Origin of the sequence: Mucilaginibacter achroorhodeus (genome assembly GCF_007846095.1) — a bacterium.
GTDB lineage: Bacteria > Bacteroidota > Bacteroidia > Sphingobacteriales > Sphingobacteriaceae > Mucilaginibacter > Mucilaginibacter achroorhodeus.
This window is the reverse complement of the sequence record NZ_VOEI01000002.1, coordinates 399,980-457,650: the sequence shown is the minus strand read 5'-3', so window position 1 is coordinate 457,650 and position 57,671 is coordinate 399,980. Positions and strand designations below refer to the sequence as shown.

Annotated in this window: 57 protein-coding genes and 1 pseudogene (2 of these 58 running past the window's edge); 34 read left to right on the top strand and 24 right to left on the bottom strand. The window is 39.9% G+C overall.

Features of this window, described 5'->3' with window-relative positions:
• Nucleotides 1-918, bottom strand: partial view of a PAS domain-containing sensor histidine kinase gene (locus FPZ42_RS07965; protein ID WP_146270116.1) — the 5' portion only. 906 nt of this gene lie to the left of the window's left edge; the window shows 918 of its 1,824 coding nt (coding positions 1-918); it begins with the start codon at nucleotides 916-918; its stop codon lies off the left edge, out of view.
• A 339-nt stretch (nucleotides 919-1,257) separates the two neighbouring features.
• Here FPZ42_RS07965 and FPZ42_RS07960 point away from each other — a divergent pair, with 339 nt between their 5' ends.
• Together FPZ42_RS07960 and FPZ42_RS07955 are read left to right on the top strand one after the other, a co-directional pair.
• Entirely contained in the window at nucleotides 1,258-2,691 is a 1,434-nt protein-coding gene (locus FPZ42_RS07960; protein ID WP_186458719.1) for a DUF3943 domain-containing protein, read from the top strand.
• 69 nt (nucleotides 2,692-2,760) lie between these two features.
• Entirely contained in the window at nucleotides 2,761-3,438 is a 678-nt protein-coding gene (locus FPZ42_RS07955) for a GNAT family N-acetyltransferase (RefSeq protein ID WP_146270112.1), read from the top strand.
• A 38-nt stretch (nucleotides 3,439-3,476) separates the two neighbouring features.
• Here the strand turns inward: FPZ42_RS07955 and FPZ42_RS07950 are convergent, their stop codons facing one another.
• From FPZ42_RS07950 to FPZ42_RS07940, 3 genes are read right to left on the bottom strand one after another with little or no spacing between them, the layout of a single operon-like run.
• Nucleotides 3,477-4,454: an SDR family oxidoreductase gene (locus FPZ42_RS07950; RefSeq protein WP_146270110.1), complete on the bottom strand. Its 978-nt coding sequence runs from the start codon at nucleotides 4,452-4,454 to the stop codon at nucleotides 3,477-3,479.
• A gap of 53 nt (nucleotides 4,455-4,507) precedes the next feature.
• A complete protein-coding gene (locus FPZ42_RS07945; RefSeq protein ID WP_146270108.1) occupies nucleotides 4,508-5,296 on the bottom strand; it encodes an NIPSNAP family protein in 789 nt (262 codons plus the stop codon).
• 41 nt (nucleotides 5,297-5,337) lie between these two features.
• The gene (locus tag FPZ42_RS07940) at nucleotides 5,338-5,583 is read right to left on the bottom strand and encodes a hypothetical protein (RefSeq protein WP_146270106.1); all 246 of its coding nucleotides are present in this window, start codon (nucleotides 5,581-5,583) and stop codon (nucleotides 5,338-5,340) included.
• Between the two features lie 164 nt (nucleotides 5,584-5,747).
• Between FPZ42_RS07940 and fabF the strand changes: the two genes are divergently transcribed.
• The 5 genes from fabF to FPZ42_RS07915 all read left to right on the top strand — a co-directional run bounded on the left by fabF (nucleotide 5,748) and on the right by FPZ42_RS07915 (nucleotide 9,535).
• Nucleotides 5,748-6,986: a beta-ketoacyl-ACP synthase II gene (gene fabF, locus FPZ42_RS07935; protein ID WP_146270104.1), complete on the top strand. Its 1,239-nt coding sequence runs from the start codon at nucleotides 5,748-5,750 to the stop codon at nucleotides 6,984-6,986.
• Between the two features lie 16 nt (nucleotides 6,987-7,002).
• Entirely contained in the window at nucleotides 7,003-7,584 is a 582-nt protein-coding gene (locus tag FPZ42_RS07930) for a Crp/Fnr family transcriptional regulator (RefSeq protein ID WP_146270102.1), read from the top strand.
• Between the two features lie 93 nt (nucleotides 7,585-7,677).
• A complete protein-coding gene (locus FPZ42_RS07925; RefSeq protein WP_146270100.1) occupies nucleotides 7,678-8,616 on the top strand; it encodes a ring-cleaving dioxygenase in 939 nt (312 codons plus the stop codon).
• The gene (locus tag FPZ42_RS07920) at nucleotides 8,616-9,254 is read left to right on the top strand and encodes an alpha/beta hydrolase (RefSeq protein WP_146270098.1); all 639 of its coding nucleotides are present in this window, start codon (nucleotides 8,616-8,618) and stop codon (nucleotides 9,252-9,254) included. The genes FPZ42_RS07925 and FPZ42_RS07920 overlap by 1 nt, the downstream gene beginning before the upstream one ends.
• The gene (locus tag FPZ42_RS07915) at nucleotides 9,251-9,535 is read left to right on the top strand and encodes a GNAT family N-acetyltransferase (protein WP_146270096.1); all 285 of its coding nucleotides are present in this window, start codon (nucleotides 9,251-9,253) and stop codon (nucleotides 9,533-9,535) included. Before FPZ42_RS07920 ends, FPZ42_RS07915 begins: the two co-directional genes overlap by 4 nt.
• A 96-nt stretch (nucleotides 9,536-9,631) precedes the next feature.
• On the opposite strand, the gene FPZ42_RS07910 is transcribed toward FPZ42_RS07915, so the two are convergent.
• A complete protein-coding gene (locus FPZ42_RS07910) occupies nucleotides 9,632-10,774 on the bottom strand; it encodes a putative sensor domain DACNV-containing protein (protein ID WP_146270094.1) in 1,143 nt (380 codons plus the stop codon).
• Nucleotides 10,775-10,920: 146 nt separating this feature from the next.
• Between FPZ42_RS07910 and FPZ42_RS07905 the strand changes: the two genes are divergently transcribed.
• From FPZ42_RS07905 to FPZ42_RS07895, 3 genes are read left to right on the top strand one after another with little or no spacing between them, the layout of a single operon-like run.
• Nucleotides 10,921-11,754 (top strand): MBL fold metallo-hydrolase, encoded by an 834-nt coding sequence (locus FPZ42_RS07905; protein WP_146270092.1) that lies wholly within the window; start codon nucleotides 10,921-10,923, stop codon nucleotides 11,752-11,754.
• On the top strand, nucleotides 11,754-12,443 hold the full coding sequence (locus FPZ42_RS07900; RefSeq protein ID WP_146270090.1) for a pseudouridine synthase: 690 nt from the start codon (nucleotides 11,754-11,756) through the stop codon (nucleotides 12,441-12,443). The genes FPZ42_RS07905 and FPZ42_RS07900 overlap by 1 nt, the downstream gene beginning before the upstream one ends.
• Nucleotides 12,444-12,463: 20 nt before the next feature.
• Nucleotides 12,464-12,718, top strand: a complete 255-nt coding sequence (locus tag FPZ42_RS07895) for a DUF1456 family protein (protein ID WP_146270088.1) — start codon at nucleotides 12,464-12,466, stop codon at nucleotides 12,716-12,718.
• 36 nt (nucleotides 12,719-12,754) lie between these two features.
• Here the strand turns inward: FPZ42_RS07895 and FPZ42_RS07890 are convergent, their stop codons facing one another.
• From FPZ42_RS07890 to spt, 11 genes are all read right to left on the bottom strand, one after another.
• Nucleotides 12,755-13,315, bottom strand: coding sequence for a CAP domain-containing protein (locus tag FPZ42_RS07890; RefSeq protein WP_146270086.1), 561 nt, complete (start codon nucleotides 13,313-13,315; stop codon nucleotides 12,755-12,757).
• A gap of 65 nt (nucleotides 13,316-13,380) precedes the next feature.
• The gene (locus FPZ42_RS07885) at nucleotides 13,381-14,148 is read right to left on the bottom strand and encodes a hypothetical protein (RefSeq protein WP_146270084.1); all 768 of its coding nucleotides are present in this window, start codon (nucleotides 14,146-14,148) and stop codon (nucleotides 13,381-13,383) included.
• A 199-nt stretch (nucleotides 14,149-14,347) separates the two neighbouring features.
• The gene (locus FPZ42_RS07880) at nucleotides 14,348-15,286 is read right to left on the bottom strand and encodes a phosphatase PAP2 family protein (RefSeq protein WP_146270082.1); all 939 of its coding nucleotides are present in this window, start codon (nucleotides 15,284-15,286) and stop codon (nucleotides 14,348-14,350) included.
• Nucleotides 15,279-15,908 carry a sterol desaturase family protein gene (locus FPZ42_RS07875; protein WP_261382251.1) on the bottom strand — a complete coding sequence of 210 codons (630 nt, stop codon included), beginning with the start codon at nucleotides 15,906-15,908 and terminating at the stop codon, nucleotides 15,279-15,281. Before FPZ42_RS07875 ends, FPZ42_RS07880 begins: the two co-directional genes overlap by 8 nt.
• A gap of 5 nt (nucleotides 15,909-15,913) precedes the next feature.
• Complete coding sequence (locus FPZ42_RS07870; protein WP_146270080.1) at nucleotides 15,914-16,519, bottom strand: DUF4833 domain-containing protein; 606 nt, start codon at nucleotides 16,517-16,519, stop codon at nucleotides 15,914-15,916.
• Nucleotides 16,516-17,229, bottom strand: coding sequence for a CDP-alcohol phosphatidyltransferase family protein (locus tag FPZ42_RS07865; RefSeq protein WP_146270078.1), 714 nt, complete (start codon nucleotides 17,227-17,229; stop codon nucleotides 16,516-16,518). Before FPZ42_RS07865 ends, FPZ42_RS07870 begins: the two co-directional genes overlap by 4 nt.
• A gap of 42 nt (nucleotides 17,230-17,271) precedes the next feature.
• Entirely contained in the window at nucleotides 17,272-19,821 is a 2,550-nt protein-coding gene (locus tag FPZ42_RS07860; protein WP_146270076.1) for a DUF5686 and carboxypeptidase-like regulatory domain-containing protein, read from the bottom strand.
• A gap of 15 nt (nucleotides 19,822-19,836) precedes the next feature.
• Nucleotides 19,837-20,211 carry a GtrA family protein gene (locus FPZ42_RS07855; RefSeq protein ID WP_146270074.1) on the bottom strand — a complete coding sequence of 125 codons (375 nt, stop codon included), beginning with the start codon at nucleotides 20,209-20,211 and terminating at the stop codon, nucleotides 19,837-19,839.
• Nucleotides 20,212-20,482: 271 nt separating this feature from the next.
• Nucleotides 20,483-21,811: an inositol-3-phosphate synthase gene (locus FPZ42_RS07850; RefSeq protein WP_146270072.1), complete on the bottom strand. Its 1,329-nt coding sequence runs from the start codon at nucleotides 21,809-21,811 to the stop codon at nucleotides 20,483-20,485.
• Between the two features lie 260 nt (nucleotides 21,812-22,071).
• On the bottom strand, nucleotides 22,072-23,190 hold the full coding sequence (locus FPZ42_RS07845) for a hypothetical protein (RefSeq protein WP_146270070.1): 1,119 nt from the start codon (nucleotides 23,188-23,190) through the stop codon (nucleotides 22,072-22,074).
• A gap of 85 nt (nucleotides 23,191-23,275) precedes the next feature.
• Complete coding sequence (gene spt, locus FPZ42_RS07840; protein ID WP_146270067.1) at nucleotides 23,276-24,484, bottom strand: serine palmitoyltransferase; 1,209 nt, start codon at nucleotides 24,482-24,484, stop codon at nucleotides 23,276-23,278.
• Between the two features lie 347 nt (nucleotides 24,485-24,831).
• Here spt and FPZ42_RS07835 point away from each other — a divergent pair, with 347 nt between their 5' ends.
• The 4 genes from FPZ42_RS07835 to FPZ42_RS07820 all read left to right on the top strand — a co-directional run bounded on the left by FPZ42_RS07835 (nucleotide 24,832) and on the right by FPZ42_RS07820 (nucleotide 31,634).
• Complete coding sequence (locus FPZ42_RS07835) at nucleotides 24,832-26,286, top strand: TolC family protein (RefSeq protein ID WP_146270065.1); 1,455 nt, start codon at nucleotides 24,832-24,834, stop codon at nucleotides 26,284-26,286.
• A gap of 43 nt (nucleotides 26,287-26,329) precedes the next feature.
• A complete protein-coding gene (locus tag FPZ42_RS07830) occupies nucleotides 26,330-27,484 on the top strand; it encodes an efflux RND transporter periplasmic adaptor subunit (protein ID WP_146270063.1) in 1,155 nt (384 codons plus the stop codon).
• Between the two features lie 61 nt (nucleotides 27,485-27,545).
• A complete protein-coding gene (locus FPZ42_RS07825) occupies nucleotides 27,546-30,734 on the top strand; it encodes an efflux RND transporter permease subunit (protein WP_146270061.1) in 3,189 nt (1,062 codons plus the stop codon).
• A gap of 366 nt (nucleotides 30,735-31,100) precedes the next feature.
• Complete coding sequence (locus FPZ42_RS07820) at nucleotides 31,101-31,634, top strand: hypothetical protein (RefSeq protein ID WP_146270059.1); 534 nt, start codon at nucleotides 31,101-31,103, stop codon at nucleotides 31,632-31,634.
• Between the two features lie 85 nt (nucleotides 31,635-31,719).
• Here the strand turns inward: FPZ42_RS07820 and FPZ42_RS07815 are convergent, their stop codons facing one another.
• On the bottom strand, nucleotides 31,720-32,913 hold the full coding sequence (locus FPZ42_RS07815) for a pyridoxal phosphate-dependent aminotransferase (protein WP_186458718.1): 1,194 nt from the start codon (nucleotides 32,911-32,913) through the stop codon (nucleotides 31,720-31,722).
• Between the two features lie 185 nt (nucleotides 32,914-33,098).
• Between FPZ42_RS07815 and FPZ42_RS07810 the strand changes: the two genes are divergently transcribed.
• From FPZ42_RS07810 to FPZ42_RS07795, 4 genes are read left to right on the top strand one after another with little or no spacing between them, the layout of a single operon-like run.
• Nucleotides 33,099-34,076, top strand: coding sequence for a cation diffusion facilitator family transporter (locus tag FPZ42_RS07810; RefSeq protein ID WP_146270057.1), 978 nt, complete (start codon nucleotides 33,099-33,101; stop codon nucleotides 34,074-34,076).
• Nucleotides 34,066-34,515 carry an NUDIX domain-containing protein gene (locus tag FPZ42_RS07805; protein ID WP_146270055.1) on the top strand — a complete coding sequence of 150 codons (450 nt, stop codon included), beginning with the start codon at nucleotides 34,066-34,068 and terminating at the stop codon, nucleotides 34,513-34,515. The genes FPZ42_RS07810 and FPZ42_RS07805 overlap by 11 nt, the downstream gene beginning before the upstream one ends.
• Nucleotides 34,512-35,777 carry an adenosylmethionine--8-amino-7-oxononanoate transaminase gene (gene bioA / locus FPZ42_RS07800; RefSeq protein ID WP_146270053.1) on the top strand — a complete coding sequence of 422 codons (1,266 nt, stop codon included), beginning with the start codon at nucleotides 34,512-34,514 and terminating at the stop codon, nucleotides 35,775-35,777. Before FPZ42_RS07805 ends, bioA begins: the two co-directional genes overlap by 4 nt.
• Before the next feature lie 3 nt (nucleotides 35,778-35,780).
• Complete coding sequence (locus tag FPZ42_RS07795; RefSeq protein ID WP_146270051.1) at nucleotides 35,781-36,389, top strand: hypothetical protein; 609 nt, start codon at nucleotides 35,781-35,783, stop codon at nucleotides 36,387-36,389.
• A gap of 94 nt (nucleotides 36,390-36,483) precedes the next feature.
• On the opposite strand, the gene FPZ42_RS07790 is transcribed toward FPZ42_RS07795, so the two are convergent.
• Complete coding sequence (locus FPZ42_RS07790; RefSeq protein WP_146270050.1) at nucleotides 36,484-37,131, bottom strand: hypothetical protein; 648 nt, start codon at nucleotides 37,129-37,131, stop codon at nucleotides 36,484-36,486.
• 78 nt (nucleotides 37,132-37,209) lie between these two features.
• Nucleotides 37,210-38,190: pseudogene (locus FPZ42_RS07785) on the bottom strand (ComEC/Rec2 family competence protein); the annotation flags it as partial.
• Nucleotides 38,191-38,308: 118 nt separating this feature from the next.
• On the opposite strand from FPZ42_RS07785, the gene FPZ42_RS07780 reads away from it, so the two are divergent.
• Nucleotides 38,309-40,375 carry a tyrosine-type recombinase/integrase gene (locus FPZ42_RS07780; RefSeq protein ID WP_146270046.1) on the top strand — a complete coding sequence of 689 codons (2,067 nt, stop codon included), beginning with the start codon at nucleotides 38,309-38,311 and terminating at the stop codon, nucleotides 40,373-40,375.
• A gap of 25 nt (nucleotides 40,376-40,400) precedes the next feature.
• Here the strand turns inward: FPZ42_RS07780 and FPZ42_RS07775 are convergent, their stop codons facing one another.
• A complete protein-coding gene (locus FPZ42_RS07775) occupies nucleotides 40,401-40,694 on the bottom strand; it encodes a hypothetical protein (protein WP_146270044.1) in 294 nt (97 codons plus the stop codon).
• A 1,653-nt stretch (nucleotides 40,695-42,347) separates the two neighbouring features.
• On the opposite strand from FPZ42_RS07775, the gene FPZ42_RS07765 reads away from it, so the two are divergent.
• Complete coding sequence (locus FPZ42_RS07765) at nucleotides 42,348-43,340, top strand: hypothetical protein (protein WP_146270040.1); 993 nt, start codon at nucleotides 42,348-42,350, stop codon at nucleotides 43,338-43,340.
• A gap of 128 nt (nucleotides 43,341-43,468) precedes the next feature.
• Here the strand turns inward: FPZ42_RS07765 and FPZ42_RS07760 are convergent, their stop codons facing one another.
• Nucleotides 43,469-44,017, bottom strand: coding sequence for a hypothetical protein (locus FPZ42_RS07760; protein WP_146270038.1), 549 nt, complete (start codon nucleotides 44,015-44,017; stop codon nucleotides 43,469-43,471).
• 479 nt (nucleotides 44,018-44,496) lie between these two features.
• Between FPZ42_RS07760 and FPZ42_RS07755 the strand changes: the two genes are divergently transcribed.
• From FPZ42_RS07755 to FPZ42_RS07735, 7 genes are all read left to right on the top strand, one after another.
• Nucleotides 44,497-44,694 (top strand): hypothetical protein, encoded by a 198-nt coding sequence (locus FPZ42_RS07755; protein WP_146270036.1) that lies wholly within the window; start codon nucleotides 44,497-44,499, stop codon nucleotides 44,692-44,694.
• The gene (locus FPZ42_RS19180) at nucleotides 44,672-44,884 is read left to right on the top strand and encodes a hypothetical protein (protein ID WP_186458717.1); all 213 of its coding nucleotides are present in this window, start codon (nucleotides 44,672-44,674) and stop codon (nucleotides 44,882-44,884) included. Before FPZ42_RS07755 ends, FPZ42_RS19180 begins: the two co-directional genes overlap by 23 nt.
• Nucleotides 44,881-45,969 carry an Abi-alpha family protein gene (locus FPZ42_RS07750; RefSeq protein WP_146270034.1) on the top strand — a complete coding sequence of 363 codons (1,089 nt, stop codon included), beginning with the start codon at nucleotides 44,881-44,883 and terminating at the stop codon, nucleotides 45,967-45,969. Before FPZ42_RS19180 ends, FPZ42_RS07750 begins: the two co-directional genes overlap by 4 nt.
• 105 nt (nucleotides 45,970-46,074) lie before the next feature.
• Complete coding sequence (locus FPZ42_RS19175; protein ID WP_186458716.1) at nucleotides 46,075-46,248, top strand: hypothetical protein; 174 nt, start codon at nucleotides 46,075-46,077, stop codon at nucleotides 46,246-46,248.
• On the top strand, nucleotides 46,226-46,531 hold the full coding sequence (locus FPZ42_RS07745; RefSeq protein ID WP_146270032.1) for a hypothetical protein: 306 nt from the start codon (nucleotides 46,226-46,228) through the stop codon (nucleotides 46,529-46,531). Before FPZ42_RS19175 ends, FPZ42_RS07745 begins: the two co-directional genes overlap by 23 nt.
• Before the next feature lie 269 nt (nucleotides 46,532-46,800).
• The gene (locus FPZ42_RS07740) at nucleotides 46,801-47,529 is read left to right on the top strand and encodes a hypothetical protein (RefSeq protein WP_146270030.1); all 729 of its coding nucleotides are present in this window, start codon (nucleotides 46,801-46,803) and stop codon (nucleotides 47,527-47,529) included.
• A 344-nt stretch (nucleotides 47,530-47,873) separates the two neighbouring features.
• Nucleotides 47,874-48,134, top strand: coding sequence for a hypothetical protein (locus FPZ42_RS07735; RefSeq protein ID WP_146270028.1), 261 nt, complete (start codon nucleotides 47,874-47,876; stop codon nucleotides 48,132-48,134).
• A gap of 64 nt (nucleotides 48,135-48,198) precedes the next feature.
• On the opposite strand, the gene FPZ42_RS07730 is transcribed toward FPZ42_RS07735, so the two are convergent.
• Both FPZ42_RS07730 and FPZ42_RS07725 read right to left on the bottom strand, forming a co-directional pair.
• The gene (locus FPZ42_RS07730; RefSeq protein ID WP_146270026.1) at nucleotides 48,199-48,480 is read right to left on the bottom strand and encodes a hypothetical protein; all 282 of its coding nucleotides are present in this window, start codon (nucleotides 48,478-48,480) and stop codon (nucleotides 48,199-48,201) included.
• Between the two features lie 80 nt (nucleotides 48,481-48,560).
• A complete protein-coding gene (locus FPZ42_RS07725) occupies nucleotides 48,561-49,055 on the bottom strand; it encodes a hypothetical protein (RefSeq protein WP_146270025.1) in 495 nt (164 codons plus the stop codon).
• Nucleotides 49,056-49,129: 74 nt separating this feature from the next.
• Here FPZ42_RS07725 and FPZ42_RS07720 point away from each other — a divergent pair, with 74 nt between their 5' ends.
• From FPZ42_RS07720 to FPZ42_RS07700, 5 genes are read left to right on the top strand one after another with little or no spacing between them, the layout of a single operon-like run.
• Complete coding sequence (locus tag FPZ42_RS07720) at nucleotides 49,130-49,420, top strand: hypothetical protein (protein ID WP_146270023.1); 291 nt, start codon at nucleotides 49,130-49,132, stop codon at nucleotides 49,418-49,420.
• On the top strand, nucleotides 49,421-50,623 hold the full coding sequence (locus FPZ42_RS07715; RefSeq protein ID WP_146270021.1) for a terminase large subunit domain-containing protein: 1,203 nt from the start codon (nucleotides 49,421-49,423) through the stop codon (nucleotides 50,621-50,623).
• Nucleotides 50,624-50,651: 28 nt separating this feature from the next.
• Complete coding sequence (locus FPZ42_RS07710) at nucleotides 50,652-51,212, top strand: hypothetical protein (RefSeq protein WP_146270019.1); 561 nt, start codon at nucleotides 50,652-50,654, stop codon at nucleotides 51,210-51,212.
• A complete protein-coding gene (locus FPZ42_RS07705) occupies nucleotides 51,173-51,406 on the top strand; it encodes a hypothetical protein (RefSeq protein ID WP_146270017.1) in 234 nt (77 codons plus the stop codon). Before FPZ42_RS07710 ends, FPZ42_RS07705 begins: the two co-directional genes overlap by 40 nt.
• Nucleotides 51,406-52,059, top strand: a complete 654-nt coding sequence (locus tag FPZ42_RS07700) for a hypothetical protein (RefSeq protein ID WP_146270015.1) — start codon at nucleotides 51,406-51,408, stop codon at nucleotides 52,057-52,059. Before FPZ42_RS07705 ends, FPZ42_RS07700 begins: the two co-directional genes overlap by 1 nt.
• On the opposite strand, the gene FPZ42_RS07695 is transcribed toward FPZ42_RS07700, so the two are convergent.
• Nucleotides 52,060-52,593 (bottom strand): hypothetical protein, encoded by a 534-nt coding sequence (locus tag FPZ42_RS07695; protein WP_146270013.1) that lies wholly within the window; start codon nucleotides 52,591-52,593, stop codon nucleotides 52,060-52,062.
• 59 nt (nucleotides 52,594-52,652) lie between these two features.
• On the opposite strand from FPZ42_RS07695, the gene FPZ42_RS07690 reads away from it, so the two are divergent.
• Complete coding sequence (locus tag FPZ42_RS07690; protein ID WP_146270011.1) at nucleotides 52,653-53,987, top strand: hypothetical protein; 1,335 nt, start codon at nucleotides 52,653-52,655, stop codon at nucleotides 53,985-53,987.
• An 18-nt stretch (nucleotides 53,988-54,005) separates the two neighbouring features.
• Nucleotides 54,006-57,671, top strand: partial view of a fibronectin type III domain-containing protein gene (locus tag FPZ42_RS07685; RefSeq protein ID WP_146270009.1) — the 5' portion only. Its footprint extends 654 nt past the window's final position; 3,666 of the gene's 4,320 nt are visible here — the first part of the coding sequence; the start codon lies at nucleotides 54,006-54,008; the stop codon falls past the right edge of the window.

Here is a 57,671-nt window from a genome sequence, read left to right as displayed (position 1 = left end):
ACTTACCGGCGCATCGTGACCAAAGATCTGGTTAAACCTGTCAGAAGTGATGGCCGTGGTATTAACTATATCAAAATCAAACGTGCCAATTTCGGCAGCATCAATAGCCAAACGGTTGCGCTCCTCAATATCCTCAATAGCCCGCCGTGCCATTACTTTATCGGTAACCTCAAAAGCAATAACCATTATAGCGTTTATTGTACCATCAAAATGATCTACCGGCTCGTATACAAAATCAATAAACACCTTTTCAGGCACACCGTTGCGTATCAGCGTAATTTCCGCCTCTTTGGCTTCAAATGGCCTGCCGGTTTTTATTACGCCATCCATTATCGGCGCATAAATATCTTTGGCCTCAGGCACTGCATCCCACATGTTTTGGCCTTCTACCTCGCGCCGCTTTTTGCCAATAAGTTCAAGGTATGACTCATTTACCACGTCAATTACCACATCAGCCGCGCGGATGATGCAGATACCAATGGGGGCCTGCCTTATCAGATTGTAAAGTGCCATCCGGCTTTCTTCTACTTCCTGCTTCGCACGCTCTAATTCGGTCACTTCAGTATTAAATGCTGCAACACCAAAGATCTTGCCTTCGGAGTTGCGCATTGGCAGGTAATTGAATTTGTAATAAAAGGTTTGCATTGTGCCGTTGCGCATAAGATCAATTCGCGAAATATCGGTTTGATGCGGCTTGCCCGTAAGAAAAACGTTTTGCAAATAACCTAAAAATGGTTGACTGTTAAGCTCGGGAAGGGCAACGGCTATGGGTTTGCCAATTACGGAAGAATCCCGCCCCCAGGCTTTTAATGTGGCGCTGTTAGCTACTGTGATCACCAAGTCTTCGCCGGTACATAAATATACAGGAAACGGCGATAAGTTCACCAATTCCCTAAAGGTGTATTCTGCTGGCTCCAAGTGATCTTCAATAGTTTAATTACCCATTCAAATATAAAAAATCCCCGCAATTTGGCAAGTGCTTTTATCTTATGAATATAAAAAATTTCTTAGTCTTGATAACGCGAAGCTATGAATGGATTATCTGATAGTCAATGAGTTGAGCTTTTGAACTTTGAATTTTTGACAAATGACGATAAACCTTTAGCGTAGAAGGGTATAGTTGTACTCATACATCTTACCACCAGTTGTTGTAAGCGCTAAAAAAATAAAACTATTTTCCTTATTAACTGCTTATAGCATTTATTGGTGATTTTTTAACACAGGGTTGCCAATTACTTTACCTTAAAGCCATTGATATTGAAATTTTTACACAAGCCAATCCTTACTTTAGTGATAGCAGCAGGGTTTTGTTGCCCGGTAAATAGTTACGCACAACGCGCCCAGGACGCACAGAAACTTATAACTGATACAGTGCCCAGGGCAGCCAGAAAACGTACACCCTTTTTTGGTACCGTGCCCGATACTACTAAACGCTTTGGCAGGGCAGCAGCCGAATGGGGCTTAGCGCAGGTGATACCGTTTAGTTATGGTAAATTTATTGCGCATGCACCTTACTCTAATGTAACTACGGCAACCATATGGCGAAATCTGAACCCTGGAAGCTGGCAGTGGGATAAAGATATTTTTCGCACCAACCAGTTTGGGCATCCGTACCAGGGGAGTTTATACTTTAGTGCCTTCAGAAGCAACGGATATAATTTTTGGCAGTCGGCGCCGGCAGCGGTAGCAGGTAGTTATTTTTGGGAAACTTTTGGTGAGAATGAACGGCCTTCGCCAAACGACTTTATCAATACCAGTTTCGGTGGTATTGTGTTGGGGGAGATGAGTTACCGCTTATCAAACAAGATCGTAAATAACCGCCATACCGGTTTTGGCAGGCAAATGGAGGAGGTTGCAGCATTCCTGGCAAACCCCATGAACGGCTTAAACCGTCTGCTTGATGGCAAATGGGGCAAGGTGTACGGTAACCCCGCTGATCGCGATTCCACACAGGTGTCCGCAGAATTCGACCTGGGTTTACGCAGGTTTAGCAGTATTACGGGCAACGGAAGCGGTAAAGGCAAAACAGGTATTTTTGGCAGGGCTAAATTGATCTATGGTAACCGTTATAAGGATTATCGCACGCCTTTCAGTAATATCATGATCAATGTGGAGATGGGTCAGGATGACAGCTCTTTGGTTAACCTGCTTAGTGTTTCAGGTTCTTTGGCAGGTTGGGAAATCAAATCTAATCGCGACTTGCAGCATCTCATCATCCTATCTGCAAACTATGATTATATCAGCAATGAGGCATTCTTTTATGGAGGGCAAAGCGTAAAAGCAAATCTGTTTTCAACTTTCCAAGCAAGCAAAAAACTAACATTTAACACCAATGCAGGCTTAGGCCCAACGCTGTTGGCAGCAGTGCCAAATACTTATAATGCTAATGGTCGAAATTACGATTATACCTCGGGCTTTGGGATCAATGGCGGGGCGGGGCTTAACCTAATGGATAAATTCTTTTTGAGTATTGATTACCGCGGCGGATGGCTGTATACCATCAATGGCAACAAATCACACTATTATTTACATACCGTAACAAGTGAGGCACGGTACGCATTTAGTAAAAAGCTATCGCTTGCTGCCGAACCGGGTTACCTGTTTCTACGCGGTAAGTACGATGAACACCCTGATGTTAACAAGCGCTACCCATACCTGCGGGTTTCAACCCGGTATTCAGTAGATTTTTAAGCCATGTTAGGGTAATAATCAGTTAACTGGTTGCCATTACGTGCGGGATATTTTAAGTTTGGCCTCACCATGGCACACGTACTCGATAATCCCATCTACAACGCTTTAACAACAGGTAATAAACATTTAGCAGTTGAGGCCGGCGGCGCTTTTTATTTTAAAGATAATGTAGCACCGTTTGCGGGCATGAAAAACAATTCTGCTGCTGATTTTGAAGCGCTTCTTAAAAACGCAACTGACGATAGGGTATTTGTAATTTTTACTCCTGAACAAGTGAATGTCCCTGATTATTTTAAGGTGTTGAGGCACTTCAAGATGTTCCAGATGGTTTATGAGGCAGATAGTCCTCCAACTGAAATGGAAAGTTCTATAACCAGTCTCGATGATGAGCATGTTGAGGAAATGCTGGCGTTAACCAAGTTAACTAATCCTGGTCCATTCCTGCAACGCACTATCGATTTCAGTAATTATACAGGCGTTTTCACCGATGGTAATTTGATTGCCATGGCCGGGCATCGTATGCAGCCCTTGCCCTATGTAGAAATAAGCGCCGTTTGTACTCACCCGGAACACACCGGAAAAGGGCATGCAGCTAAACTCCTGTTGGAGCAAGCCCGACGCATCATCGCCGCAGACAAGATACCTTTTCTGCATGTTTTACAGGAAAATACAGGCGCTATAAAAGTTTACGAACGTATTGGTTTCAAAACACGCGTACCGATATTGGGCTATGTATTAAGTAAATAAAAGAGGCTGGGAGAGCCCCAGCCTTTATAAATGTTTTATTATTTTCTAAATAGCGTTAAACACAATCCGGCCACCAAGCCTGTGGCTAAGCCAGCCGCTATATATTTTCGATGTGCCTTTGGCTTGCCCGGAATGCCAAACCCGCCATATGGTGCCATACCATATTTTACGGTATTGAATAAATTACCGCTCGTTGGTGATATCGGCGCTGCACCTTTAAAGTACCTGCGCATAATAGAGCCGGTTAATTTGGTTGTTAGCTCGGGGAATAAAGCGTGTGATACTTTAAGCAATAAAGAGGTACTGCCTATGTAAGTGCTGGTTCTCGGGTCGTCAGCCACGTTCACCATGGCCTCTGCAAGGCGTTTAGGATCATACACCGGCGGGGCAGGTCTAAGCTGCTTGCCGGTGTAATTACCAGCATGTTGTATGCCGGGAGTATCTAAAAAAGCGGGATACAGGTCACAAACGTGAATGTGTGGCCATTTAGTAAGTTCGCCCCTTAAAGCTTCTGAAAAACCGGTCAGTCCGAATTTACTGGCAGAGTAGCCCGCACCATAGGGTACCGCAGTAAAGCCTCCAACAGAAATATTATTTATGATCGTACCGTAATGCTGCGATTTAAAAAAAGGCATTACAGCATGTGCGCCGTTCATGTAGCCCAACAGGTTGGTTTTGATAACCTGCTCATGCACTTCCATAGGCGTACTGTCAAAATCACCGGCAGCTAATACACCTGCATTATTTATCCATACGTCAATGCGGTTGCGCCAATCATTAGCTGTATTGGCTAAAGCTATCACCGCTTTGGGGTCTGTTACGTCTGTTTCAACGGTAAGTACGTCTGCACCAAACTCGCGGCATTCTTCTGCCACTTCATCAAGGGCATCAATATTGCGCGAGGCCAGTACTAAATTGGGTTGATGCTGTGCAAATTCAACAGCAGCAGCACGCCCGGCACCACTTGATGCGCCGGTTATAACTATGGTTTTCCCTTTTAATCTTATCTCTTTCATCCTCAAGGTTATTTATTAAGTAACCTTTGGAGCATGGAAGTGTTTGTAAAGATCTATATTAACGAATATGAGGTTGGCTTAAGCATGGTTGATGTGATCTTGGAAACCAGCAGGGCATCGGCATAATCTGCCGGCGCGCTTATCCTTTTCCACTCGGCATCATCTACAAATGATTTCCAGTGAGCGGCCTTATCGTCCATGTTTTTAAAGGTAACCATATAGGTAAGATTAGGGCGGTTATCACCGATCACAGTCTCGCCGAAAAAAACGGGTTTAAAGCCAAGGCGTTTAAAAATATCTATCTCGCCTTTGTCGTTAAACATCCCTACTTTCTTTTTGCCCGCAGCCTCGCTGGCGCTTTTATATTGGCGAAGTTCAAAAATCCTTTCTTCTTTCGCGGGCAGCTCCTTAACCGGAGAATGTTTATATGCCTTTAAAACTGATGTATCTAACTGTTCAAAAGCCGGATCATTTGCGGGTGCGTTAAGATATGCCGCACCTTTAGCCCAATAATCTTGATCACTTTCCAGCAGGTCAAAAAGATGGTCCACCTGTGCGAAATTGGCGTAAGGTATCAATACAAACAATTTGCTCTGCCCTGCAGCGCTAAGCTCCGTAAATACTCCAACCGGCTCGTTGGTAAGCTTTTTTACAATCGGGACAAATACATCCCGGTAAAAATCTTCGGTAAGTTTCTGCTGGCGCTCATCCTTAAAGGTGTAAACGCGCAACTCGTAATATTCAGTAGCAGCAGTTTTAGCATGAGACATAGCAACGGATGGTGTAATGGCAGCCACAGCCCCGCCAATTATAGATTGTTTAACAAACGAGCGTCTTTTCATTAATATCGGGGGTTTTAGAGGTTGCTTAAATATACAAATGTTTATTCAGCTTCTTCGTCCTCTTCGTGAACGTAATTGCTAATGGCCTGGCCAATGGCGTCAACCTCCGGTATATCGCCAAACATGGGTGTTTCTGTTTCAGGGTTAAGCATTATCCACACATTATCAGTGTCTTTTTCAATTTTACCAAATTCTTCGCCAGCCTTAAATATGGTATATACATTATCTTCTTCAGGAAAAACGGAGTAAACAACGCCGCCAATCAGTACGTCAAATGGTTCTTGCATAATTTTATTATTTGTGCGCAAAAATATCATTTTAAGTTAACCGAGTTTAACTTGTAAATAAAGTTAGCAATAAGGATGTGAATTTATTTACATACTTATTTACCTTTGCGCCGCAATTGCTGCGGCTGCCTTTACTTTGGCCGACTTTTAGCAAGCTAATTTTTATGAAGAGAGTGGTTATTACGGGCTTGGGTGTTGTATCCCCGGCGGGCAACGATATCAAAAGTTTTTGGACTAACATAGTTAATGGCCGTAGCAATGCAGCCGCCATTACGCATTTTAATGCTGAGCATTTTAAAACACATTTTGCTTGTGAGGTGAAAGACTTCAGATCTGCCGACCACCTTGACCGTAACGAAATTAAACGCAGCGACCTCTACACTCAATATGCCCTGGCTGCTGCTAAACAAGCTGTAGAAGATTCAGGCTTCGACACCAATAGCGTTGACCCTTTTGATATAGGCGTTATAATGGGTTCTGCACAAGGTGGTTTTGAAACCTTTGAGCAGCAAATGAAAGAATATGCTGCAACAGATCATGCCCCGCACTTTAACCCGTTCTTTATCCCAAAAACATTGGTGAACATGGCATCGGGCCTCATATCCATAAAATACGGGTTTATGGGCGTAAATTTTTCTGCAGTTTCTGCATGCGCTTCAGCTAATACTGCAATTATGGATGCGTTCAATTATATCCGTTGGGGTAAAGCTAAGATCATTGTAACCGGTGGTGCCGATGCCCCTATCAGCGAAGGTTCAATTGGAGGGTATAATGCACTTAAGGCCTTATCAACGCGTAATGATTCACCGTTAGCGGCATCTCGTCCGTTTGATATAGAGCGCGATGGCTTTGTGATGGGCGAAGGCGCCGGCGTTTTGATTTTTGAGGAATATGAACACGCAAAAGCCCGTGGCGCTAAAATATATGCCGAGGTTGCAGGTGCAGCCATGACATCAGATGCCTACCATATTACCGCCACTCATCCTGAAGGCAAGGGCGCTATCCGTGGCATGAAGCTCGCTCTTGAAGATGGCGGCCTTAACGCTGATGAAGTAAACTATGTAAATGCACATGCTACATCAACCCCGGTAGGCGATCTAAGCGAGTCGAAAGCTATCCACGCAGTGTTTGGCGATAATAAAAATTTCGCTATAAGTGCAACTAAATCGATGACTGGTCACTTGCTTGGTGCTGCCGGTGCCATCGAAGCAATAGTTGCTATTAAGGCTATCCAGGATAATATTATTCCACCAACCATCAACACACAAACTATAGACCCTGAAGTACCGGCCGGCTTACATATTGTTACTAAGGAGGCGATAGACAAGCAGGTTAATGTTGCGTTGAGCAACACCTTCGGTTTTGGCGGCCATAACGGCATAGCAGTATTTAAAAAGGCTTAAATACGTATATTCGTAAATGCAGCACCAGCTTCTGTTAGATAATATTGCCAACTACGTATTGCTTTCCGCGGATGAACAGCAGGAGATCATTTCCCGCTTTCACTATAAAAAAATAAAAAAGAAGCAGTTTTTGCTTGAGGCGGGTGACGTTAGCAATCGTTCCATCTTTGTAATTTCGGGTTGTTTACGTAGTTATGCCGTGGATAAGAACGGAACGGAGCATGTGCTGCAATTTGCTCCTGCAGGTTGGTGGATAACAGACATGCGCAGCTACCTTACCGGCGAACCGGCCCGTTTAAACATTGACGCTATTGACGAAACCGAGGTTCTTTACGTTACTAAAAACGACTTTGAGGAGCTTAATACCCGCATCCCCAAATTTGAACATTTTAACCGGGTGCTTGCCCAAAAGGCGCTGGCAACCTACCAGCACAGGCAGGTTGATAATTCTGTGTTGGCTGCTATGGAACGCTACGCCAACTTTTGCGAGCTTTATCCATCTTTGATACGCTCGCTTCCGCAAAAACAAGTTGCATCCTACATCGGTGTAACGCCGGAGTTTTTAAGCAAGATGCTGAATACCACTTTGGTTAAATAATCAGCTTAATCTACATTAACTTTTCGCCTTAATTTACATTATTAGGGGGCTTGTGCTTTGCCGCTATCTTTGTATCATACAAAACGAAAGATCATGGAAAACACAACTATAAACGGCCTTCATCACATCACAGCGATAGCCGGCAACGCAAAACGAAATCACGATTTTTACACAAAAGTTTTGGGCTTAAGGATGGTTAAAAAGACCGTCAATTTTGATGACCCTGAAACTTACCACTTGTATTATGGCGATAAAGGAGGTACGCCGGGCACTATATTAACATTCTTCCCCTGGGAAGGAATTAGCGCAGGTAGGAGAGGTGCCAGACAAGCCAGTGAAATTGGTTACTCTGTACCAGAGGGAAGCCTGGATTTTTGGCTTAACCGTTTTGAAAAGCACAATGTGATTTACAACAAGCCGGCCGAGAAATTTGGTGAGCAGTATCTTACTTTTTTAGATCCTGATGGCCTAAAACTGGAGCTGATCGTTTCTAAAACACTTGATAAACGCCTGCCTTGGGAGACTGACGAGATAAAGGCAGAAAACGCTACAAAAGGCTTTCACAACATTACCATCACTACTAATAAAATGCAGCCAACTGCAGATATATTGACAAATATATTTGGGTATAAATTGTTGGAGCAGCACGTTAACCGTTACCGCTTTGTAACCGATGCGGTGGACAATGCAAATATAGTTGACCTGGTTGAGGTGGCGGGAGAAGTTGCCGGTCACGTTGCCGGAGGGTCTGTTCATCACGTAGCCTTCAGAGTGAAAAATGATGAGGTATTGATGCAGTATCGTGATAAAATAGCCGCTTTAGGATTGCACATTACTGAAAAGATTGATCGAAACTATTTTTACTCGTTATACTTCCGCGAACCGGGTGGTGTTTTGTTTGAGATAGCTACCGATAACCCTGGCTTTGCCGTTGATGAAAGCGTGGAAGAATTAGGTACGCACTTAAAATTGCCGGTGCAATACGAAGAGTACAGGGCAAGTTTAGAAACCACTTTACCAAAATTAGACTGATGTACACACATAGCAAGCAAATAATCACCGGTGGCGCAGCTGCTGCCGGTGCAAATGCTGCCATAATAGCCATACATGGCAGAGGTGCAAGCGCAAATGATATTATGCGTTTAGCCAAAGAATTTAAGATAGAGAATGCAGCCATTTACGCGCCGCAGGCTACAAACAACAGCTGGTATCCTTACAGTTTCCTGGCGCCTGTTGTACAGAACGAACCTGCGCTATCTTCGGCTTTAGCCTTAATAGATGAAACGGTTAAGCGGGCTATCGCCGATGGTGTTGCCACAGAGAACATTTATTTTTCAGGTTTTTCACAAGGAGCTTGTCTTTCCTTAGAGTATGTTGCCCGCAATGCCAAACAATATGGAGGCGTAATTGCTTTTACCGGTGGATTAATAGGAGAGGAATTGGATGTTAGCAATTACAAAGGCGATTTCAAAAACACGCCGGTTTTAATTTCTACTGGTGATCCTGATCAGCATGTCCCGCTAAGTCGGGTTGAGGAAAGCGTTGAAGTTTTGAAAGGCTTGGGAGCACAAGTGACTTTAAAAGTTTATCCGAGCAGGCCACATACAGTAACTTATGATGAAGTTAAACTGGCTAACGATTTGGTATTTAAATCAAAAAATGAAACATGAAATTTGATGATATTGAACTTGTAGATAATGAAGCTATTCACAACTTTGAATTAACGATAGACGGTCAACGCTCGTTTATCGACTACCAGGTGCGCGGCGAGAAGATCTATCTTATCCATACCGAAGTACCTGAGGCTTTGCAAGGCCAGGGTGTGGCAGAAGCGTTGGTTGAAAAGGCGTTTAGTTTTATAGAAGGCAAAGGCCAGAAAGTGGTTCCGCTTTGTGCGTATGTGCAGATCTTTTTAAAGAAACATCCGGAGTGGGACAGGATAGTTGCATAAAATTGTAGTAAACAACGAGTATACAAATAAAAGCCGCAGAGAGAGAATCTCTGCGGCTTTTCACTTTATGTATCTTCTTGAGTACATCTTGATAGATCATAACAATAACACATCTATCCTGTGCGCATGCACCAAGCCAACCTGCAGCGACCACGCAAAAACCGTAAACTGCCCGTCCTGTGATGCTACTAAGGCAATAGCATCGTGCTGGTCGCTCACAAATTGTGCTGCTGCCAGATGCCTACTACCGCCGTTTTGAGCGGGGTGCACTCGTCGCGCACGGCCATCTGCAACAGGTTCCGTCATGATGATCTCACCAACGGGTAAACTATGTTCTGCCCTTGCAGCTTTTGCACCAAATGCCAGCAGGTCGTATTTATCAGTAATAATAGTTGCACCATCAACAGCTGTGAACCCGCCTATCAGATCGATAGCTTCTAACAACGACTCTCTCCACTCCAGTTTATCTATTGCCTGGTATTTTTGCTTCATCAGGTCATTTATTGCCGTATAAGGCGGTACAACAGGATATTTAACAGGCTGAACGATCGAGTCGCGCCAGGTTTCTGTTCCTGCCGGTACGATGAACACCAGGCCGCCCCGCTTATGTAAACGCATTGATGCCGCCAGTTGCACCAGTATACTAAACGATTCGCCCATGTAAGCAGGCAAAGGCATCGCTTGTAACGATTTTATTAGTGCCGGGCAGTCAGCTATACCCATGGTAGTTTCATCAAGCACCTTTATCTGGTCGCCTTGTAGTACGGCAACATTAACATATTTGCCAAAACCATCTACCCGCCGGTGTTTGATTACCAGCAGTCCCGGCTCTATCACCTCCAATACAAAGCATAAAGCGGGTACGTAGTGCGTTGTACCCCATATAAAAAGGTCGTCGCCATCAAGCCAAACGCCCAAGTGAATACCGGGTTGTTCAACAGCAGGTGCCAATTTAATTAGGTTCTGTGGCGTTAGTCGTAATTTCTCTCCAAATATCAAGGGCTTCTCAGATTGGTAAGGCTGCAATAAAGCCAGCGAAATGTTAGGCGAATGCCCTTCCTCGCGGCGCATGCTGGCCCAAAATGCTACGTCTATAACCGCTTCTATGATGTGCAGGTCAGGAGCTGAAGCCACACTGTTATTATTTTCGCCTTTAGCCGCTAACTGGTATTTTTTAAAGTGCTCCTCAATCTCAGGTGCCACGATACGGGCGGGCAGGTACGTAGGTTCTGATAGCATAGGTATGTTTTTCTACACAATAATAATCATAATATGCCGTCAACGTATTTGGTATCATTAAAGTGAGATTTATTTGATAATCAAGTGTTGAAAATCTCTCAACTAAAACTTTTAGTATTTCCGTATAAACCATTAAATTGCAGCTTATGCCGGTGTTTATAGCGTCATTGAATTCGGGGAGTAACGGCAACTGTTATTATGTTGGTAATGAGCATGAAGCGGTATTGATAGATGCTGGCATATCATGCCGCGAAACGGAAAAGCGGATGCTTAGACTTGGCCTTTCGCTAAAAAAAGTGAAGGCCATTTTTATTTCTCATGAGCATAGCGACCATATACGTGGCTTGGCCGTGCTGGCAAAAAAATACCAGTTGCCGGTTTATGTTACCGATGGTACCGTACATCATTGCGGTGAGGTGCCACGAGAACTTTGTTTCAGTTTACGCTCATACGAAATGGTACAGATAGGTAACTTGCAAGTGATGCCTTTCCCAAAACATCATGACGCCGTGGAACCTCACAGTTTTATGATCACTAACGGTGACACGCGGATAGGAGTGTTTACAGATATCGGTGCTCCTTGCGAACACCTCGTCCGCCATTTTGCTCAATGCCATGCGGTTTTCCTGGAAGCTAATTATGATGAGCAAATGCTTGAGCAGGGCAGGTATCCTTATTTCTTAAAAAAGCGGATCCGCGGTGGCAAGGGCCATCTTTCAAACCGTCAGGCTCTGGAGATGTTCATCGAGCATCGGCCACCTTACATGAGCCATGTGCTCTTGTCGCATCTATCTAAAGACAATAATGATCCTGAACTTGCGCTGCAATTTTTTGCCGAGCACGCCGGTGAGACCAAAATAAGCATTGCATCAAGGTACTATGAGAGCGAGGTTTTTGTGATAGATCCGCAACCGCTTGCAGCCGGCGAAAGCCATGTGCTTAACCAGGTAACAGGCCAGTTTCAGTTTGCCTTAAGCTAATGCTGGAGATCATTTACCGCGACGAGCACCTTATCGCCATCAATAAGCCGCACGGTTTACTGGTGCACCGCTCATCCATTGCTGCCGATGTTTCTGAATTTGCCATTCAATTGTTGCGAGATCAGATTGGTCAGAAGGTTTATCCGGCACACCGCATCGACCGCAAAACGGCAGGCGTACTGCTATTTGCTTTGGATAAAGAGAGTGAGATAGCCATGCAACAGGCCTTTATGGAAAACCGGGTTAAAAAGCAATACCTGGCCATAGTGAGAGGATTTACACCTGATGAAGAAACAATTGATTATCCGTTGCGAAAAGAGAATGGGGCCTTGCAGGATGCGTTGACTAAATACAAAACCCTTGAACAGGCCGAGTTGGATATTCCGTTAGGCAAACATCCAACTTCAAGATATTCGTTGGTTTTGGCAGAACCAGAAACTGGCCGTATGCACCAACTGCGTAAACACTTTGCGCATGTTTTCCATCCCATCATCGGCGACCGAACGCATGGTTGTAATAAGCAAAATAAAATGTTTAAGGATAAGTGGGAAATGGAGACCATGCTGCTACATGCTAAACAATTGCGGTTCGCTCATCCTGTTAGCTGCCAGGAGATCATAATAAGCGCCAAATTGCAGCTCGAGTTCCAATCGGTAATGCAGTTGATGGGTTGGGCTTATGATGAATAATAATAGATTATATTTGTGCTATGAGCAATAACGAGATCATGAAAAAGTTGCGGGTGGCCTTAAAGCTTCGCGATGAGGATATCATTAACATATTGGCACTGGTAAACTTTCGTACTACTAAAACAGAGCTAAGTGCTATTTTTCGCGCCGAAGATCATCCTAACTTTGTGAAATGTAAAGACCAATTGTTGCGCAATTTCTTAAACGGATTGGTTATACACTTACGTGGCCCCATGCCGGCTAAAGAGAAAAAAGTCCCAAGTTCTGAGTCTTAAGTTGCAAAAAATATTTGTACTGACTTTAGACTTTACTCAATACTTCTGTATCAAACGCATTTTGCCTTCTTTCATTAGCCTTTGCTGCTCAGGGCTAAATGGAACGCGGCCTCCAAAATCCTGAACCCAAAAGCGGTCTTTTTCAGCGACGCCAACTTCTTTAAAGCCAGGATTCATCAGGTTTTTGCAATGGCCTTCGCTTTTAAACCAACCAGCCTGCACTTCCTCAATATTTTGCTGTCCAAAGGCAATGTTCTCGCCGGTCATAAAGTTTTTCCATCCCTTAAATTCGTAACCAGCTTGTACTATGCGGGTGTTCATGCTCCGGCCGTCTCTACTATCATGGCTAAAATAGTTTTGGCGGGCCATATCTTTGGCGTGGCCGCGGGCGGCATCCTCCAGTTCGTCGTTCCAGGTTAGCGGGGGTGCTGGCGGATACCACTTTCCACCGCAATTGCAACCGGTAGCGCGTTTTTGATTGATGAGCGCTAAAAATTTCTGCTTGAATGACGCAAAGTCAACGTCATCTTGTTTAACAAAGGAGCACAAAACTACTGTACCCAGGCAAAACGTCAAAAACAAAAAGTATTTCTTCATGCTGTTATTGACATCTTAAACGCTTGCAGGTTTAAAACCGATATATGTGCCGGAGATTTTTGTGCTTACAATGAAGCGAATTTTTTGGCTGTGGAAGCTACGGTTTTGTTGCTCTTTCTATCGGTAAATACCCTTTTCTTTTTGATAGAGTCAGGCTTTTTAACGGTGATGGAATCCTTAGGCATGGCTGCAGCTAAATCTTTAACTTCCTGATCCTTTTTGATCTGTTCGTTTATTTCTGCCACACGTTTGGCCGCAATATCACCTTTCTCATTATCATTAAGTCGATTATAGAGATAAGCATAGTTTTGCTGCACTGTTGCTTCCATTGCAGGCAACTTATATTTGATAGATAAATTGAGCGCTTCGTTAAGGTCACGCATAGCAAGTTTAGTTTCCTTGTTATCCATTTTAACGTTGGCAAGCTTTACCAGCGAATTGATCAAAGCAGGTGCGTCTTTGTATTTCCGTGAAATTTTTGTTGACTGCAACAAGAACCATTTTGCCTGACTGTATTTGTGCTGTGCGATATAGACACGCGCCAAGTCATCGAAGCTGCGGCGCATCCCTAAAGTATCCTCGTAAAAAGAATAGTTCTGTAAAGCTGTTAAAGTCCAGTGGATAGCTTCCGTTTGATAATAGTTACGGACATTTCGGTTGACTATAGTATCAAACTTTAAATATTCGCCAGCTATTTTAGTGCAGATGCCGCCTTTTAGGGTGTCGTTTTTAGTGCTTTGGAGCTTTTGTTTAAGGCTGTCCAAAGTATCATTACTCGCACGTAAGGAAGTAGTAGCGGCTAAAATTGCAATAAGTATAAATATCTTCTTCATCTGGTTATCCAAATAAGTACGCAATTATCTATTCAAAATGCGTGCCCCGATAACAACTCCAGAACGGCGGGGGCTTGCAAATTACAATAAACCAACAGAAATACCTAACAACTTTGATTATTAGCAATTTATCAACACAGTGCAAAAACGGCTTTACAGTAAGTAATCATATTTTTTTGCAGTAGGTTTTTCTATACAATTAGCGGATAACCGCTTCGTAACTTGATAGAAAGTGTTGAAATTTTTTAGAAGATGCTGTTAGCCAATTGAAGAGTACTATCCCCGAAACTGCGGTCAAAATTCCCGCTAAAACGTCAAGCACATAGTGATGGCTGGCATAAACGGCCGTAAACCAGATACCTATGGTTACCAATGCGAAAAACACATTGACCAAACCAAGTCTGTTTTTTATACCGTAATACAGCACTATTACCGGGTAGGATGAGTGCAACGATGGCATAGCTGCAAATACGTTTGAGCCTTTCTCGTAGATAGATTTGAAAAGGTGGATGTTGAATAGCTTATCAAACCTTGCCAAACCGGCAGTGTTACCCTGCGTTAGCGGATGAAAGTTAAAACCGTGGAATTGAATGTACCAGGGTGGCGCAGCTGGGTAGGCATAATAAACAACAAAGCCCAACAGGTTAACCAGCACAAAGGTTAACGAGAAGTACAAAAACTGGCGCTTATTTTTGAAGAACAGATAAGCCGCAAAACCCAGTGGTACCGGTATCCAACAGAGGTAGAAGAAACCTGCAAGGGCGTCAATCACATCAGTACTTTTCAAATGCAAGTACTCGTTGGGTGTTAGGATCTTTCCATTAATGTTTATACCAAACAAACTCTTCTCGGCATTGTAAAGGCTGCCTATAGCTACATCTTTAAAATTGTAGTTAGGGAAAGCCTTCATATAATCAAATATGATCCAGTATACTATGAAGATGGTAAAACCCAGGATAAATTTGCGTGTAATAGCTGATGCATAAAACAGCACATTAAAAATGCCAAGCAGCACCAATTGATCAGTTTTAAAGCCAACCAGTAAAAACGACAGAATTAAGTAAGCAATGGAGAACGCAGTTACAATGCTTACAGTTTTTGCATTGATACGTATCTCATTGCCATAAACATTAGTCATTCTGTTTTTTAATGAAATCTGAATTAAATACCTTATCCCACATTGGTGAGCTTACGCCATAACCCTTTGACGGGTCCTGGTAATGGTGAAGCATGTGGTGTTGTTTGATCTTTTTCCAGAATGCGCCTTTAAAGTTAAAGTGGTGGATGGCATAATGTGATATATCATAAACCAGGTAACCAAGGATAAACCCAGGGAAAAAGCCAAAGATGTAATTGGCAGGTAGTAATGCGTTGAACAATAGATAAAATCCTGTAGCCAAAGGTATACTTGCAGATGGCGGCATAACCAACCGCATGGCATCACTTGGGTAATCATGATGAACACCATGAAAGATAAAATGCAAGCGTAAGGCCCATTTAGCTTTTGGCACAAAATGGAATACAAAACGGTGCATGATGTATTCTGTAAGCGTCCACACAAAAAGACCGGCTAAAAAAAGCCAGATATAGTTTATCACGCCGATATTTCTATTGTAGGCAAAATAACTGCAAACTAAAATAACAGGGACAAATATGATAAGCGGCACAAAATAGTGCACTTTTGATAAACTCTCAAGGAAGTTACTCTTGAACATCCTTACCGACTCTGTAGAGTTGGAAACAAAATTTTTCTTAGCCATAGTAATCAGGGTTTAAAACGTTCGGTCACCTCTTTGCCATTCGCAGGATCAGTACCCTTCATTTCTACAAAAATAACATTTGGCGACCACATAGACCCACCATTGATTTGAATAAATATACTTTTAAGTTGCAGGTGTTTTTTTGCAATAGTTGCGAAGATATGATATTTTCCGTCGGCTCCTTTCATCAAAGTAAACGGAATTTTCTTGTATGACACAAGCCTGATATCATACTTGCCATTACCCAGGGCTTTTGACGAATATCCATACGCAAATCTTCGCTGTATAAAATTTAATTCCTCAGGTTCGCCATTATGTTTTGCGTACTGTAACCAATAAACGTGTATCGGCGAGTCTTCGTCTGCCTGGCCTGTTTTTTTATCAATATTTACGTCGTAACATAATGCATTGATGTTAGGCGTGCGTTGCAAATAAAAAAGACGATGCGGATTGTCTGGCGGAGTAGGGAATGGGCGGCCATCAGCAGCAACACGTTGAGGGATAGTATCCGCGGCAAGCGTGTCGCAACGCATCAGCTTGTTCGCTTTTGCGTTAAGGCCAACGTTTAAGAAATATAGTGCAAAGAAAACTTTAAGTAGGGTTTTGATCATTCTTCGTTATCAGACAATGCCTTTTTCGCATCCATCAACCTGCCAAACGCGGTTAAGTTGGTTAATACAGCCAGTATTGCGATAGGAATAGTGAAGATTGACATGGTCTCGAACACGTGATATTTGATGCCCGGAATAAATAGCTTATAATCGCCGCCAATGTAAGATGAACTGATACCACATGCAATTGCAAATACACCAATGGTAATTACTCGCTCGGGGCGCTGCATTAAGCCACCTTTAGTTTCTACACCAAGGCCTTCTGCGCGTGCGCGCACATAACTAACCATCATTGAACCAATAAGCGCTATAAAGGCAAATATCGAGCTTAAAAAGTAATGATGTGCCACAAGGTAATAGCAAATGCCTAAGAACATGATCAATTCGCTGTATCTATCCAGTACCGAATCATAAAGGGCACCAAATACAGATTTCATATTTCCCAAACGGGCAACTTGTCCATCAAGCATATCAAACAAACCTGCAAACAATATAAGGGCGCCTGCCCAACCAACGTAGCTGAGATCGCCGCGGTTACCGTGCTCAGAACCAATAATAAAAATTGCTGCTACCCCTACATTTAGCACAAAACCTATTGAAGTGACCGCGTTAGGTGTTAAACCTAATTTTATCAATAACTTAACAAAAGGATCTATAACCTTATAGATTCCTAATTGTACGCTCGTGCGGATAGATGTTTGTTGTGCCATTTCAAAGGTAAAAGTAGATAAACCTAAGTTAACTATTATTGATTAAAAGTCAAATTTGATTTTCACACGGATACCCCATTTAGCAACATCAGGGTTTTCCAGATATGTTAATCGTCTAACGTAGTCTAACCTGATAAATTTAAAAATGTTTTCGATGCCCGCACTTACTTCTGTATAGGGCCTGTTACCTTGTAAAGCGTATGTAATTGGTACACCATTGTTATCTGCCGGAAACCTGTAAAGGTTTGGATTTAAGGCTGGTGTATTCTCATTGCTTAAGCCACCCCACAGCGATTTGAATGATGCAGTTTCGCGCCATTTAAGCTTTTTAAACAGCGGTATTTTATTAAAGAAAAAGCCACCAAAGTGATGGTCGATAATGATACTGGCTGATTTATCGCTAACAAACTCCAAAAAGTTCATCAAGTTATATTGATCTATTACGTAAGCAAACGTTTGGTTACCACGTGATATATTCAGCAATGGGTACGGCACCTGCCCGTAAGTTTTCGAAGCTTCCAGTATGACATCAGAAAAACCAAATGGCGCTACATAAAAACGTTTTTCGCCCCTGAAATCAAGCTTGTGATATTTGTATTGGCCATCTAATACCTTTAAACCGGCGGTGTATTCTAAAGACAGTTTAGGATATTGATTAATAATGGGTGCCCTAAAAAGTTTACCCTGGTAAAACTGTTCGTTAGGAGCATAACGGAACCCGATAGTTGCTTCTGAAGTGGTAAGCTTATCAAATGTTTGCGTACCTGCGGTATTTATGAATGGTATTAAACTACCCGCCGGTCTTTGGATAAGGTTACGAAGACCGATCTTATAAGAAAAGTGATTGGCATATTCGCTCACATACTCTAATCGATACTGGTCGTTGTAATAGTACTTATCGTTACGGCCACGTTTAAAGGATAACAATACGTTATCTTCCTGTATAAACTGAAGTTCCTGGCCTGGTATTTTTGTTTCGCGCTGGATACTTGCCCTTATGTAATGCTGCGGAAAACGATAGATACTTTTGCCATTTAACGAGTAGGTAGTTGCAAAAAAGTATTTCCAACGTTCGTCCTTAAAGCCATACGCACCATAGCCTTCAAAAAATATCTTCTTGCTGAAATCTGCGGTAGTACGACCTCCTAAGCGAAGACGGAAGCCTTCAACGGGGTTAAAGCTGTAGAAAGTGCTTGCGGGGCCAACCTCAAATTTGCCGAAGTTTTTGAAACCGGCAAACAGTAAATTAACAATGTCAGCCGTTCTTCTGAAAGATGGCATATGCACCAGGCTATCAATGTTTTTATACACTTTTGATTCTGCAGTACTTAAGGTATCATAACGTGCCTTCACCCAAAAGCTATCGGGCCTGTTGCGTAATTCTTCGTCATCCACTTCAGGCGGGGTCAGGTATGTGGTATCAGGCCGGGGTTTATTGATCACAAAATCCCGCCGTGCAATAGTGCGCGAACCAAATAATCCGCTTTTGCGCTTGGAGGATATACCAAAGTCTGCAAAAGTATTGCTGCGACTTAAATGGTAACGCCCATCAGGACTTAATTCAAAGTCCTGATCGATATTCATGCTACGAACGAAGTTAACGTTGATGTTGCTGTTTACGATCAACGCTGCTTTTTGTACCGCGTAGTTACCATCAAGTGTTATGAAAATATCACCCTCAAACAAAATGTTGTTTGTGTTGCGCGGCGTAAAACTTAACTGCACCAATTTTTTACCGGTCTCCAAAGTAATGGTATCGGTTATAAAGTATTTATAAAACGTTGGCGCGTTATCCGAGATAGGGCTTAAAAACTGGCGGCCCAACAAAAGAATATCATTATCGTATATATCAACCTTCACGTAGAGGTGCTGAAAGTATTGGCCAATGCCTTCGGTGTCAAATCCGGGCCCAAAATCCACCGACTTTTCACCCAGGATCTTGTCGCGGGTGGCTTCAGGGTTCTTACGATAGAATACCTGAGTTAAGCGCTCTTTTAAATAGATGGGTAAAAGCGTTTTGCCGGGATAGGTAGTGCTGTCCTTATTCTCAAAAATGAACTTGTATTTTCTAAAGAGCTTACGTTCTTTAGTTTTCTCAGAAATATTGCTCAGTGAGAACTGCATTTTATCGTATTCCTTGTATTCGACATAGTTATAAGCCTCCGGCCTGTTTTTAGGCTTGTTGGCAATAACTTGTCTTATCAGTTTTACTGCAGGGTTCTCGTTGTCGTATTTAGCGCGCTTTTTTGATTGTACGGTAACCTCTTTAAGGCTTTGTGAGGTTGGCTTAAGCCTGATGTTAATTACCTGCTCTTTACCGGGTTGTATTTTAATAACGGTTTCCTGGTAACCCAAATAGGTGATCTTAAGCTCAGTAACGGCGCGCGATGTGCTGATTGCAAATTTACCGTTGTTATCTGTATTGGTACCTACTGTTGTACCCGTAAAAGCAACACTTACAAAAGGAAGTGGCTGCTTGTTTGCAGCATCGGTAACCGTACCGGTCACTACGGTGCTTTGTGCAAAGGCACTAACGCCGGTAAATAAAAAAAGTATAAGTAACAGATGCTTATACGGGTAGCTAAAAATCATTTAAAAGTTTAAAAATTAAGCAAATACAAACTTCTTCTGAAGAAAGTAATTATAAAATATGCCAACCAAAAGCGATACTATTACCTTTGATATCTTGTAATCTAATTTTAAAAAATGCGTTACCAGGAACACACCACCAGTATTTAAAGCCAAATTACCACACCAAACCAAAACATATTTTGCGGCTTGCACGGGTACAGTCTTCTCTTTTTGGTTTTTAAACACCCATTTTCGGCCCAATAAAAAATTGGTAATCCCGCCACTTACAGTGCCTATAAAACTGGCAGCAACGTACCAAATGCCAAGCACTTCTTTACAGAAGATGGTGAGGCCAAAATCAACTACAGAAGCCACAAATGACGAGGCTTGCGCTTTTACAAATGTTGCCATTGTGTTTTAAATACGGCTCCTAATATCGTTGATGTTTTATCTGTATGGATAAATTTCAACTGTCATAGCTATCCCACTCTGTAGACGTATTTGTAAAGCAACTGTTACAATCTACGAAATTTAAGCCCGATTATTATGCCGGGGGCGTGAAAAACAGGGGTTTTAGCTAAATATCTTTGCCTCTGCGAATATCGCAAAATAAGCCCAAAATAAAAACGGGGCATTTCCTATTGCGGAAAGCCCCGTTTAAAAGTAATATTATATGCTTTGCTTATGCCTGATGGCCGGCAAACATATCATCATAATAATCTAAACCTAAGTGAGTGATAAGGTCTTCGCCCATCAGGTAACGAAGCGTGTTCTCTAACTTGATCAGTTGTTTAAATATATCATTTTCTGCATGTAAACCCGGCGCAGTTTGCGGCGATTTAAGGTAGAATGATAACCATTCCTGTATACCGCTCATGTTGGCACGTTTTGCCATATCACAGAAAATAGCTAAGTCTAACGCGATAGGGGCAGCAAGGATAGAGTCGCGGCAAAGGAAATTGATCTTGATCTGCATTTTGTAGCCTAACCAGCCAAAAATGTCAATGTTATCCCAACTCTCTTTATTATCACCGTGAGGAGGATAGTAGTTGATACGGATCTTGTGGAAGATCTCGCCGTACAACTCAGGATTGTCTTCCGGTTTAAGGATATCCTCTAACACACCAAGTTTAGATACTTCTTTAGTTTTAAAGTTATCCGGATCATCCAGTACCAAACCATCGCGGTTACCCAAAATGTTGGTAGAGAACCAGCCATGTACACCTAACGAACGTGCTGCAAGGCCCGGCGCAAGGATGGTTTTCATTAAAGTTTGGCCTGTTTTAAAGTCTTTACCTGCAATTGGAGTACCGGTTTGTTTTGCCAGTTCTATCATTGCAGGAATATCAACTGTTAAGTTAGGAGCGCCATTAGCAAAAGGTACGCCTAATTTTAAAGCTGCGTAAGCGTAGATCATACTTGGGGCAATACGCTTGTCATCGTCCTTTAAAGCCTGCTCAAAAGCCGCAAGTGTTTCGTGTATCTCAGAGCCTTCAAAGTAAACCTCTGTTGAACCACACCATACTAAAACAACGCGGTCAAGGCCATTTTCGGTTTGGAAGTTTTTGATGTCTTCCATTACTTGTTGTGCAAGTTCGTAACGTGTACCGGTTTTTACGTGTGAGCCATCAAGGTTTTTTGCATAGTTTTTATCAAAGGCGGCTTTCATTGGTTTAATTTTTTCCAAACCGTCTTTTACCTGGTCTAACAGGCTACGCTCAAGTACTGCAGCATTAACCGCAGCTTCATACACGTTATCTTCATAAACGTCCCAACCACCAAAAACAATATCGTTAAGGTTAGCCAACGGAACAAAATCTTTGATCTTTGGGTTGCGGTTTTCGGTACGTTTACCTAAACGGATGCTTCCCATTTGAGTTAAAGAGCCAACCGGTTGGGCAATACCTTTTTTTACAGCCTCAACACCGGCAATTAAAGTAGTAGCTACTGCACCTAAACCAGGGATTAAAATACCTAATTTACCTTCAGCAGGTTTAATGTTAATTTTCATTATTTATTGTTTGTTTTTAAAGGCAATGTAGCCGTAAATTCAGCTTACCCAGGGAGAGTACAGCCGGATAAATAGTACATCAGTTTTTCATTACTTGTTATATAGTGAAGCGGCCGGCATGGTGCAAGCCGCTTTAACTATCGAATTTTATTGTTGTTTGACCATGTAGGGGCATTAGTCAAACGCCGGGCAAATAACCAAAATTCAAGTGGTAATATTTATAAAAGTTATAAAGATTACAGGCAGATGAAAAAAGGGTTTTAAATGGCTTTCTGGTAGATACGATAGGTTTTGTACTGATCGCCGCCGATGGCCTCAATAGCACGGTTAACCATATCATTTTTCTCAAGTGTCCAGCTGGCTTCGGCATATTCCAAACCTTTTGCTTTATAAGCTTTTATGATAGAGCCATATAAACATGCCTCTATGCCCAGTTTGCGGTAGCCATCAATAACACCTAAAAGCATGATACGTATACCTTTGATCTTCTTTTTGCTGAAAAGTAGCTTGAAGATACCTGTTGGTAATAGACGACCTTTTTTTATGGTTTTCAGGATGGGGTTAATATCCGGTATAGCAACACCAAAACCAACAACTTTACCATCTTGTTCTGCCAATAAAGCAAAATCAGGATCGAGGATCATTTTAAGGTCTTTAGCAGTGTAGTCAAATTCCTCATTGGTCATCGGGAAGAATCCAAGGTTTTTATCCCAGGCGCTGTTGTATACATCGCGTAAGGTGTTGGCTTCCTGCTTAAATTTCTTCATATCTATTTTGCGGATAACCACATTGCTATTGCGTTTTAAACGCTCCTGTAATTTATCCAACATCTGTAACGACTTATCGTTGTAGTTGCTACCATCCCAATGCCATGCAAGCATGTCTGTTAGCTTAGCAAGCCCATAATTCTCAAGAAGCGTAACATAATATTCAGGATTGTAAGGCATCATCACCATTGGTGAGCTGTCAAAACCTTTCACTAATAAACCTGCAACCTCGTTTGTAGAAGGGTTAACAGGGCCCACCAAGTTGTTTGCACCTTTAGCCTTAACCCATTTTGTGGCTTCATCAAGCAAAAGGTTTGCTGTTTCCTGGTCGTTAATTACATCAAAAAAACCAAAAAAGCCTTCGTTAACGTTGTTAAAGCTGTTGTGGTTGGTGTTGTAAATAGCAGCAATACGGCCTACAATTTTATCGCCATCGTAAGCTAAAAAGGTTTGTAATGATGAATGCTTGTGAAACGGATGTGTAGTTAACAAATCGCGTTGGGCAATAAATAATTCCGGTACATAATAAGGGTCGTTCTTGTGAAGCTCGTGCGGAAAGTCGATAAACGCGCCCAGTTCTTTTTTCGACTGTACCGGGATGATTCTTTTCATTGTTTTGTGGGTGTGGGTTTAATAATAGGGGTTAAACAGCAACGCCAGTTTAAAAACTGGCGCTGTTGAATATTACTTTATTTCTTTACTGCATTTTTTCTTTGATGGTGTTTACACCTACCGCTTTAAATGCATCTATCAGCTTTTCAATTGCTTCATCAATTTGTGCAAAAGTGTGCGTTGCCATTAATGAGAAACGCAGCAGCGATGAATCTGACGGAACAGCCGGAGATACTACCGGGTTAACAAAAACCCCGGCTTTTTGCAGGTAGTTAGTTACCTGGAAGGTTTTAGCGTTGTCGCGGATGTATATTGGTAGGATAGGACTTTCGGTAGCACCTATGTCAAAGCCTTCATCTGTTAAAAGCTTCATGGCGTAATTGGTATTATCCCAAAGCTTTTGTATGCGCTCAGGTTCGCTTTCTATAATATCTAAGGCAGCAATTACGCTGGCAACAGAACCCGGGGTCATGCTTGCGCTGAACATTAATGAACGTGCGCGGTGTTTAATATAATCTATAGTTTCAGCATCACTGGCAATAAAACCACCTAATGACGCTAATGATTTGCTGAAAGTGCTCATGATAAGGTCAACCTTATCAGTTAAACCAAAGTGCGATGATGTACCTGCACCATTGTGGCCAATAACACCCAAACTGTGTGCATCGTCAACCATAATGTTAACACCATATTTATCAGCAAGCTCAACAATTTCAGGTAGTTTAACGATATCACCTTCCATGCTAAAGATACCATCAACCACAATAACCTTAACAGCTTCTTCCGGCAATATGCTCAGTTTGCGTTCAAGGTCAGCCATGTCATTGTGGGCGTACTTGATAACTTTGGAGAACGAAAGACGGGTGCCGTCAATAATAGAGGCGTGGTCATATTCGTCCAGTATCAAATAATCATTTCTGCCGGTAATGCACGATAAAACACCAATGTTAACCTGAAAGCCGGTGCTGAATAATACAGCCGCTTCCTTGCCTACATATTGGGCAAGGCGATTTTCTAATTCGATGTGGATGTCAAGCGTACCGTTAAGGAATCGTGAACCGGCACAGCCAGAGCCATATTTGTCAATAGCTTTTTTGGTTGCCTCTTTTATTTTCGGATGATTGGTTAAACCCAGATAAGAGTTTGAACCAAACATTAACACACGTTGATTATTGATTATCACCTCAGTATCCTGTCCAGACTCAATAGGGCTGAAAAAAGGATACAGTCCCTGTGCCCTGATCATATTTGCATCCTGGAACTGGGCGATCTTCTCGTGTAATTTTTTAACCATTTATAAACACTGCTTAAATTTTTTGTAAAAATACCATGAATAATTTCATGTCTTGCATTATCAATGTAATTTTTTGCACATGCCGTTAATACAGAGTTAACACAATTTCATCAGGCAAATTAATTAAAATTTTTGGTTATTCGCCACCACAATTTTTTAAAATCTTCTAAAAAGTTTAAAAATTATGCCAATTATCATCGTAATCTCCTAAAACCGTAATATTTCTGTTGCCGTTTTTTAATTAGTTTAGAATAATATCATATTCGCGGCTTCTAATCTGTTTTTAATTTATAGGCTACAAACCTTTGTATGCCGTATTCGTTTTAAAGCTTTGCATCTAAGCATTTATGAAAAAAATTGGATACTTTATTATTTCCACTATAACGCTAACATTGCCCGTAACATTGTTTGCTCAAACGCGGCAAGATACAGGCACGGCAGTTGTCACACTGCAGCAAAGTATAGCATTTGCACTTCGCAACCAACCGCAATTAAAACAAGCAAACATTGACGAGCAGATAAATGAACGTGATATTAAAATTGCTTTGGCAAGCTGGTTACCGCAAATTACATCAAGTAACCAATATCAGCATTATTTTCAGCGCCCGGCCTTTATAGCTGGTGGTGTAGCTACCGGAGTTGGGGGCAGTACCGGCACCGGAGGAACCGGAACCGGTACAGGCGTTGGAACAGGTACTGGCACTGGTGGTACAGGAACCGGAACAGGTGCTGGTACAGGTAGTACAGGCACAACGCAGCAAAATTTAGCAATTGCTCATAATACTTCAACGCTGGGCGTTTCGGCCAGCCAGGTTATTTACAATAACGAAGTGTTGCAGGCCTCAAAGGCTTCAAAATATAGCAGGCAATACTACAAGCAAAATACAGAAGGTGCTAAAATAGACTTGGTATCAAATGTAAGTAAAGCCTTTTATGACGTGTTGTTATCGCAACGCCAACTGGATATTATCAAGCAAGATATCGTTAGGCTGCGCCGTAGTTTAAAAGATGCTTATGCACGTTACCAGGCAGGAGTAGTTGATAAAACTGACTACAAACAGGCTACTATAGCTTTAAACAATTCCCTTGCATCGCTTAAGCAAACGGAGGAATCTATCAAAAGTAAATCAGCATATTTAAAACAGGTAATGGGTTTAAATCCCGATCGTAAGATAAGCCTGGCATATGATTCAACTGCGTTAAATACAGATGCGATGATCGATACAAACCAGGTATTGAATTATACTAATCGTATTGAATATCGTATGCTGCAGACGCAAAAGAACCTCGATAACGTAAACGTATCCTACTACAAATGGGGCTTTTTACCATCTGTATCAGCGGTTGGTGGTTACAGTTTGGCTTACTTCAATGATAATTTTTCAAAGCTTTACAACGATGCCTTCCCAACCTCGTTTGCCGGTTTATCGGTTAGTATACCTATTTTCCAGGGAGGCAGGCGTTTGCAAAACCTCGCCAAGGCAAAACTTCAGGTAGAGCGTACGGATCTTGATCTCATTAATAGCCGCAACTCCATAGGTACCGAATACGCACAGGCGCTGGCCAATTATAAGAGCGCTTATACCAATTGGGTAGCACTTAACGAAAACGTATCGCTGGCGAGTGACGTTTACAAAGTAGTTGACCTGCAATATCGTGAAGGTATTAAAACTTATCTGGACGTGATTGTTGCACAAACGGATCTGCGAACCGCTCAGCTTAATTATTTAAATGCATTGTTTCAATTACTTTCAAGCAAGATAGACCTGCAACGTTCATTAGGCACATTACCGGTTCAATAAATAAAAAGATACACTCAACATCACTCAAGAGACACTAAATAAAATGAAAAACACATACTACTACTGCATTGCCGCACTCGCGCTATTGTCGGTATCTGCCTGCAAAAGCAAGTCTCAGAAGCAGGGTGCTGCAATGCCGCCTACTCCTGTAAATGTTATCGAGGCAAAAAAATCAGATGCGCTTTACTATGATAGTTATCAGGGTACAGTTGCTGCGCTTAACAATGTTGAGTTGCGCAGCCAGGTATCAGGTTTTATAACCGATATATTCTTTAAAGAGGGTACTGTTGTAAAAAAGGGTACGCCTTTATATGAAATAGATAGACGTAAATATGAAGCGGCCTATCAGCAGGCCAAAGCAAATCTTGTAAGCGCGAGGGCTAACCTCAACAAGGCTCAAAAAGATATAGACCGCTATAACATGTTGCTAAAGAATGATGCTGTGGCGCGCCAAACAGTTGACCAGGCATCAGCAACTTATGAAACTGCCAAGAGCCAGGTTGATGTGGCAAAGGCTGGTGTTGAGTCTGCAGCAACTGATCTTTCTTATGCCACCATAAAGGCACCATTTACAGGCCGCATTGGTATCTCGCAGGTAAAGTTAGGTGCGCAGGTAAGCGCGGGGACAACTTTACTAAATACCATTTCAAGTGAAAACCCTGTGGGTTTTGATGTGGTGATCAATGAACAGGATATCAACAGATTCTACAAACTGCAGAAATCTTATACCGACACGACGTTTAGGCTGCAATTACCAGATGGCAGCAATTTTGGTGAGAGCGGACAGATCTTCGCTATTGATAGGGGGGTTAACGACCAAACAGGTGCAATTAAGGTACGTGTTCAATTCCCTAACCCATCAGATCAATTGAAAGATGGAATGAGCGGTGTGCTTAAAGTGCTTAATGATGACTCCGGAGACCGTGTGCAAATTCCTTACAAGGCTGTTACTGAGCAGATGGGCGAGTTCTTTGTTTTCTTATCCAAAGATACCATAGCTAAACAGGTGAAGGTAAAATTAGGCCCCCGTATACAATCTAACGTGGTGATCATGGAGGGTATTAAACCAGGCCAAAAGATAATTACGGAAGGTTTTCAACGCTTACGAGACGGCGGTAAAATAACATTGGGTAAACCGGCTGGTGCTTCACAGGGACAAGGTGCGGGCGGAGATAAAGGCGGCGCACAAGGTAAATAAAGAATAGCTTACATTATAAGACAAAGGATTTTATCCGGCGGCTTAAGCAAAAGACACAACAATGATCGCAGATACTTTCATACGACGCCCGGTAACAGCAATCGTAATATCACTGGTTATCCTGATAGTAGGGGTGCTGGCCATATTGAGCTTGCCTATTGGGCAATACCCGGAAATTACGCCGCCAACTGTACAGGTAACCGGTAACTACACCGGTGCAGATGCGTTAACCGTTGAGCAAACCGTTGCCACACCCGTAGAGGTGCAGGTGAACGGTACACCCGGCATGACCTACCTGCAAAGTAATAGTACCGGTAACGGCCAAATGAGCATGACCGTAAACTTTGAAGTAGGTACGGATATTAACATTGCAGCGCTTGATGTGCAGAATCGAGTTGGTATTGCGCAGCCCACCTTACCACAAGAGGTGCAGCGTTTAGGATTAACGGTGCGTAAACGTAACCCGAGTATCTTATTGCTTGTGGCGCTATATTCTCCTAACGGAACGCATGATGTTACTTTTACGGATAACTATGCCAACATATTTGTAAAAGATGCGCTGTTGCGTACCAAAGGCGTGGGTGACGTATTTACACGTGCTGATGACTTCAGTATGCGTATTTGGCTAAAGCCCGATAAACTTGCTGCTTTGGGCATGACGGCCGCCGATGTTACCAACGCTTTGCAAGAGCAAAATGCGCAGGTAGCTGCAGGTACCGTTGGTGCAACCCCGCAAACTAAAGGGCAAACTTTTGAATATACCGTATTGGTTAAAGGCCGTTTGGTAAAGCCCGAGGAGTTTGAGAATATAGTAGTTAAAACAGTGCCAAGCACAGGGGCGCTTGTTTACCTAAAAGATGTTGCCCGTGTGCAATTGGGTAAGTTTAATTACGCAGGTAACTCATTTATTGATGGCAAAAGGGCATCATACCTGTTGATTTACCAGGCACCAGGCAGCAACGCCATTGAAACGGCGGATAATGTAACCGCTACCATGGAGCAGCTTAAAAAAGCTTTCCCGGCTGATATTGCTTATGTGGTACCTTTTGAGTCAGTTACTGTGGTAAGGGTTTCCTTACACGAGGTAATTGAGACTTTGGTGATCGCATTAGGTTTGGTAATTGTGGTAGTGTTCTTATTCCTACAAAACTGGCGTACAACACTCATCCCGGTATTGGCTATTCCTGTATCCATCGTGGGTACATTTATTTTCTTCATCCCGTTAGGTTTTACCATTAATACACTTACGCTATTTGGTTTCGTGCTCGCCATCGGTATTGTGGTAGATGATGCCATTGTGGTGGTAGAAGCGGTGCAGCATAACATGGATGAGAACGGCATGAACCCTAAGGATGCTACTCATGAAGCCATGAAGGAGATTTCCGCACCGGTTATCGCTATCGCATTGATCTTAGCTGCGGTGTTTGTACCGGTAGGTTTTGTACCGGGCATTGTGGGCAGGCTTTATCAACAGTTTGCGATCACTATCGCTATTTCAGTATTGATCTCGGCTTTTGTGGCTTTATCACTTACGCCGGCTTTATGTACTTTGTTGCTTCGCCCGCACAAGATCGATGAAAATTCAGGTGGCCTGAATAAATTCTTCTATAAATTTAACAAGTGGTTTGACAGGGTTACAGGCCGTTACCGTAATGCGGTTGATAAAAGCATTAAAGGCTCGAAATACATCGTCATTGTGTTGATATGTATTATTGTGGGCACTGTACTTTTATTCAGAGGTAAATCTTCGGGCTTTATTCCTTTGGAAGATGAGGGACGTATCATTATAACTTATGACCTTCCTGAAGGTTCTGCTACGGAACGTACCGTGGACGTGTTGCACCGGATGATGAAACAGTTGGATAGTATTCCCGGTATCAATCACTATGCGGCATTAGGCGGTTTAAATGCGGTTAACTTTGCAACCAAATCAAATAGTGCCACCATATTTGTTCAGTTGAAACCATGGGACGAGCGTAAAACTCCTGAAACGCAAAAGGATTCGCTGATAAGTATCATGCAAAAGAAGCTTTCGCAAACTAAAGAAGCCAGCGTGGTAGTAATATCTCCGCCGGCCATTCCGGGTTTGGGTAACACCGGTGGTTTTTCGTTCATTTTGCAGGAAAAAGAGGCCGGAGGTGAGATCACTAACTTTGAAAAGGTATTGCAGAACTTTATTGGCGAGATCAATAAACGCCCCGAGATATCAAAAGCATTCTCGTTCTTTACTGCTCATACGCCTGCCTATCAGTTAACTATCGACCGCGAGAAGACCAAAAAGTTAGGTGTTCAACTTTCTGACGTAAACAACGCATTGCAAACTTATATGGGTAGTGCCTACGTTAACGACTTTACCATTTACGGCCGTAATTTTAGGGTGGTAACACAGGCAGATACCAACTACAGGACAAATATTGGTAACATTGGTCAATATTTTGTGCGCAATAACGCAGGGGCGATGGTTCCTTTAAGCACCCTTACTTCTTATAAGGTTATAGAGAATGCACCACTAATATCGCACTATAACCTTTTCCGCTCTGCGGAGATAAACGGTAACGCGGCACCAGGTTATAGTAGCGGTGACGCTATTAAGGCCTTGCAGGAAGTTGCCGCGCAAACCCTGCCGCAAGGTTATGGCTACGAATTTTCAGGCTTAAGCCGCGAGGAATTGTTATCAGGGTCTAAGACGGTTTACATCTTTATACTGTCAATAGTATTCGTGTTCTTATTCCTGGCTGCTTTATATGAGAGTTGGTCGGTACCATTCTCGGTTCTGTTGGCCGTACCACTTGGCGCATTCGGTGCGATTCTATTCCTATCATTTTGGCCAAAGCTAACTAACAACGTTTACGCACAGATAGGTTTGATCACGCTGATAGGTTTGGCAGCAAAGAACGCGATCCTGATTGTAGAGTTTGCTAAAGAACGTGTGGATAGAGGTATGGAACTTGAAAAAGCCACCTTGGAGGCTGTAAGGCTTCGTTTACGCCCTATCGTGATGACGTCACTTGCGTTCATACTTGGTGTTGTGCCGTTGTTGTTTGCATCAGGTGCGGGTGCGGAATCACGTAAGACTATCGGCTGGACGGTATTCGGCGGGATGCTTACCGCAACATCATTGGCAATATTCTTTGTGCCGGTGTTATACTACATCATCACCAAGTTTGCTTATGGTAAGGAGAAGCTTGCCGAACTTGAGAAAAACTACAAGCCGGATGCAAAACTGGATCACGAAGGCCAGCATGATTAACATTAATACAAGCCTCCCCAAAAAGGGAGGCTTTTTTATTAGTTTAGCGATAATGGCATGAAAAACAGATGAAAATAGCCACCCAGTTAGCGACTGTAATAGATTAGAGTATACACTGCCTGTCTATTTTCATAAACGAATTTGGTGTAAATTTTTATGGTTCTTTACAATGTCTTAAGAGCCTGTAATTAATATACAATTAACATGAACCAAATTGATAATCAGTATATATTGCTTTGTTGTAAGCTGTATAAATAGATTAAAAGCTCTGTGTACGGTGTTTTTAAAAACATTAATTGAGATGATATTGGCAAACTATTTGCGAAAGGGGCAATATCACATTTTAAAAATGTTAATCTAAAACAAATGACAATGAAAAAAATGACCAAAATTATAGCCGCAGCTTTTACAGCAGCAGCTCTATTTATCGGAACTAACGTAAACGCACAAACTACACCTAAAAGCGCATGGCGCCTTGGTATTGGTGTTGAAGGCTTAGCACCAGTAGGTAATTTACATAATGCCTCAAACTTTGGTTTGGGTGGTACCGCACGCTTACAATACGGATTGGGTTCTAACGTAGCATTAACTTTAACATCCGGTTACTATAACTTTTTCGGTAAAGAGATAGGTAATACAAGCGTAAATTATCCAGATCTTGGGATAGTACCAGTTAAAGCCGGTATCAAAGCATTTGTTTCTAATAACATTTACGTAGGTGCAGAAATAGGTGCCGGTTTTGAGACCCGTGACAATGGCAACACTAAATTGATTGCATCGCCGGGTATCGGCTGGGCAAGCAATAGCTGGGATATCGGTGCACGTTACGAAAACTTCTCTGGCCAAAACAATAATTACGGCACCATTGGTTTACGCGTAGCATACGGTTTCGCATTGTAATTAAAACAGCAAGAATCACAACAAAAAGAAGCCTTTCCATTTTGAAAGGCTTTCTTATTTGATGTTACAATTTTTTTCGAATCGTTTAAGCCAATTTAGCAAGTGCAGCCTTAATTCTTCTTATTGCTTCTACCAATTTATCTTCAGCCGCGGCATAAGATATACGTATAGATTTTTTATCACCGAAAGAATCACCACCCACGGTTGCAACGTGTGCTTCTTCTAAAAGGAAGATAGATAGCTCATCTGCATCGTTAATAACTTTACCATTGTGGCTTTTTCCGAAGAAAGATGTAACATTAGGGAAGAAGTAAAATGCTCCATCCGGTAAGTTAACTTCAACACCAGGAATTTCTTTTAGCAAGCCGTAAACAAGATCGCGGCGTTTCTGAAATTCATCGCGCATTTGGTGCACGGTTTCAAGGCCACCTTCGTAAGCTGCAACGCCGGCTTTTTGTGTGATGGAACATGTACCTGAGGTGATTTGCCCTTGCATCTTGTCAAAAGCAGCTGCAAATTCACTGTTTGATGCCGTATAGCCAATTCTCCAGCCGGTCATGGCAAATGCCTTAGACCACCCGTTGATGATCACCACACGGTCTTTTATGCTGTCAAACTGTGCGATAGATTCATGGCCGCCAATAAAGTTGATGTGCTCGTAGATCTCATCGCTTAAAACATAAACATGAGGGTTTTTCTCGAATACTTTGGCTAAACCTTCCAATTCATCTTTGCTGTAAACGCTGCCGGTAGGGTTGCACGGCGACGAGAACATAAACAATTTAGTTTTCGGTGTAATGGCAGCCTCTAATTGCTCAGGCGTTATTTTAAAATTAGTTTCAACAGTAGTATCAATAAAAACACTTACACCTTCCGCAAGTTTAACTACCTCTGAGTATGATACCCAGTAAGGCGTAGGTATAATAACTTCTTCGCCGGGGTTTACCAGGCAAAGCACAGCATTAGCTATAGCCTGTTTAGCACCTGTTGAAACTACAATTTGCGTATCAGTATAATCCAGGTTATTCTCATCCTTAAGCTTCTTTACAACAGCCTTGCGCAGGTCTGGGTAACCGGCAACCGGTGTATAGTATGTAAAGTTCTTATCCATGGCGGTTTTGGCAGCATCCTTAACATACTCAGGAGTATGAAAATCGGGTTCACCAAAGCTAAGGCTGATCACGTCTACACCTTTAGCGGCCAGTTCGCGGCCCATCTTTGCCATTTTAATGGTTTGAGATTCTGACAGGTTGTTTATCCTGTTACTTAATGCGCTCATATTATTTATGTTAGTGCGGCAAATATAAAAAATTACTTTGCCCGCAATCAAAGCGGGGTTATTATTATCAAATTCATAATTAATTTGCCATTGAAACTCACTGAAAACATTTAGCCAATTTTTAAATTATAGAAAGAGCAGGGCACTATTTTGCTTAAGTTTGCCCTCTATTTTAAAAGCAGGTTTTGAAACAGCAAAAACGCATCATCCTCGTCTCTTTGATCACCGGCATTGTGTTGATGGCCTCAAAGTTCAGCGCCTATTTACTTACCAACTCAAATTTTGTTTTAACGGATGCAGCCGAGAGTGTTGTAAACGTTGTGGCCAGCGGTTTTGCTTTTTATAGTATTTACCTTGCGTCTATTCCTCGCGACGAGAACCATCCTTACGGACACGGTAAAGTGGAGTTTTTCTCCGTATTTATAGAAGGTGCCTTAATAGGCATTGCAGGGATCATCATTATCCTAAAATCAGTATACAGCTTTTTTAACCCCGAAGAGATACACGATCTGTTACTTGGTGCTATTATAATTGGTAGTACCGGCCTCATCAACGGTTTGCTGGGGTACTATATGATACAAAAGGGTAAATCAATCCCATCTATTACCATAGAGGCTGATGGCCGACACTTGCTCACCGATACTGTTACCAGCGCAGGTTTGGTTGTAGGCTTATTGCTTATTTATTTTACCAAGATACTTTGGCTGGATAGCGCGCTGTCAATTTTGGTGGGCGGCTACATTGTTTTCACCGGTTACAAACTGGTGCGCCGTTCAGTTGCGGGTTTAATGGATGAGACCGATTTTGATGTGGTGAGCGAAGTGATAAAAGTGCTTAGCGAACAACGCCATGAAGAATGGATAGACATCCATAACCTGCGTGCGCAAAAGTACGGACATGAGCTGCACATAGATTGTCACTTGACTTTACCTAATTATTTTGACCTTAATCGTGTTCATGACGAAGTTAAATTGGTAGATAAAATGATAAATGAAAAGGCTGGCATACGTACGGAGTTCTTTATCCATACCGACCCATGCCTGCCTTATTGCTGCCACTATTGTAGCATGCCCAATTGCCCAATACGCACCGAGGCCAAGCGCGAAGATATCCCGTGGACCTTAGAGAATGTAATGCGAAACAAAAAACATTATGAGCAGTAAAGGATTTTTTAATGTACGGGTTTACGGCCTGCTGATTAATGATAACAATGAGTTACTGATAAGTGATGAGCAGGAGCAAGGCATGCGTTTTACAAAACTGCCCGGTGGAGGTTTAGAATACGGAGAAGGACTGATTGAAGGCCTTAAACGCGAATTTGTTGAGGAATGTAATACAGAAATAGAAGTAGTTAATCATTTCTATACGACTGATTTTTTTGTAAAATCGGCATTTAACGATTCGCAGATCATCAGTGTTTACTACATGGTCAAAGCAGTCTCCGATCTCCACTTTAGTATCAAAACTAACATTTTTGACTTTGACGGCGAAGGTGACGTTTTACAATCTTTCCGCTGGATAAAACTCAACGATCTACGGGTTGAGGATTTTACCTTTCCGATAGATCAGTACGTTGCCGAGTTGTTAATTAAAAGCCTATGAATTTAGCAGAACGCGACCTTGCGGTAATCTGGCATCCTTATACGCAAATGAAAACTGCCTTGCCACCTATACCTATAATTCGTGGTGAAGGAACTTGTGTTTTTGATGAGGATGGTAAACGTTATATTGATGCAGTATCATCCTGGTGGGTAAATATTCACGGTCATTCGCATCCTTACATTGCCAAAAAGGTTGCCGATCAATTATTAAAGCTGGAACACGTGATATTTGCCGGCTTTACACATCCCGGTGCAATAGAACTTGCCGAACGTTTATTAGCCATCCTTCCTGATACCCAAAAAAAAGCATTTTATTCAGATAACGGATCTACAGCAATTGAGGTAGCTATTAAAATGTGTCTCCAGTACTGGAATAATAAGGGACAGCAGCGGACGAAGATTTTGGCATTTAAAAATGCCTATCACGGCGATACCTTCGGTGCGATGTCTGTTAGCGGCAGGAGTGCTTTTACCGCTGCTTTTGATAGTTTGTTGTTTGAGGTAGAATTTATTGAGCTGCCGGATGATAATAATATTGATGATCTTAAAGTTCACATCTCAAATCTCAAATCTGACTTAGCTTGTTTCATCTTTGAACCGTTGGTGCAGGGATCAGCAGGTATGATCATGTATGAAGCCCGCCATCTTGAGGCGTTAATGGCACATTGCAAAGCAGAAGGGGTACTGCTGATAGATGATGAGGTGTTTACAGGGTTTGGCCGTACAGGTAAGCCGTTTGCATGTAACTACGTACAAACGCAGCCAGATATCATGTGCTTCTCTAAAGGACTTACCGGCGGCACCATGGCGTTCGGACTGACAACCTGTACACAGCAGATATACGATGCTTTTTTGTCTGATGATAAAATGAAGACGCTTTTTCACGGGCATTCCTATACGGCTAACCCGGTTGCCTGTGCTGCATCGCTGGCAAGTTTAGATCTGTTCCTTGATCCGGCTACGCAAAAGAACATAGACAGGATTGTAGAAAAGCATCGGGCATTTGCTGATAGAATTAATGCCCACCCACACATTGCCAACTACCGCCAAACCGGAACGATACTGGCTTTGGAGTGGGAAACGGGTGGCAATACATCTTACTTTAGCAACCTGCGCGACCGGCTATATCATTTCTTTTTGGATAAGGGCATCATCCTTCGTCCGTTGGGGAACATCATTTATATTTTACCTCCGTATTGCACAACTGATGATGAACTGGACTACATTTACGCCGCTATTGAAGAGGCGCTCGATACTATTTAAATTATGGAATTAGCTACTATACTACCTAAAATAATTGCCGATAACCAATTACATGCACGCTGGTTAAACACCCTATCATTAATGGAAAATACCGGTGCACGGAAAATATCAGCAAGCGAAGACCCGGTTACAGTTACCTACATTATTTTAAAACATGCTGCTGAAGAACACCGCCATGCTTTTTATTTGAAAAAACAGATTGAAAAGGCGGGACAAGGACTTTGCCCTACTTATGCGTTGGAGTATTTGATAGCACCTGCAGATAGTAAACATTACCTGCACCAGTTGGATATAGATGTGTGCCGGTATCTTAAAAAAGAATTAAGCCTTAATGGCGCAGAACTTCGCTTTGCAGCTTACTTATTGGTTACCTACGCCATTGAGGTCCGTGCCGATGAGCTTTACCCGGTTTACCAGGATGCGCTTGATGAAGCAGGCAGCAAAGTAAACGTTAAATCAATTATCCTGGAAGAGGAAGGTCACCTTGAAGAGATGATCAACCAGTTACAACATTTTTCGCCGCAATGGCAGCTTCACGCCCAAAAAGCAGTGGATATGGAAAGCGCTTTATTTGATAAGTGGGTGAAGGGATTGGCGAAGGAAGTGAATTAAGCTATCTGAATTTTTACCAGAGGAGCGGAGAACATTAAAACAAGAAAGCCACCGATATATCGGTGGCTTTCTTATTTATAGGTAGGCTTTGCGATTAATTACCGCCGCCACCCATTGATTTCAGATCATCAAGCGAAATCTTCTCGAAATCAGAAGGAATACCAAATGTACCTGCAGGCACTTTTTGCTCTACAATGCTTTTAACGGTTACTTCTGCAGATTGTCCGTTTTGGAAAGTAGAATACTGGATTGGTACACCACCTGCTTTAGCATAAATTTTAGAACCACCAGTTTGTGGGATAGTAACATCGTTAGTTACCCATATATCATACGTTTTTCCGCTTTTGGTATCTTTAGCAACCACTTTTTTGCAATTAAAGCCGTTGATAACTTTCTTTTCGGTACCTGGCGTAAAATCGAAAACAGGCAATTTAGCTTGCTCTTCCTCAACCTCGGCCGGGGTGGCAATAGCTGCCTTTTTGATGCTGGCTACAGGTACGTCAACCAAAATAGCCATTGATTTGGCATCTTTATCGGTCAAAACCTTAATAGACGCAGGACCCGCGTTGAAAGCAGTAGCGCTTGAATCGGCCCTGAAGTAAGATTTAATATCAACAGACTGGCCTTGCATGCTGGCGCCAATTGTGATAACGCCTTCTTTATATACCTTTTGGGCACTGGCGTTCATTGCGGTTGCAGAAAGCACAAGGCCCAATGCTGCAGTAAATAATTTACCTTTCATACTTTTAATTTGAGAATACAATTTAGTGTGTAATTAACTGAGTGCAAAATTTTTTATGATAATAATTAATTATCATTTTCAATTAGAGAGCAATAATAACGCTTTGTTACGCTTTAACGTAGTATATTTTTTGCCACTATTGTTTAAAAGGTCTATGTATCGGCTACTATTACTTCCATCAATAATAAGCGGTATATCAATCAAGCTGCTATCAACTGGCGTATTGTTACTTACATAAACGCCAGTTAAATGCATATTATTTGAAATAGACTTAAAACTCACGCTATCGTTTAACAACAGCAACTTTTTATCGAGGAACCATATCATGCCGGCTTTCTTCAGAAGAAAACTGTTGGCTAAATCTTTATTTAATCCTATTACTTGGTAATCAGTTATCTTCATACTGTCCAAACCCGGCTGTATGGCGTATTGAAAGCTCTTATCGGTCTCTAAAAGATCTGTCAGTACAATGCCTTTCCGTCCATGTTTAAAAACTATTCCTTGGTGTTTTCTGAGATTAAGAAACGCAACAAGGTTTGTTTTATCTGCAATGATCTTTTTAAATGAAAAGCTGCAGCATAATATAAGCAGGCAGGCTAACGAAGCGAATAACAGTCTTTTAATTTTATAATAGAAAAAGTAAAAGGCAATTAAAATAAGGATATTAAAAAGAACAAGCTCTGGTTTTGTTATCCAAATTTTACCGATGCTGGCATACGGCGTAAGTTCAATCACGTTGAGCATCTTGTTCATCAGAATGATAGATTTTTCCAATACATAGCCAAAGGCAGATGATATCACCGCCATTTGTGGAAGTAGAAGCAAGGCTAATCCCGCATACATGATGACAGCCACGGGAACGATAATGAGCAAGTTGCTGATAAGAAAGTAAACCGGGAATTGGTGTAAATAATAAGCGCTTAGCGGAAATGTGGCAACTTGGGCGGCTATAGATACCGAGCACGCCAGCCAAAGCTTATTTGCAAAATTATTTTTAAAGCTTAACCAGTTGTAAATGATCGGTTGAAAAACTACTAAACCGGCGACGGCGACGTATGATAATTGAAATCCAGTGAACTAATAATCTTATTATATTTGTAAATCAGTTAGTTAATAAAAAAATATTAACATTACTTTAACGATTTTAATCATATATTGAGACACTTTAAAGACACTAATGAAACCTTCAATAATTTTCAAGAACAAGAACGGGGGCAAAGAATGGTATGCTTACATCAAATATTCCGTAACAGAAGATGGTGTAAAAAAGGTCAAGTTGCAATCACTAAACATGAACTTTCCTTTATCTCAAATCCATTGGGGTGGAAAGAACGAAAAAGAAAAAGGCAAATTCGAGCTGTTAAGATTACAAGGCAAATACATTCGAGCTACCTTTGAAAATGCTGATGATGTGAACAACTTATTCAGTCTCCAATTAGACCGAGTGACTAACTTATCATATAGTTATGGTGTAATTACCAAATTCGATTTTCTTGGCTTTCTCGAAAAACAGATTGATGACTTATTTAAGAAGAAGAAATATGGTACCAGAGATAGTTATATTACTTTAAAAAAGGATCTCAATAACTTCTTAATCCAAACTAATCGAACAAGGATGCTTTTTCCAGACATCACTACCGAATTTGTAAACGACTTTAAAACCTACCTTGAAGGTACCAAGAACCTTAAAGCAAGTACTGTAAGTGTAAGGATGTATAAGTTCAAAGCTGTATATGAGAAAGCAATCAGTGATGATGTATACCTTCCATCTAAAAATGTTTTCTACAAAAAACAGTATAAAGCACCGAAAGCAAAGAAAGGCTTTCTATTGCCTCAAGAGGTAGAGCAACTGTTGATGTCCAAACCTTTGACCAATCCAGTACGCGGCCACTACCAGGAATTTGATGCCAATGGAAATATCATTCTTCAACCAATCGAGAAAGCAAGGCTAATGTTTATTACACAGATTTTCTCTAATGGTATGAGGGTGTCCGATATATTATTCCTTCGCTGGAATAATTTAGACTTTCGAGACAAGCATGCTCAGATAAAATATACAATGTACAAAACAGGTGAGGAAATGACTTTCAACCTTACAAATAATCTCATTTGGCTTTTGCAACATTTTGTAGATTCTGTCGACAGATTTGAGGATGAGAAAAGACCGGCAACAAAAATAACCTGTCCTAAATGTGAATCAGAAAATATTAAATCAGGTGGTAACTATAGTCATGGCAAAGGTGTTAGGCAAACCTTAAAATGCGCTGATTGCGCAAGGACGTTCCAAAACGTTCAAAGAACTGAAAAGAAGCCCGAGTTATTAACTAACTCACTCGCGATGGTTTTGAAAATGAACGCTAATCCAGTGGGTATGGGACATCCTTTTCAGCAACATGAACCTATTCCCATTAAAACAACATTGCTCAACCTATACGAGGAAACAGGGTTTGTTTACTTTGAAGAATTGAATAAAGAAATTTTAAAGTTTGAGAATTTCATTGAAAAAGGAACTCAAATAGATGCACTTGCATTTAGTGACCTTTATCGAAGCGGTAAGCTTGTGGTCACTGATGAAGAAACTGAAAAGATAGAGGCTGCTATTGAAAGCTTTAAGCGTGGTCGAAGATTAAGCATTAAAGCTATGATGGATGAATATTATGAGGATAAGTCGGAACATGCCTATACTTTGTTTGAATCACACAAAAACACTTACAAGAACTATTTGGCGAACTTAATAAGGGTGAGAGAACAATACATTAAATTAAAAAATGATTACTTAAAAGGCGTGTTTAAAAGATACTCAAACGAAAAGCCAAATTCATTTATATTTCAGATGCTCAAAGATACTGACTTCAAAAATGTTGATGGTAGAAATGACTTTCATAACATCTCCCCATACCAGTATTTAAAATACATGAATCAAAGTAAGAGATACAATGCTTTGTTGCAGAAAATAAGAACCCACTTTGATTTTAAAATTCCTATTTCAACACACACAGCCCGGTATACATTTACGTATTTGATGGTAGAAAAGAACTTTGATGTTTACACAATCAGTAGGCTACTGGGACATTCGTCAATTAGTATCACTGACAGATATTTACCACGTTTTTTAGCCCATAAAGCAAATCAAGCAATGTCTGACTTACATGATAGTTATGACCTTGGCAATATCAGAAAGAAAGATGCAGTTGAAGCGAAATCTGTGAAAGATTCGATAGATTATATAAAGGACTTCATGTAAATAACATGAAGTCCTTCTTAATTAACTAATCATTCTTTTCCATCGCACGGTGAAATGCCTCATTTCCATCGATATCACCATCCGCGTAAGTAGATTCCAAATAGTCTAGGAAATATTTGAGTTGCTTATCCGACGAGAGCTTTAATTGTACGGGGATGTAGGAGCAAGTAATCACATAGTTTTCTCCAGACAAACGTTCGCAAGAAAAAGTCGAATTGGATTCCACATTTCGAACTGAATAAAATAGTTCCGATAATTCGGGAGGATTGTCGTTATCAATTAGAGTCAACCATTCTTTGAAATCATAAATTGTTTTCATAATGAATATAGATTAATAATAAATGAATGTTAAAACTGCTTTGCGATAGTGCTTACAGCAGTGAAAGAAACATCAACATCAGAAGTGCAAAGCCATTTAAATATTGCGTTACGGCCAGTTGATATATTAAAATAGGCACGCGTGTAAAATGAATACTCTTGAAAAACAGCGTGTTACTTAAAAAGCTAAAAAGATTTTTGTTGAGTGTACTAAAAATAGGTACTTTTGCTATTAAAGATAAAAGGAAGAACCCCTGACAAGCTCAGGCTTTTTTACCTTTGACCCTGATAGGGGTGGCTTTTGAAGCCCATTGCCGTTCAGGAGTTCCCTCAGACCTTATTATCTTTTTAAGTCCTCCGAGAGTCAGAATCTTGGGGGACTTTATTGTCTATTGACAATACAAAAGTAATTAATAATTATTTATTATAAAACGAATCCGTTTTATCCAACTTAATTGGACAATTTTTTTGTCTATTCAAATATCTAATAATCAAATGGTTATATAAAAATAAAAAAGTAAAAATTTTTTATTTTTCTTGCATGTCATTTTTTCATTAGAAAATCCTACTGTTTAAAATAGTGTTTAAATAACTGACAATCAGCCATTTGTATTTTGAAAATGTATTTGCAAAATTCAATTTTTTTTGGACGGATTTTTCGATTTATGAATAATTCTTTCGAATTACGTCGAATTTCTTCCTGTTCGGACAGAAAATTCGATTTTCCAGTCACTGAAAATCAATTCAAATTTCCGAATAAATAATTCCGAAAGGAAATTGGACTGTCGTAATCCATTTCAAAGTCTCTGATTTGAAAATCGGACATTGAAATTTTGTCCAAAGACATAGATTCTTGAAGAAAATGAGTCTTGAGATTTAATATATATTACAGGACATATTCCCCTTTCGGAGTAGTATATTATTTTTTCAGAACCCAGTCAGACTTTGGCAGAGTTTTTTGAAAGGGCAGGACAATTTCTAAATATATAATGGTATGGAAAACAAGATATGTCATTATAGGAATTGCAATAAAGAACTCATCAACAAAAGACCACACGCTAAATATTGCTCAAGAGCTTGTAAATCTAATGAGGCAAAATATGTAAGGCGAAAGAAACTGTTTATTAAAAAGTATGCAGCAAAGCAAATGGATTTGATTGATGCTATCAAGCATTTAAAATCCTTATTGGTTTAAATCGTCCACGACTGGGTGTCGTGTACTTAACTTAAATACCAACATATTTGCTAACTATTTTAGTAATGTATAATTTTACTCTATGGCTAAGCGAACATTCAAGAAAATATGGCTTATAGTTGAGGACAATAAAGTGTTCGGTGAACATGGGTATGAAATGGTCAACATGTTTCGCAGAAGAGATTATGCCAATAAGATTTGTCAACAGCAAAATCAAAGGGCAAAGAGTGATTCCCAAATGTTATACAATCAAAATAAACCAGTGCCGGAGTATAAGCTACATGGCTATTACTTAGTACATGAGAGTTACTTTAATGATGAGAATAAATAGTATATAATATATCATTGGTACTGTTGCTCACATTTTAATCTCTTTATAGAATAATTGAAGATTAATACTAAAACTGGGTAAAGGGAGTGGATAAACTTAATATATACAGTATAAAAAATACTGTTATAATGCTTGTTACCTTACCTAATCAATTTAAGACTGCCATCAATAAGATGCCTTTTAACGTCACTGTGAAGAAAAATGCAATTAAAATCTATGCTGCTCTTTACAGCAAATCTCACCTGAAAAACTCCACCGGCTTCTTTCCTGTACCAAGTGCTTATTTAGCTGCTGTTAATAAAAGATATTATAAGATTCTTGACTACTTTGTCGAGCGCGGCCTAATCGATTATTATAAGAAGGCTTACACGGATGATAAAGATATATTCAACACGATTTATAGAAAATCCTACAACAAAGAATTAGGAATATGTGCTAAGTATCGATTCCTGGTTAATGTTGAAGTGGGTGATGAAGTAAATGTTGATATGGTCAGTAACAGAACCAATAGATGGTGGAACATTACTGAGAATAGTTTAATTGAAGCTGGCTTTGATGTCAAAATATCACGTGATGACTTTGGCAGACGCGTTTGGCATTCAGCCATTAGGAACTATAAAACAGACTTTCAAGGCTATTACACTATAGATTCTCAATGTTCTCAGCCTCGACTACTTTATAAATATTTCAAAGACAAAGGCATCAATGACCCGGAGTATATGAGGATATTTAATAATGAGTTAGACTTCTATTCGGAAGTGGCTAAGAAGTTAGATTTCACTGGTACCAAAGAAAGTAAGAGAGCAGATGCAAAGGATCTGTTTATGCATTGGATTAATGGTAACGGCTACGTACCTGACTTCGAAATACATAATCTTTTCCCTATTGCCTCTAAATATTTAAAGAGTATTAAGAAGGGTAACTACAAGAGTGGTGGTTCATTACTTCAACGAATAGAGAGCAAAATTTGGATAGATGATTTATTGACTAATATACCTTGTGATTTTGCGCTACCAGTACACGATTCCGTTATTGTAAAAGAGAAAGATGTTGATAGGGTATTAGAATATTGTAAAGCAAAATATCCTGAAATCAGGTTTAAAAAAGCACTACTGAAGTAGCCAAAGAAGGGTAATTTTTTTGTATTATTTTTTTGCGTATATTTATATAAATCTTAAAAATATGTGCGAAGAAGGACAACCAATCAGTACCGGTGGTTCGACCCTTACCAAGGGCGATACCTCAACTACTATAAAAAAATAGTAAAGACGGTATAGCAGAAAATAAAAATCAGTGGTGTAGCTAATGTCAATCTCATTGTATTTTCAAAGCATTTCCACCGATTTTTATTGACTGCTTCATTTGTGTTTATCCTATCTTGATAAGATTTAATCTCCTGAATCATCATAGATTTTAATCTATCCTCATCCTGTTTATTTTCATAGTACCAGTTATTAAGTAGATAATGCGGTTGGCTGCCCGCTAAACTGTATTGATGCCCGAATAGATTAGTTGATAGACTGTAAATTGTAAATAAATTATAGATACATACGATTCCTATTGTTCCAAGCATCTTGCCTGGCACTGGGTCAGAAGTCAAAGCTGTTATCATATAACTTATTTCAGATGTAGCTATTGCTAGCAAAACAGTCATTAAAATCGTACTTCTCGATAAAACTGATTCACCTGACCCTACAGATTCTGTCAGCAAACGTTCAGATTGACTAAAAATAAACTGTAGCTCCTCAAGAGTAGCTTGCTCCTCATTCTCTTTTTTGATTGTGATTTGGTTTGACATTCTCAAAGATAATGATGAAGTGTCGAGTATACCAGTATGTATTATATAATATATCATTGGTACTGTCGCTCACTAATAATTTAAAGGAGGGACAAATCAAAGGAGTTTATCAGGATATAGAATTTGAGTAGTGCCCATCAATCCATCTTCACACATATAAAAAATTATAAGGGAAGGACATTTTTTTAATATATAATAGAAAAACATCTGACATGACCGAAATAGAAAAAGTGAAATCATTTGCCCGAGAGTTGGACTTCATCGCTCTACCATCACCAGTAATTAAAAATCAATTCTATAGAGATGGTGACACTTACATCTATGTCACTAAAATATATGATAGGTCAAAGCGGTTCACAAGTGTTGATTGCTATACTCTTACAGCTCCACAGTATCGAGAAGTAATGATTGACCGATTAATTAGGGATTCCGTGGAGTCAAATCCGTTCCTTAACTTGGCTTAAATCAGCGATTTAAATATGAATAATACACCAAATACAGACATCGAAAGAGAAGCTTTTATCAAGCCAGTAACAACAAATAGCATCGTAAAGAGAACCGAAGATTACTTTTTTGTTACAAGAGTTGTAGACGTACTGGATGACATCTATTATTTAGTCGAAGGCGTTTCAGTACCAGCAAGCAGCTTTATCAATGACAGTATTCCAAAGAAGTGATTATTACTCACAGACTGAATTGACCAAGCTTCTTAAACTTAGTGTAAAAAAAGTGAAGTTGTTTTTAAAAGACAATAACATTCCCGTTATTGAAAGACCAGTCGAATTAGGTGATAGCAATAAAAAAGAGAATTTCACAGTTACAGCGCTTTATGTTTTGAAGTCAGATTTGGTTAACTTTATTGCATGAGTACAAATAATCCAAGTGACCCATTAGGGTTAGGAGCATTAGGTAGAACAGGTGAAAAAATTGTGGACTTCGGTATCGAAGGAGCAAAAGAGTTTTTAAAATTAACTTGCAAACCATTGCTTGAAGAATTTGGGCTAATGATAAGCACACCTATTAGATACCATCGTTTAGATAGTACTATCAAAATGCTTGAGAAGGCAAAAGGGAAAATGCAAATTGACCCATCAACTCAACAGCTCGTGATTGATACACGTGTAGCGTTTCAAATTGCAGAGAATGCTTCGCAAGTAAGTAATGATACTTTACTTGAAATGTGGGCTGGCCTATTTGCTTCATCTTGCGACCGTTATGAGGAAGATGAAAATATTTTTTTCATTGACATATTAAAGAGCTTAACCTCATCGCAAGTCAAATTACTCACCTACCTCTGTGAAAATACAGACAAAACAATCAACATTAATAGCATTGATGCCTCTCGCTTAGATGGTGTTGTTACAGCAGTAGAAAAGAAAATTGATTATGCCGAAGTATGTGCTATAATGGAAAGCAATAGCCGATTAAAAGTAGACACCGAACTGGACACGCTGGAGAACATGGGCTTGATAATGAAACCGCGAAATAATTCCCAGAATGTTCCTATATCGCAGTTGCTAAGAATGACTATGAGCGGTTATCCGGCTATACGGATATCGCTGAAAGCACTTCGGCTCTATATCAAGTGTCAAGGGTCAAAGCAAACACCATTTGAATACTTTATAATTGATGTCAACGATTATTATCATAACATTATAAAAGAGTACATTGATGTAGAACCATCAAAAACATTAGATTACATTAAAGATGTTGCTTATAGAGGTTCACAGTATAAAGGTGACATAGCTCATCATTCGGATGAGGATTTCGGTTCGATATTATCTATTACAAACGAGAGTTGGTATAATTTGCCAACCACCGTATTAAATGAGAGGTTAAGGCAATGGATAATTTATAGATACGTTGCTTGGGTTGGGAATAGGTTTAGAGTAACAGCAGGAGAAGAAAACTGGAGCTTTAATTATAAAGACGGTTTGATAAATAGAGATTAAATATAAAGACTGTAAAGCCCTTTACGAAAGTAAGGGGCTTTTTTTATGGTCTATAAAAAATCCACTCTTTCAAAAAGTATCTATCAGTACTGAATATATATTAATATGAAATCATCAAGAGATACTGATATGATATTGGCCATGAGCAAGTATCAACTCAACCACCCCGACCGCAAACAGCATGTTAAACAATACATGACCGACCGTGTCAACCAACTTCTGAAAGAAAAAGAAGTAGAAAACCCTACTGATATGAATGAAGAAAATAAAAGTGAATAGTGAAGATGTCTTTACACCAGTCGAGAAGCTGATGGACATGCTTGATACAGCCCAAAACGAATTTAATGAAGCTTTGAGTGATTTAGACATTATCACTCAATTATTAGAATTAGCTCATCCACAAGTAATCAAACCCTATATTAAAGAATTTCTTGAAGGGTTCCATATAGTTGAGACTGACCGATTAGCCCAGTGGATAGATAAAGTAATTCATGCTGTGTGTGAAGTCGAACTGTATGAAACTGCAGCCGACCTATTAAAAATAAAAGAGAAAGTATGTTAACCAAGCTAATCTTTGAAGCACTATTCATCAATTGGTTGATGATGTTGCCACCATATAGAAACTTAATATCGATTTTAAGACTGCCTGGCAAGCCCTTTTTATGTGAATACTGTCTAACATTCTGGCTGAACATTATTCTGTTGTGCGTGACCTGGGACATCACCACGTACAGCACACTGGCTGTTACAGCTCCGGTACTTACAGTCTTGGTTAAAAGAACCATAAATGCCCTACCAATATCATTGAATTAAAAAAAATCAAGAACATTAATGAATAACGAGAATGAAGCCTTAAAAAACAAAATCATAATTGAACTATATAATACTGGACGTATTGACAAACGTTACTTCGGCCAACTATCCAAATCAACTAAACCAGCGAACCAGTTAAAAAAATACATCGAGATCCAACTATTTAAAAATATGATGTATAAGCCTGATAGCGAATACCTCGATGATTGCTATCAAGAGCTGTTTCTACACCTTTACAAGATACCCACTGATAGATTTATCGAACTGTACAACTTAGGCAATAATGTCTTAATGAGCTACATTTTAAGAATCATCGTGCTTAGACTTTTTTCAGTTGATAAGAGAACGATGAACCCAAATCACTCTTTCGCTAAAGCCTTAAACTTTACATCAGTATTTAACAGAAATAACGCAATGATTAATCACATTGAAGTGATGTCTGATGAACCTGACTTTAATACCAATGAAAATGTGTTAGTGATTTATGATAGCCAAGAAACAATAGATGCCTTTGAATCAGATTACGGCTTTTCAGTTGAAGAACTATTCGACCACATGACACCGGAGCAACGATTCGTTTTCTATAAACTCACAGAGGGTTGTGCATTGGTTGAGCCATTTCAGAAGAAAAAAGGTAGAAAGTCTTTAGAAGAGATTGCTGTGAAGAATGAGCTTTTTAGAGATGTCAATGAGTTGAGAACATTTATCACCAATAAAAATGAAGCATTGAGGAAGGAATATAAATAATGAGCGATAAAGAATTTTATGATAGATTGAAAGTGTTAGAGTCAAAGATGGAACTGTTTAATACCAGTAAGGGTGGGACATTATCTATTGATGATGTCAACTTGATAAAATCGCTTTACCCAAAGCTGCAGGAGTTAGCCGGTGGACACATGAGTAGAACATTTAATTCGAGTTGCTCAACTTGTATCAGAGAAACGTTTCAGATATTGACCAGTGTGTTTTATAGACTTAAAGGGCAATTCCAATGTTGAGAAGTTTAAACAATGTGTAGAAGTTTGTTGTGCTAAATACTTTAGTATTTCGTAAATTAGTTATGTAGTATTAACAAAGCTACATGATATAATATGGTACGTAATGAACAAACCTCAAAACAGGTTGCTTCTTATGCAGCGGAGATTTTGGCAATGGATAAGCCACCTGGTGTGAGCATCGAACTTTGGTCTAAAATCAAATCAGTTGCTGCTTCGGCATTAACTCAAACACCAAACAAGCCACTATCCATGGCTGAACATTTGGCTGCAATGGCAGTAGTTAACAAGCAAATTGAAGATGCGAAAGCAGCTCGAAATGTTGCTATCTACAAGAAGATGTTTAACAAAGGATGATTGACTAAGTAACTTGAAGCATGAAAACTGAATAAAAGCCCTCGATGAATATTGAGGGCTTTGTTCATTCTCCTAATTCATAGTTTAGTTCCTCGGCATACATCGAGGGGTGAATAATAAACACGTCCTTCTCTGAATTTATCTCAACTTCAACGGTTACAGATTTACCTAAGAAATTTACATCGATAGCCTCATTAATATTTCGGGCTAAAATATCTTGAGCGGCCAGTAATGAATCCTTGTGATTGGTTTGCAATTCCTGTTCGTTGTATAAATCAGTCAGTATCTGTACTGTCTTTACATCTAAAATTTCGCCCTGCTCGTCAAGAATAGAATTAATTTTCAAATCAAGATTCGAAATTGCATGCTCGTGTTCTGAGATATTCTCTTTATTTAACAAGTAGCTTGTGAAGTCGTTGGTTAGGTTCATAGTTTTGAAAAGTAATCGTATAAATGATTGGTTTGATGGATAAACATATCCGCCAGTTCATAATCTTGCCAATCATCGGAATTATATTTTACTGTTTCTGGCAAGTCATCTAAAGCTAATGGCTCGACATAGACCCGTTGGTAAAAGTAATTAGATAGGTAAACATTATCTGATAGCTGGCTCGCTCTAATCTTAGCAAGTTCATTTTGATAGATTTGAAACCTGTCAGTGAATACGTATTGTAAAACATCGATGTGTAACAAGTCATCAGCATTTGGAACTAGCCTAATAAATTCTGACAAATAGAAATCAACGTTTTCTTTAGTCAACTCAACAATATCATTGTCTTTGATAACAATCCAGCCATAAACCAAACTGAATATATCTAATTCAACCTTACTGGGTTCATCGATTTTATCTAACCATCTTTCGAGTGGCGTTTCAGTATCAGCAATAAATTGTACAGCTTTAGTCAGCTTTGCTTTATCCATGTAGGTTTAGTGTTTCGGTAAAGCTAAATATAATTCTCAAAACATAATATATACCTGTAGGAGAACAGAATATTATGTTTCATAAGGGACAGCAAAAGACAGGTGGCCGAAAAAAAGGCACGAAAAATAAAACTACACAAGAGATACGTGATGCTATCCAATTAGTACTCTCTGATAAAGTTGACCAATTAGCAGAGGATTTAGCCAAAATGGATAAGTTTAAACAGTGGACAATTCTCAATGCTGTTGCCAAATATGTGCTACCAACATTAAATAAGAATGATGATACGGTAGAACATACTGGTGAAATCAATATCAACATAAGTTTCGAAGATATTGACCATAAAAATGATGCTGATGAATAATTGGATATCAGCATTAAACTACCAAGGCCACACGCTGGACAAAAAGCTGTTTTAGATAGTAAGGCACGTTTTAAAGTACTCTTATGTGGTAGACGTTGGGGCAAATCGTTAATCAGCCAAATCATATCGATACTTGGTGTTATTGAAGGAAAGCATGTTGCCTATGTAACTCCAACATATCAACTGGGTAGAATATTTTTTGCTGACGTTCTTAGAAGCATTCCAGTTGCTCTTATTAAATCGGCTAACAAGTCCGATTTGATTATCACGCTTAGAACTGGTGGAACACTTTCATTTCTTACTGGAGAGAGGTTAGACGCATTTCGCGGCAGGAAGTTTCACACTGTAATAATTGATGAAGCTGCTTACATTCCCGACCTTGAAAGTGCCTGGCTAAATTCTATCCGTCCGACCCTGACTGACTACAAGGGTAATGCTCTGTTCATCTCTACACCCCGAGGCAAAAACTATTTCTACACATTGTATCTCAAGGGGCTGAATGGTGAAAATGGTTATCAATCATTTCAATACTCAACTTATGATAACCCATTTATTGATAATGATGAGATAGATGCTGCGAAAGCATCTTTACCCGAGGCCGCTTTTCAACAAGAGTACTTAGCAATTCCAAACGCTAATAGCAATGCGGTCGTTGCTCTAAACCATATCGAAGCCAACACAATATCTACACTATCAACAAATCAAACCGTGGTGTATGGTATTGACATAGCGAAGTATTCAGATTACACCGTTATCACAGGGTTAGATGAATTGGGAGTGACCACATACTTTGAAAGATTTCAAAGAGATAATGAATTTACTAAGCAAAGAATTAAAGCTCTACCGCAACACATACTTAAAGTAATTGACAGTACACACGGATCCATCGGTGACGCTATCTATGAATCGTTGCAGCGTGAAGGAGTTGCAAATATTCAAGGATTTGAGTTCACAGGCCAGTCGAAGCCTAAGTTAATCACTGAAATGATATTGGATATTGAGAAAGGCAATTTGAAGTTCAATGACGTTACAGCCCGTGAACTTTCAATTTTCGAATATTTTTATTCGCGTACCGGTCATATAACTTATGGTAACACACCCGGTGGCCATGATGACTGTGTAATCTCATTAGCATTAGCTAATCGTGGCTTGAAACAAGTCCCAGCCAATGGTAACTTCTTATCAGGATTTGGCTTTGGTTAAATAATATATAGTAGAAATGATTAATGAAATGAGCCTGATTAACCGATTGCCTAAGTCCTATGATGAACTGAATCACAAAATATACTTCGATATTATCAACACTTTGCCGAGTGAAAAGCCTGATTGGATAGAAGATGATGAAGAATGGGGTAGTTACATACAATTCTCAATACTGTCTAAGCTACTGAATATCCCTGTTATCGATTTAGAACGGCTACCAGTCACTGAAATCATTCCATTGATGAATGGCATAGCTTATTTTAATAATGAGCCACAGCCTTCTAAAACCAGTTTAAAGGTTAAGGTGATTGATAGCCTGACTTATGATGAGTTTGTCAATTATCAGAAGTTAATGCCAAATCATTTAAATCACGTAACTGAGATAATGAAATTAGTAGTTGCAAATCGTAGTGAACAAGAAATTGAATCAATGAGCGTATCAGAGGTGTACGAGGGTTTTTTTATGCTGCAAACATCAACCAAGAAATCTTTGAGAACTTTTCAGATTTCTTTGGCCAAGCGATTAGTAAAGATGAGTCTGAAACAGATATGGAGAATGATATTGAAGCTGTTCAGCCGAAGTCATTAATCAGTGAGTTAAATAAATCACTTGAGGATGACTTCAATAAACGCTGGGGCTGGTTCGAAATAGCTAAAAATGTAGCTGACTACACACGGGAGACATTGTTTCAGACCATGCAAAGAAATGTGGCCGAGGTGCTGACACTGGCAACATTACTCAAAGAAAAGGTAGCGTTGATAGAATCAAAGTATAAAAAGTAATGGCAACAAATAGTTTATCATCAGCAAGAGCGCAGGCAAGACAAGACGCCCTATCCCAATTAGATTCACTTGGCTCTAATCGTAGTAGCTTTGAATTCCAAGATGTGTTTTCCACCATGGAAAATGACGCTGCCGCTTTTATCGAAAGAGTTAAAGCCAATATACAATCCGCTGATATGCCTGTTACTGGGAAGATTGAGGACTTGAAGTTACAAGTTACAGAAACGAGTATCAATATTATAGGTGAAGCTTATTTAATCTATCAAGATAAGGGTGTAAAGGGTGCCAAATCATCTACATTGGCACCAAATAGCCCGTTTAAATACACTGACAAGATGCCACCGGCTAATGTGTTTGAAGAATACATCAAACGCAAAAATATCAATCTTAGAAACGAAGAGAATTACGGTGGTAATCCATCACCATTTGATGATATGAAAGGGGATGATAAGGCTATTAAGTCAGCATCTTGGGCTATGGCGAAAAAAGTTTACAATGAAGGTTTTAAGCCTCAAGACATTTTTTCTAAAGAGCTACCCAAATTGGTCGAAGATTTATCAAAATCTGTGGCTGGGTTCACGGCTGATTTAATTACATCGGGCATTACAGATAGATACGGTACTGATATTTATAACAAGGCAATGGGTAGATAACTATCGAACTGTATTGTCGCGAATATCCTTTATGACACCGTTGAACTGACGGGCTTGCTCCCTTGCTTCTTCTAATGTTCCTACTTCCATTACGAAACCATAAGAGTTATAAATATAGTATCTATTGTTTTTGTCGGAATTTCTTGGCATGTATGGACCTTCGATATAATCCATCATTTGATGACGTAACTTGTTAATAGTAGCTATAAATGAATTAATCTTTTCTAATTCTTCATTTATAAAATTTGAGACAGCCTCAAAATTTCTGCTTGCGCCCCATTCCTCATCAAGTTTGTCTTTTTTGTTTTTCAAGTATTTGAGTTTGTGATTAATTTCAGCAACTCTCAAAAGTTCCCGCTGTTTAATAATAACCTTTTCTTCTAATACCAATTGGAGATAATGTTCTGAAATATCCTCGTAGTCAAATGCTTCGTCCAATTCAATGTCATAGCCTTTTTCATTAAGGTATTCAACTAAGACAAACATGTCTATATCTGAAAGCTTAGCAACTTCTTTAAGTGGGTAATATTTCATAATACTAATATCAGAAAAGTAAACTGAAACATAATATATAGAGTAAAGATGCTCTATAAATGATTACGCTCATTCAGCAACCTCAGCTATTTGTACCAGTTCAAAGCCCAGTGATATTTCAACTTCAATCAGATAATTCTAACATCTTGTATTTTGAAGTTAAGGTAATGACAGCCTCTGAAATGTTGCTTGCTAATCAACGATACCAGGTCTTTCCAAATCAACCGAAGAAAACATCATTTGACCTTTCATCTATATTATCAAATCAGACTGATTATTATTTAGACGTTTCTTTAAATTTAATCGAGCCGGCTACAGAAATTCTTAAAGATTTCAAGTTAATCATTACAGAAAAAGTAGTAAGTGGCAATGATATTATCAATGGCGCAGCATTTGAGACTGATGTGTATTATATATGGAACGGCAGTTTAAATAACACCCAGTACAACCATTACGACTACAATAACTTCGTTTTGCAAGCCTTTTCGGGCGCAACTAACTCATTATTTCTTACCGATAAGCCTAACTACTCAAAAGTTCATTATCATTCAACAGAGCTGCTATATGTCTTGAATAAAGACTTACCGTCCTTTGTCTTGACCTTGAAGTTATATGATAGAAATAATCATTACATAGGTAACTATGGGCTAACGTATTCGAACTACACAACTGCATTCCGAATCAATGCATCACCTTTAGCATTGGCTACCTATTTCAACATTGATTTCAAACCAGTGAAATATTTCACCTTGCAATTATTAGACGTTAACGGGGTACAGAAAACAAAGTTAAGATTCTATCAATATGAACAGTTGAAGTGTCAGGATGAGCCAGTCATTTTAGTTCATGCTAATGCTAAAGGTGGATATGATTCTTGTTACTTCATAAATCCGAAAGAAGCGATTAACGTTAGCAAGACTACAATGACGAAATCATCATTCGGTTTCAATGATAGTGGCTTATACAGTAACATCAATAATAACATCTTCAATTCTGAAAAGAGAACTATTACCGTTAATACCGAATCAACTTTTACAGTTGTTAGCCAACCGTTAAACGATGTTGATTCAAGGTATTTGAAGCAATTATTTATGTCTCCCGAAGTGTATGTCAAACTATCAGACGGCACTTACCAGCCAATAAGTATCAATAACACTTCTTATGAAGTGGGTAAGGTGAGACTAAGCAATGGATTGATAAGGCAAACAATACAATTTACTGCCCCAACAGGTATAGATATTGTCAATTATGCACCATTAAATGATGATTTCTTACCGCCAAACATACCTTACGTTGAAGTAGATAGCTATTGTTATAGTGATACTGATTTCCCAACCTTTGGCTACTTAGAAATAGATGCCAATGGAGATGCAAATGTCGAAGATGGCATCTGATAAAATTAAATATTATGAATGTCGAAGTTAAACAAGATACTTCTTACAAGTGATTTAGAATTAGGTGTGAGTACACCAACATTGGGAGAAACTGGTCGCGTCTTAGTACGCCAAAATTCAGTAGGATTTCATACCGTTACGTTACCCGAAGGTCATTTCGGTAATATCACAGTTGAACCAACGCCCAACAAAACTACTCTTTTGGAATACTATGTAGATGACTCGGGTATCTATTGGAATAGCACGATACTAACCCCAGCGGACGATATATCAAGTCCAAGTGCAATCATAGATTTAAAGTGGAACTATCTTGATGCTACAACTGTGCAAATTCAATTCACTGCACCATCAGGCAATCAAACATTAAACGCTGATAAGTACATTATCTATTATTCAAATGCTCCATTTGATAACACTGTTCAGTTAAACTCTTTGGGTGTGTTTAAGAACAGTTATGTGCCTAAAGCAGCAGGTCAATTAGAGAGCTTTAACCTAACAAAACTAACACCGAAGCAAATTTATTATGTTGCTGTTGTGGCTACCAAAACCACGTATGGCAAAACTCGTGAAGGGGCATTATCAAATGTAATTCAGTTCACTACTTTACCTCTTGAGGGTGGCGGTTCATCAGGAGATGTAGATATTCTGATTCCAGTTAAATCGGAAAATGTCACTACTTACAGTACGTTGTTTAAAGTAGATACCGATGGAATTATTTTAGATGAAAAATGGTTAGTTGATTATAGTAGCATTACCCTTCAAAACGGATTGCCTGTGGGCGTATCTGCTCGACCAATGGTAATGGTACATACCAACCAATTCAAAGATGACTATTATAATCAAGAGCAAACATTCATCTTCGATTTAGAAGATGCATATCAAGTCAACACTGTTTTCTTGAATCCTGCAGTGGGTTCGGACTGGAAAAATGTATATACGTCATCTGATGGTACTAATTATAATTATGCTGGTCAGTACACTGGCGAAGAACCTAAAAATGAATGGACTGGACTTGATTTAGATCCGGGCTTTTCAACTGATGTAAGATTTATCAAAATCACAGTTGCACCAAATGAGCGTAGTTCTTGGTATGGGGTTGTGTTCAAAGGAAAAAGACTTTCTGCACAAAATTTAAAAGGAGTAAAATATAAGAATACTTCACCGTCATTGACTTTGCCAGAGCGTATTGGAACAAACTCAAATATTGTTAATGATGTACCATTCACTGCAACAGTAGCTAAGACGGTGAGACTTTATTCCAACCCAGTTTGGTATAATGATGAAACACCTATGTACCAACAGGGTGGTGGGGCAGATGTCACGCTTGAGAATATCCAGTATAAGTTTGCTAAAAGTAATGTAGGTGATAGTGATGTCTATTTCAAATCAGTAAAAGATAATGGAATGGACATTATATTCTGTGTTGTAAGTTCTCCATACTTCTTATCAAATGATGATGTACCACCCGATGCAGTTAGAGAGAGAAAACCCCTTGACTGGGGCTATCCTATGACTCTTGAGTACACAACGAATCCGTTAAATTATAAATTCATAGCCCAGTTTTATTGGCAAGTTGCAGCTCGTTATGGATCAAAATCAAATCAGCCTAATAGCTTATTCAGAATACATCCATCAGATACAATCAAAAAAGGCTTGGGTTATGTCAAGTATTATGAATTGGGTATTAATGAATGTTCAGCAGCCTCTACAAGTACAGAAAGATATACTAATCCCGAAGAATTAGCAGCTATAATATCAGCTTGCTACGATGGGCATAAAGGCGCAATGGGTGCTGGCTTCGGTATTAAAGATGCTGACCCTGATGCTGTGGCAGTGATGGTAGGTTTGACATCTGTTCCAATTGGTTACAAGATGGCAATGCTTAGATGGTGGGATGTAAATAGAGGTGTGGGAGATTACCCAATTCATTTTATTAATGAACACTTCTACAATGTTACTGGCGGTGCTATTAATTATGATAATGCTTATGCGCGATATGACCTCTATGGCGAACCACCTGAAAGGGGAGATTTCATTAAATATGCAAATACACATGTTGATTTCAGGAATAGATATCCATCAGCACAGCATTTGAAATTTATGATTTCTGAAATAGGTTATGATGAACATAAAGGTTCAATCATAGCTCCAAATGATGTTGATTATGTTAGACGAGGTTGGAAAAAAGCACTTTGGACATTGAGAACATTTTTAATTGCCGATTATTTGGGGATTGATACGTTACTTCAATATGCAATTTTCGGTTTGAACTGGTTATCAGACTTTCCACCTAACATTGCCAACCCTTGGGTAACCTTCGCTACATCAGGTTATTTAGATGGTCCCAATGGTGCAGCTAATAGACCACCAACTCAAGCGTATTACTATGCTACTGCCTTTCAAAAAGCAATGGCTGGATATAAATTTAGTCATGCTGTAAGATTATCAGGTGCAGCAATGACAAATGAGGTGGTATCAAAAACTACTGACCCTGATTTATGGGTGTTGGCTTATAAACCTGTTGACAATAGTCGGAAACCAATGTTAGTGATGTGGTTAGGTAATGATAGCGTTACGCAATCAGTAAATATTGATTTTAAGGTCGGTGGATCTGAAAGTTCTATTGATTGGATAAGCTTTGATGATTTACATAATTCTCACCTTGAAATAGGTACAAATGGCAATACATCTACAGTACTTGATGGTAGCGCGAGAAAATTAACGACAGCGGTTACAGCCACACCGAAAATCATCTTTACCTACAACATTGGTACAGCAAAATTGACTGACCCAATGGATGTAATTATTCAGGCTCTGACACCATCCCAAATTAAATTAGTGTGGAGTGATAAAAATCTTGGTCTCAATAATACAAGAGTATATAGAAGTAACAACCCATCGACTGGATTTACAGAAATTTATAATGGGTACATCGATAACGGTACTTATACAGATAATGGTCTGAATGAGTACACCACTTATTACTATCGATTGCAATTTGAAAAGGATAATGTTTTATCAAATACTACTACATCCTACGGTGTACAAACACTTAAAGTTATTGCAGTGCCTGGTGCCTTTAATAGTTCATCAAAATCGCCATCATCAATTACTGTTACATGGACATATGGTCAAGTTGATGCTGATTACATTGATGGGTTCGAATTGTGGCGAAGTAATGCATCAGCCGGTGTTTATACAAAGGTTGCGACTATTGCAAACACGGCAACATCGTATAAAGACGATGGATTAGTTGCAAACACATCTTACTACTACAAATTAAGAGCGTTTAAAGGGTTATCTTATGGTAATTATACAGCTACGTTAAACACTACGACTGACCCAATTTCATTAGTTCCACCGACTTTACAATCTGCTCAAACTGGCTATTCAGGAGATAGATTAACATTACAGTTTAGTTTGCCAATTGATGATCCATCGGGTCTTGAAAGTTACTTCACCGTGATTGAAGCACCTGGTACACTTAACAGATACATTAGTGCAATATCTGTGGGATTAAACCCGACTGATAACACTAAAGTTAACGTTTATTTATCTGCATCAGTTACTAATTCATCAAATGCAATTAGATTTTCTTATGATGGTGTAAATGGTACGCTGCAATCAATCTATGGAGTTAAAGTTAACTCAATTTCAAATCAAACGATTACTAACAGACTTAAC

Coding starts and splice junctions, on each gene's coding strand:
- FPZ42_RS07695 (WP_146270013.1), bottom strand. CDS start 52,593: ATGAAATATTACCCACTTAAAGAAGTTGCTAAGCTTTCAGATATAGAC.
- FPZ42_RS07765 (WP_146270040.1), top strand. CDS start 42,348: ATGCTTGTTACCTTACCTAATCAATTTAAGACTGCCATCAATAAGATG.
- FPZ42_RS07850 (WP_146270072.1), bottom strand. CDS start 21,811: ATGAAAATTAACATTAAACCTGCTGAAGGTAAATTAGGTATTTTAATC.
- FPZ42_RS07860 (WP_146270076.1), bottom strand. CDS start 19,821: ATGATTTTTAGCTACCCGTATAAGCATCTGTTACTTATACTTTTTTTA.
- FPZ42_RS07910 (WP_146270094.1), bottom strand. CDS start 10,774: ATGCTATCAGAACCTACGTACCTGCCCGCCCGTATCGTGGCACCTGAG.
- FPZ42_RS19175 (WP_186458716.1), top strand. CDS start 46,075: ATGAAATCATCAAGAGATACTGATATGATATTGGCCATGAGCAAGTAT.
- FPZ42_RS07930 (WP_146270102.1), top strand. CDS start 7,003: ATGCAGCACCAGCTTCTGTTAGATAATATTGCCAACTACGTATTGCTT.
- FPZ42_RS07755 (WP_146270036.1), top strand. CDS start 44,497: ATGAATAATACACCAAATACAGACATCGAAAGAGAAGCTTTTATCAAG.
- FPZ42_RS07775 (WP_146270044.1), bottom strand. CDS start 40,694: ATGAAAACAATTTATGATTTCAAAGAATGGTTGACTCTAATTGATAAC.
- fabF (WP_146270104.1), top strand. CDS start 5,748: ATGAAGAGAGTGGTTATTACGGGCTTGGGTGTTGTATCCCCGGCGGGC.
- FPZ42_RS07895 (WP_146270088.1), top strand. CDS start 12,464: ATGAGCAATAACGAGATCATGAAAAAGTTGCGGGTGGCCTTAAAGCTT.
- FPZ42_RS07875 (WP_261382251.1), bottom strand. CDS start 15,908: ATGGCTAAGAAAAATTTTGTTTCCAACTCTACAGAGTCGGTAAGGATG.
- FPZ42_RS07845 (WP_146270070.1), bottom strand. CDS start 23,190: ATGAAAAGAATCATCCCGGTACAGTCGAAAAAAGAACTGGGCGCGTTT.
- FPZ42_RS07725 (WP_146270025.1), bottom strand. CDS start 49,055: ATGGATAAAGCAAAGCTGACTAAAGCTGTACAATTTATTGCTGATACT.
- FPZ42_RS07825 (WP_146270061.1), top strand. CDS start 27,546: ATGATCGCAGATACTTTCATACGACGCCCGGTAACAGCAATCGTAATA.
- FPZ42_RS07750 (WP_146270034.1), top strand. CDS start 44,881: ATGAGTACAAATAATCCAAGTGACCCATTAGGGTTAGGAGCATTAGGT.
- FPZ42_RS07735 (WP_146270028.1), top strand. CDS start 47,874: ATGGTACGTAATGAACAAACCTCAAAACAGGTTGCTTCTTATGCAGCG.
- FPZ42_RS07955 (WP_146270112.1), top strand. CDS start 2,761: ATGGCACACGTACTCGATAATCCCATCTACAACGCTTTAACAACAGGT.
- FPZ42_RS07915 (WP_146270096.1), top strand. CDS start 9,251: ATGAAATTTGATGATATTGAACTTGTAGATAATGAAGCTATTCACAAC.
- FPZ42_RS07795 (WP_146270051.1), top strand. CDS start 35,781: ATGGAATTAGCTACTATACTACCTAAAATAATTGCCGATAACCAATTA.
- FPZ42_RS07690 (WP_146270011.1), top strand. CDS start 52,653: ATGATTACGCTCATTCAGCAACCTCAGCTATTTGTACCAGTTCAAAGC.
- spt (WP_146270067.1), bottom strand. CDS start 24,484: ATGGTTAAAAAATTACACGAGAAGATCGCCCAGTTCCAGGATGCAAAT.
- FPZ42_RS07740 (WP_146270030.1), top strand. CDS start 46,801: ATGAATAACGAGAATGAAGCCTTAAAAAACAAAATCATAATTGAACTA.
- FPZ42_RS07880 (WP_146270082.1), bottom strand. CDS start 15,286: ATGACTAATGTTTATGGCAATGAGATACGTATCAATGCAAAAACTGTA.
- FPZ42_RS07780 (WP_146270046.1), top strand. CDS start 38,309: ATGAAACCTTCAATAATTTTCAAGAACAAGAACGGGGGCAAAGAATGG.
- FPZ42_RS07745 (WP_146270032.1), top strand. CDS start 46,226: ATGAAGAAAATAAAAGTGAATAGTGAAGATGTCTTTACACCAGTCGAG.
- FPZ42_RS07830 (WP_146270063.1), top strand. CDS start 26,330: ATGAAAAACACATACTACTACTGCATTGCCGCACTCGCGCTATTGTCG.
- FPZ42_RS07945 (WP_146270108.1), bottom strand. CDS start 5,296: ATGAAAAGACGCTCGTTTGTTAAACAATCTATAATTGGCGGGGCTGTG.
- FPZ42_RS07720 (WP_146270023.1), top strand. CDS start 49,130: ATGTTTCATAAGGGACAGCAAAAGACAGGTGGCCGAAAAAAAGGCACG.
- FPZ42_RS19180 (WP_186458717.1), top strand. CDS start 44,672: ATGACAGTATTCCAAAGAAGTGATTATTACTCACAGACTGAATTGACC.
- FPZ42_RS07790 (WP_146270050.1), bottom strand. CDS start 37,131: ATGAAAGGTAAATTATTTACTGCAGCATTGGGCCTTGTGCTTTCTGCA.
- FPZ42_RS07865 (WP_146270078.1), bottom strand. CDS start 17,229: ATGGCACAACAAACATCTATCCGCACGAGCGTACAATTAGGAATCTAT.
- FPZ42_RS07870 (WP_146270080.1), bottom strand. CDS start 16,519: ATGATCAAAACCCTACTTAAAGTTTTCTTTGCACTATATTTCTTAAAC.
- FPZ42_RS07835 (WP_146270065.1), top strand. CDS start 24,832: ATGAAAAAAATTGGATACTTTATTATTTCCACTATAACGCTAACATTG.
- FPZ42_RS07905 (WP_146270092.1), top strand. CDS start 10,921: ATGCCGGTGTTTATAGCGTCATTGAATTCGGGGAGTAACGGCAACTGT.
- FPZ42_RS07700 (WP_146270015.1), top strand. CDS start 51,406: ATGGCAACAAATAGTTTATCATCAGCAAGAGCGCAGGCAAGACAAGAC.
- FPZ42_RS07710 (WP_146270019.1), top strand. CDS start 50,652: ATGAGCCTGATTAACCGATTGCCTAAGTCCTATGATGAACTGAATCAC.
- FPZ42_RS07950 (WP_146270110.1), bottom strand. CDS start 4,454: ATGAAAGAGATAAGATTAAAAGGGAAAACCATAGTTATAACCGGCGCA.
- FPZ42_RS07900 (WP_146270090.1), top strand. CDS start 11,754: ATGCTGGAGATCATTTACCGCGACGAGCACCTTATCGCCATCAATAAG.
- FPZ42_RS07920 (WP_146270098.1), top strand. CDS start 8,616: ATGTACACACATAGCAAGCAAATAATCACCGGTGGCGCAGCTGCTGCC.
- FPZ42_RS07890 (WP_146270086.1), bottom strand. CDS start 13,315: ATGAAGAAATACTTTTTGTTTTTGACGTTTTGCCTGGGTACAGTAGTT.
- FPZ42_RS07925 (WP_146270100.1), top strand. CDS start 7,678: ATGGAAAACACAACTATAAACGGCCTTCATCACATCACAGCGATAGCC.
- FPZ42_RS07820 (WP_146270059.1), top strand. CDS start 31,101: ATGACAATGAAAAAAATGACCAAAATTATAGCCGCAGCTTTTACAGCA.
- FPZ42_RS07705 (WP_146270017.1), top strand. CDS start 51,173: ATGGAGAATGATATTGAAGCTGTTCAGCCGAAGTCATTAATCAGTGAG.
- FPZ42_RS07815 (WP_186458718.1), bottom strand. CDS start 32,913: ATGAGCGCATTAAGTAACAGGATAAACAACCTGTCAGAATCTCAAACC.
- FPZ42_RS07940 (WP_146270106.1), bottom strand. CDS start 5,583: ATGCAAGAACCATTTGACGTACTGATTGGCGGCGTTGTTTACTCCGTT.
- FPZ42_RS07885 (WP_146270084.1), bottom strand. CDS start 14,148: ATGAAGAAGATATTTATACTTATTGCAATTTTAGCCGCTACTACTTCC.
- FPZ42_RS07760 (WP_146270038.1), bottom strand. CDS start 44,017: ATGTCAAACCAAATCACAATCAAAAAAGAGAATGAGGAGCAAGCTACT.
- bioA (WP_146270053.1), top strand. CDS start 34,512: ATGAATTTAGCAGAACGCGACCTTGCGGTAATCTGGCATCCTTATACG.
- FPZ42_RS07805 (WP_146270055.1), top strand. CDS start 34,066: ATGAGCAGTAAAGGATTTTTTAATGTACGGGTTTACGGCCTGCTGATT.
- FPZ42_RS07855 (WP_146270074.1), bottom strand. CDS start 20,211: ATGGCAACATTTGTAAAAGCGCAAGCCTCGTCATTTGTGGCTTCTGTA.